This window comes from Muriicola sp. SD30 (assembly GCF_041205185.1).
GTDB lineage: Bacteria > Bacteroidota > Bacteroidia > Flavobacteriales > Flavobacteriaceae > Muriicola.
Map to the genome: position 1 here is coordinate 173,015 of NZ_JBGEWB010000001.1, position 57,468 is coordinate 230,482.

Annotated in this window: 59 protein-coding genes and 3 tRNA genes (2 of these 62 only partly in view); 34 read left to right on the top strand and 28 right to left on the bottom strand. The window is 42.1% G+C overall.

Translation table 11 applies throughout. The annotated features are described in order from the left end of the window. The 4 genes in view from hutG to hutH are tightly spaced (at most 19 nt apart) and all read right to left on the bottom strand, a layout consistent with a single transcriptional unit that may run on beyond the window. On the bottom strand, window positions 1–879 hold the 5' portion of the coding sequence (hutG, locus tag AB8P51_RS00740; protein ID WP_369746857.1) for a formimidoylglutamase. It extends 93 nt beyond the left edge of the window; 879 of the gene's 972 nt are visible here — the first part of the coding sequence; it begins with the start codon at window positions 877–879; its stop codon lies beyond the left edge, outside the window. 19 nt (window positions 880–898) lie between these two features. Next, window positions 899–2,926, bottom strand: coding sequence for a urocanate hydratase (locus AB8P51_RS00745; RefSeq protein WP_369746858.1), 2,028 nt, complete (start codon window positions 2,924–2,926; stop codon window positions 899–901). Beyond that, window positions 2,923–4,179: an imidazolonepropionase gene (hutI, locus tag AB8P51_RS00750; protein ID WP_369746859.1), complete on the bottom strand. Its 1,257-nt coding sequence runs from the start codon at window positions 4,177–4,179 to the stop codon at window positions 2,923–2,925. The genes AB8P51_RS00745 and hutI overlap by 4 nt, the downstream gene beginning before the upstream one ends. A gap of 3 nt (window positions 4,180–4,182) precedes the next feature. Beyond that, complete coding sequence (hutH, locus tag AB8P51_RS00755; protein ID WP_369746860.1) at window positions 4,183–5,760, bottom strand: histidine ammonia-lyase; 1,578 nt, start codon at window positions 5,758–5,760, stop codon at window positions 4,183–4,185. 114 nt (window positions 5,761–5,874) lie between these two features. On the opposite strand from hutH, the gene AB8P51_RS00760 reads away from it, so the two are divergent. Then, window positions 5,875–6,429 (top strand): nitroreductase, encoded by a 555-nt coding sequence (locus AB8P51_RS00760; RefSeq protein ID WP_369746861.1) that lies wholly within the window; start codon window positions 5,875–5,877, stop codon window positions 6,427–6,429. A gap of 10 nt (window positions 6,430–6,439) precedes the next feature. Here the strand turns inward: AB8P51_RS00760 and AB8P51_RS00765 are convergent, their stop codons facing one another. Then, a complete protein-coding gene (locus AB8P51_RS00765) occupies window positions 6,440–6,958 on the bottom strand; it encodes a DUF456 domain-containing protein (protein WP_369746862.1) in 519 nt (172 codons plus the stop codon). A 109-nt stretch (window positions 6,959–7,067) separates the two neighbouring features. Between AB8P51_RS00765 and AB8P51_RS00770 the strand changes: the two genes are divergently transcribed. From AB8P51_RS00770 to AB8P51_RS00805, 8 genes are read left to right on the top strand one after another with little or no spacing between them, the layout of a single operon-like run. Continuing rightward, complete coding sequence (locus tag AB8P51_RS00770) at window positions 7,068–7,544, top strand: hypothetical protein (RefSeq protein WP_369746863.1); 477 nt, start codon at window positions 7,068–7,070, stop codon at window positions 7,542–7,544. A gap of 6 nt (window positions 7,545–7,550) precedes the next feature. After that, the gene (ruvC, locus tag AB8P51_RS00775; RefSeq protein ID WP_369746864.1) at window positions 7,551–8,102 is read left to right on the top strand and encodes a crossover junction endodeoxyribonuclease RuvC; all 552 of its coding nucleotides are present in this window, start codon (window positions 7,551–7,553) and stop codon (window positions 8,100–8,102) included. 3 nt (window positions 8,103–8,105) lie between these two features. Next, the gene (locus AB8P51_RS00780) at window positions 8,106–8,855 is read left to right on the top strand and encodes a DUF3667 domain-containing protein (RefSeq protein WP_369746865.1); all 750 of its coding nucleotides are present in this window, start codon (window positions 8,106–8,108) and stop codon (window positions 8,853–8,855) included. After that, window positions 8,855–9,997: a radical SAM family heme chaperone HemW gene (hemW, locus tag AB8P51_RS00785; protein ID WP_369746866.1), complete on the top strand. Its 1,143-nt coding sequence runs from the start codon at window positions 8,855–8,857 to the stop codon at window positions 9,995–9,997. Before AB8P51_RS00780 ends, hemW begins: the two co-directional genes overlap by 1 nt. Window positions 9,998–10,022: 25 nt before the next feature. After that, window positions 10,023–10,769: a cyclase family protein gene (locus tag AB8P51_RS00790; protein ID WP_369746867.1), complete on the top strand. Its 747-nt coding sequence runs from the start codon at window positions 10,023–10,025 to the stop codon at window positions 10,767–10,769. 59 nt (window positions 10,770–10,828) lie between these two features. Continuing rightward, the gene (locus tag AB8P51_RS00795; protein WP_369746868.1) at window positions 10,829–11,458 is read left to right on the top strand and encodes a DUF4230 domain-containing protein; all 630 of its coding nucleotides are present in this window, start codon (window positions 10,829–10,831) and stop codon (window positions 11,456–11,458) included. 12 nt (window positions 11,459–11,470) lie between these two features. Next, window positions 11,471–11,872, top strand: a complete 402-nt coding sequence (locus AB8P51_RS00800) for a Dabb family protein (protein WP_369746869.1) — start codon at window positions 11,471–11,473, stop codon at window positions 11,870–11,872. 16 nt (window positions 11,873–11,888) lie between these two features. Then, complete coding sequence (locus AB8P51_RS00805; protein ID WP_369746870.1) at window positions 11,889–12,245, top strand: MmcQ/YjbR family DNA-binding protein; 357 nt, start codon at window positions 11,889–11,891, stop codon at window positions 12,243–12,245. A gap of 1 nt (window position 12,246) precedes the next feature. On the opposite strand, the gene AB8P51_RS00810 is transcribed toward AB8P51_RS00805, so the two are convergent. After that, on the bottom strand, window positions 12,247–13,347 hold the full coding sequence (locus AB8P51_RS00810) for a DUF4407 domain-containing protein (RefSeq protein ID WP_369746871.1): 1,101 nt from the start codon (window positions 13,345–13,347) through the stop codon (window positions 12,247–12,249). A gap of 90 nt (window positions 13,348–13,437) precedes the next feature. Beyond that, on the bottom strand, window positions 13,438–14,826 hold the full coding sequence (locus AB8P51_RS00815) for a dipeptidase (RefSeq protein WP_369746872.1): 1,389 nt from the start codon (window positions 14,824–14,826) through the stop codon (window positions 13,438–13,440). Between the two features lie 197 nt (window positions 14,827–15,023). Between AB8P51_RS00815 and AB8P51_RS00820 the strand changes: the two genes are divergently transcribed. The 11 genes from AB8P51_RS00820 to AB8P51_RS00870 all read left to right on the top strand — a co-directional run bounded on the left by AB8P51_RS00820 (window position 15,024) and on the right by AB8P51_RS00870 (window position 21,137). Beyond that, window positions 15,024–15,105, top strand: a tRNA-Leu gene (locus tag AB8P51_RS00820). Between the two features lie 622 nt (window positions 15,106–15,727). Continuing rightward, the gene (locus tag AB8P51_RS00825) at window positions 15,728–16,162 is read left to right on the top strand and encodes an Rrf2 family transcriptional regulator (protein ID WP_369746873.1); all 435 of its coding nucleotides are present in this window, start codon (window positions 15,728–15,730) and stop codon (window positions 16,160–16,162) included. 50 nt (window positions 16,163–16,212) lie between these two features. Beyond that, window positions 16,213–16,944: an iron-sulfur cluster repair di-iron protein gene (gene ric / locus AB8P51_RS00830; RefSeq protein ID WP_369746874.1), complete on the top strand. Its 732-nt coding sequence runs from the start codon at window positions 16,213–16,215 to the stop codon at window positions 16,942–16,944. Between the two features lie 12 nt (window positions 16,945–16,956). Beyond that, window positions 16,957–17,418, top strand: coding sequence for a hemerythrin domain-containing protein (locus AB8P51_RS00835; RefSeq protein WP_369746875.1), 462 nt, complete (start codon window positions 16,957–16,959; stop codon window positions 17,416–17,418). Window positions 17,419–17,763: 345 nt separating this feature from the next. Then, window positions 17,764–18,084 (top strand): 2Fe-2S iron-sulfur cluster-binding protein, encoded by a 321-nt coding sequence (locus AB8P51_RS00840; protein ID WP_369746876.1) that lies wholly within the window; start codon window positions 17,764–17,766, stop codon window positions 18,082–18,084. 109 nt (window positions 18,085–18,193) lie between these two features. After that, the gene (locus AB8P51_RS00845; RefSeq protein ID WP_369746877.1) at window positions 18,194–18,427 is read left to right on the top strand and encodes a thioredoxin family protein; all 234 of its coding nucleotides are present in this window, start codon (window positions 18,194–18,196) and stop codon (window positions 18,425–18,427) included. Between the two features lie 66 nt (window positions 18,428–18,493). Then, a complete protein-coding gene (locus AB8P51_RS00850; RefSeq protein ID WP_369746878.1) occupies window positions 18,494–19,222 on the top strand; it encodes a hypothetical protein in 729 nt (242 codons plus the stop codon). Window positions 19,223–19,233: 11 nt separating this feature from the next. Then, on the top strand, window positions 19,234–19,449 hold the full coding sequence (locus tag AB8P51_RS00855; protein ID WP_369746879.1) for a hexameric tyrosine-coordinated heme protein: 216 nt from the start codon (window positions 19,234–19,236) through the stop codon (window positions 19,447–19,449). Between the two features lie 4 nt (window positions 19,450–19,453). Then, window positions 19,454–19,717 carry a DUF2024 family protein gene (locus AB8P51_RS00860; protein WP_369746880.1) on the top strand — a complete coding sequence of 88 codons (264 nt, stop codon included), beginning with the start codon at window positions 19,454–19,456 and terminating at the stop codon, window positions 19,715–19,717. A 64-nt stretch (window positions 19,718–19,781) separates the two neighbouring features. Then, window positions 19,782–20,390 carry a MarR family winged helix-turn-helix transcriptional regulator gene (locus AB8P51_RS00865; protein WP_369746881.1) on the top strand — a complete coding sequence of 203 codons (609 nt, stop codon included), beginning with the start codon at window positions 19,782–19,784 and terminating at the stop codon, window positions 20,388–20,390. A gap of 39 nt (window positions 20,391–20,429) precedes the next feature. Next, window positions 20,430–21,137, top strand: coding sequence for a type ISP restriction/modification enzyme (locus AB8P51_RS00870; protein WP_369746883.1), 708 nt, complete (start codon window positions 20,430–20,432; stop codon window positions 21,135–21,137). Between the two features lie 7 nt (window positions 21,138–21,144). Here the strand turns inward: AB8P51_RS00870 and AB8P51_RS00875 are convergent, their stop codons facing one another. From AB8P51_RS00875 to AB8P51_RS00935, 13 genes are all read right to left on the bottom strand, one after another. Continuing rightward, window positions 21,145–21,951, bottom strand: a complete 807-nt coding sequence (locus AB8P51_RS00875; RefSeq protein ID WP_369746884.1) for a hypothetical protein — start codon at window positions 21,949–21,951, stop codon at window positions 21,145–21,147. A 437-nt stretch (window positions 21,952–22,388) separates the two neighbouring features. Beyond that, on the bottom strand, window positions 22,389–23,639 hold the full coding sequence (locus AB8P51_RS00880) for a mechanosensitive ion channel family protein (protein WP_369746885.1): 1,251 nt from the start codon (window positions 23,637–23,639) through the stop codon (window positions 22,389–22,391). Between the two features lie 59 nt (window positions 23,640–23,698). Continuing rightward, the gene (locus tag AB8P51_RS00885) at window positions 23,699–24,208 is read right to left on the bottom strand and encodes a DUF3124 domain-containing protein (RefSeq protein ID WP_369746886.1); all 510 of its coding nucleotides are present in this window, start codon (window positions 24,206–24,208) and stop codon (window positions 23,699–23,701) included. 35 nt (window positions 24,209–24,243) lie between these two features. Then, window positions 24,244–25,089: a universal stress protein gene (locus tag AB8P51_RS00890; RefSeq protein ID WP_369746887.1), complete on the bottom strand. Its 846-nt coding sequence runs from the start codon at window positions 25,087–25,089 to the stop codon at window positions 24,244–24,246. A 17-nt stretch (window positions 25,090–25,106) separates the two neighbouring features. Continuing rightward, complete coding sequence (locus tag AB8P51_RS00895) at window positions 25,107–25,451, bottom strand: hypothetical protein (protein ID WP_369746888.1); 345 nt, start codon at window positions 25,449–25,451, stop codon at window positions 25,107–25,109. A 44-nt stretch (window positions 25,452–25,495) separates the two neighbouring features. Then, the gene (locus AB8P51_RS00900) at window positions 25,496–25,915 is read right to left on the bottom strand and encodes a GreA/GreB family elongation factor (RefSeq protein WP_369746889.1); all 420 of its coding nucleotides are present in this window, start codon (window positions 25,913–25,915) and stop codon (window positions 25,496–25,498) included. A gap of 10 nt (window positions 25,916–25,925) precedes the next feature. After that, window positions 25,926–27,218 (bottom strand): Glu/Leu/Phe/Val dehydrogenase, encoded by a 1,293-nt coding sequence (locus tag AB8P51_RS00905; RefSeq protein ID WP_369746890.1) that lies wholly within the window; start codon window positions 27,216–27,218, stop codon window positions 25,926–25,928. 216 nt (window positions 27,219–27,434) lie between these two features. Continuing rightward, window positions 27,435–28,085 (bottom strand): hypothetical protein, encoded by a 651-nt coding sequence (locus AB8P51_RS00910; protein ID WP_369746891.1) that lies wholly within the window; start codon window positions 28,083–28,085, stop codon window positions 27,435–27,437. 165 nt (window positions 28,086–28,250) lie between these two features. Then, window positions 28,251–28,613, bottom strand: a complete 363-nt coding sequence (locus tag AB8P51_RS00915; protein ID WP_369746892.1) for a hypothetical protein — start codon at window positions 28,611–28,613, stop codon at window positions 28,251–28,253. Window positions 28,614–28,615: 2 nt separating this feature from the next. Beyond that, entirely contained in the window at window positions 28,616–29,140 is a 525-nt protein-coding gene (locus AB8P51_RS00920; RefSeq protein ID WP_369746893.1) for a GreA/GreB family elongation factor, read from the bottom strand. Between the two features lie 244 nt (window positions 29,141–29,384). Continuing rightward, the gene (locus AB8P51_RS00925; protein ID WP_369746894.1) at window positions 29,385–30,710 is read right to left on the bottom strand and encodes a sigma-54-dependent transcriptional regulator; all 1,326 of its coding nucleotides are present in this window, start codon (window positions 30,708–30,710) and stop codon (window positions 29,385–29,387) included. A gap of 2 nt (window positions 30,711–30,712) precedes the next feature. Beyond that, entirely contained in the window at window positions 30,713–31,801 is a 1,089-nt protein-coding gene (locus AB8P51_RS00930) for a sensor histidine kinase (RefSeq protein WP_369746895.1), read from the bottom strand. Window positions 31,802–31,958: 157 nt separating this feature from the next. After that, a complete protein-coding gene (locus AB8P51_RS00935) occupies window positions 31,959–32,543 on the bottom strand; it encodes a TetR/AcrR family transcriptional regulator (protein ID WP_369746896.1) in 585 nt (194 codons plus the stop codon). A gap of 103 nt (window positions 32,544–32,646) precedes the next feature. On the opposite strand from AB8P51_RS00935, the gene AB8P51_RS00940 reads away from it, so the two are divergent. Next, window positions 32,647–33,648 carry a Rieske 2Fe-2S domain-containing protein gene (locus tag AB8P51_RS00940; RefSeq protein WP_369746897.1) on the top strand — a complete coding sequence of 334 codons (1,002 nt, stop codon included), beginning with the start codon at window positions 32,647–32,649 and terminating at the stop codon, window positions 33,646–33,648. A 464-nt stretch (window positions 33,649–34,112) separates the two neighbouring features. Here AB8P51_RS00940 and AB8P51_RS00945 read toward each other — a convergent pair whose 3' ends face one another. Continuing rightward, window positions 34,113–34,589 (bottom strand): hypothetical protein, encoded by a 477-nt coding sequence (locus AB8P51_RS00945; protein WP_369746898.1) that lies wholly within the window; start codon window positions 34,587–34,589, stop codon window positions 34,113–34,115. A gap of 139 nt (window positions 34,590–34,728) precedes the next feature. Continuing rightward, entirely contained in the window at window positions 34,729–36,084 is a 1,356-nt protein-coding gene (locus tag AB8P51_RS00950; RefSeq protein ID WP_369746899.1) for a hypothetical protein, read from the bottom strand. A gap of 269 nt (window positions 36,085–36,353) precedes the next feature. Between AB8P51_RS00950 and AB8P51_RS00955 the strand changes: the two genes are divergently transcribed. Further along, window positions 36,354–36,435: transfer RNA gene (locus AB8P51_RS00955), tRNA-Leu, on the top strand. 816 nt (window positions 36,436–37,251) lie between these two features. On the opposite strand, the gene AB8P51_RS00960 is transcribed toward AB8P51_RS00955, so the two are convergent. The 4 genes from AB8P51_RS00960 to AB8P51_RS00975 all read right to left on the bottom strand — a co-directional run bounded on the left by AB8P51_RS00960 (window position 37,252) and on the right by AB8P51_RS00975 (window position 44,607). Beyond that, on the bottom strand, window positions 37,252–41,274 hold the full coding sequence (locus tag AB8P51_RS00960) for a two-component regulator propeller domain-containing protein (protein WP_369746900.1): 4,023 nt from the start codon (window positions 41,272–41,274) through the stop codon (window positions 37,252–37,254). Window positions 41,275–41,709: 435 nt separating this feature from the next. Next, window positions 41,710–41,841, bottom strand: coding sequence for a hypothetical protein (locus AB8P51_RS00965; RefSeq protein ID WP_369746901.1), 132 nt, complete (start codon window positions 41,839–41,841; stop codon window positions 41,710–41,712). A 133-nt stretch (window positions 41,842–41,974) separates the two neighbouring features. Next, on the bottom strand, window positions 41,975–43,300 hold the full coding sequence (locus AB8P51_RS00970; RefSeq protein WP_369746902.1) for a sugar porter family MFS transporter: 1,326 nt from the start codon (window positions 43,298–43,300) through the stop codon (window positions 41,975–41,977). 65 nt (window positions 43,301–43,365) lie between these two features. After that, window positions 43,366–44,607: a 3-deoxy-D-manno-octulosonic acid transferase gene (locus tag AB8P51_RS00975; protein ID WP_369746903.1), complete on the bottom strand. Its 1,242-nt coding sequence runs from the start codon at window positions 44,605–44,607 to the stop codon at window positions 43,366–43,368. Window positions 44,608–44,701: 94 nt separating this feature from the next. Here AB8P51_RS00975 and AB8P51_RS00980 point away from each other — a divergent pair, with 94 nt between their 5' ends. The 3 genes from AB8P51_RS00980 to AB8P51_RS00990 are packed head-to-tail and all read left to right on the top strand — an operon-like array spanning window position 44,702 to window position 47,289. After that, window positions 44,702–45,850: a DegT/DnrJ/EryC1/StrS family aminotransferase gene (locus tag AB8P51_RS00980; RefSeq protein WP_369746904.1), complete on the top strand. Its 1,149-nt coding sequence runs from the start codon at window positions 44,702–44,704 to the stop codon at window positions 45,848–45,850. 6 nt (window positions 45,851–45,856) lie between these two features. Beyond that, window positions 45,857–46,873, top strand: coding sequence for a UDP-glucose 4-epimerase GalE (galE, locus tag AB8P51_RS00985; RefSeq protein WP_369746905.1), 1,017 nt, complete (start codon window positions 45,857–45,859; stop codon window positions 46,871–46,873). 56 nt (window positions 46,874–46,929) lie between these two features. Beyond that, window positions 46,930–47,289 (top strand): hypothetical protein, encoded by a 360-nt coding sequence (locus AB8P51_RS00990; protein WP_369746906.1) that lies wholly within the window; start codon window positions 46,930–46,932, stop codon window positions 47,287–47,289. Window positions 47,290–47,297: 8 nt separating this feature from the next. Here the strand turns inward: AB8P51_RS00990 and AB8P51_RS00995 are convergent, their stop codons facing one another. Continuing rightward, complete coding sequence (locus AB8P51_RS00995) at window positions 47,298–47,831, bottom strand: alpha-ketoglutarate decarboxylase (RefSeq protein ID WP_369746907.1); 534 nt, start codon at window positions 47,829–47,831, stop codon at window positions 47,298–47,300. 99 nt (window positions 47,832–47,930) lie between these two features. Between AB8P51_RS00995 and AB8P51_RS01000 the strand changes: the two genes are divergently transcribed. The 3 genes from AB8P51_RS01000 to odhB are packed head-to-tail and all read left to right on the top strand — an operon-like array spanning window position 47,931 to window position 52,968. Continuing rightward, complete coding sequence (locus tag AB8P51_RS01000) at window positions 47,931–50,735, top strand: 2-oxoglutarate dehydrogenase E1 component (RefSeq protein ID WP_369746908.1); 2,805 nt, start codon at window positions 47,931–47,933, stop codon at window positions 50,733–50,735. A gap of 2 nt (window positions 50,736–50,737) precedes the next feature. After that, entirely contained in the window at window positions 50,738–51,703 is a 966-nt protein-coding gene (locus AB8P51_RS01005) for a peptidoglycan DD-metalloendopeptidase family protein (protein WP_369746909.1), read from the top strand. A gap of 26 nt (window positions 51,704–51,729) precedes the next feature. Further along, window positions 51,730–52,968: a 2-oxoglutarate dehydrogenase complex dihydrolipoyllysine-residue succinyltransferase gene (gene odhB, locus AB8P51_RS01010; protein WP_369746910.1), complete on the top strand. Its 1,239-nt coding sequence runs from the start codon at window positions 51,730–51,732 to the stop codon at window positions 52,966–52,968. Between the two features lie 31 nt (window positions 52,969–52,999). On the opposite strand, the gene AB8P51_RS01015 is transcribed toward odhB, so the two are convergent. Beyond that, window positions 53,000–53,452, bottom strand: a complete 453-nt coding sequence (locus AB8P51_RS01015) for a retropepsin-like aspartic protease (RefSeq protein ID WP_369746911.1) — start codon at window positions 53,450–53,452, stop codon at window positions 53,000–53,002. 39 nt (window positions 53,453–53,491) lie between these two features. Between AB8P51_RS01015 and AB8P51_RS01020 the strand changes: the two genes are divergently transcribed. The 6 genes from AB8P51_RS01020 to AB8P51_RS01045 all read left to right on the top strand — a co-directional run. Then, a complete protein-coding gene (locus tag AB8P51_RS01020) occupies window positions 53,492–54,259 on the top strand; it encodes a TatD family hydrolase (RefSeq protein ID WP_369746912.1) in 768 nt (255 codons plus the stop codon). A gap of 44 nt (window positions 54,260–54,303) precedes the next feature. Then, window positions 54,304–55,341: an asparaginase gene (locus tag AB8P51_RS01025; RefSeq protein WP_369746913.1), complete on the top strand. Its 1,038-nt coding sequence runs from the start codon at window positions 54,304–54,306 to the stop codon at window positions 55,339–55,341. Window positions 55,342–55,412: 71 nt separating this feature from the next. Next, window positions 55,413–55,500 (top strand) — tRNA-Ser (locus AB8P51_RS01030). Between the two features lie 441 nt (window positions 55,501–55,941). Beyond that, window positions 55,942–56,733 carry a MotA/TolQ/ExbB proton channel family protein gene (locus tag AB8P51_RS01035; protein WP_369746914.1) on the top strand — a complete coding sequence of 264 codons (792 nt, stop codon included), beginning with the start codon at window positions 55,942–55,944 and terminating at the stop codon, window positions 56,731–56,733. Window positions 56,734–56,756: 23 nt separating this feature from the next. Then, window positions 56,757–57,200 carry a hypothetical protein gene (locus AB8P51_RS01040; RefSeq protein WP_369746915.1) on the top strand — a complete coding sequence of 148 codons (444 nt, stop codon included), beginning with the start codon at window positions 56,757–56,759 and terminating at the stop codon, window positions 57,198–57,200. 13 nt (window positions 57,201–57,213) lie between these two features. After that, window positions 57,214–57,468: the start of an ExbD/TolR family protein gene (locus tag AB8P51_RS01045; RefSeq protein WP_369746916.1), read on the top strand. It continues 354 nt past the right edge of the window; only the first 255 of its 609 coding nucleotides appear in the window; the start codon lies at window positions 57,214–57,216; the stop codon falls past the right edge of the window.

The following is a 57,468-nucleotide window of genomic DNA, read 5'->3' on the forward strand; positions in this document are numbered from 1 at the left end:
AGCTACATCAATACCCAGGAGTTTTCCAGAGTTGATCAGTATTTTCAGGCTGGCATATACTATTTCAGGGCTAAATCCTATTGGGGAAGATGCACTAACGCCAGGGGAAAAGGCTGAGGAAAATCCATCCATATCAATTGTCACATAGAGCTTTTCAACTTTTGAAAGGAAAATGTCGAGCGCCTCTTTTACTGTATTGAAATGATGCATGGAAAAGTCAGTAAGCGATATGTATTTTACACCCAGTTCACTTGCAGTCTTAAATAATTCTGGAGGATTTGCTTCTTTCCTTATCCCCAGACATATGTATTCGAATGACTCCCCATCTGTATCGCAATCCTGAGCGATCTGAAAAAAAGGACTTCCCGAATGATTTCCCTCGACATTTGATCTGAGATCAAAATGGGCATCAAAGTTGATGATCCCAAGCTTCTTTTCTTTGACAAGCGCCCTTCTTAAGCCCCGGTAGTGGCCGTAAGCAATATCATGTCCTCCTCCCAAAAGAATTGGAATTCCCCCACTATTGACCAAAGTGGCTGTTTTTGTTGCCAGCATTTCCTGACTTCCCTCTAAATCGCCTTTGGGGCAAAGAATATTCCCTGTATCCACCAATAAGACTTCCTTCTGTAGATGATTAGACAGTTTGCCCAGCTCCTTGCGGATAGCATCAGGTCCTTCAACAGCTCCTGGTCGTCCGGAGTTTCTACGAACCCCTTCATCACAGGCATAACCCAAAAGGGCATAAGAAGATCGGCCCGATGGAAGTTGAAATTCTTCGCTGAGGTCTTTCAAGATCACTTTTTCATGCAGATATTCCTGGCTGTCCGAATTACGACCTTTCCAATTTGATTTATCAGGTTTTTTATAAAAATGCTCCATAGTTATCGGCCTTCCGGGCCTAAAAGAGATTGTCAATAATTTTATCTTCAACTATATTGGGCAGGGTGACCTTTAATTCAGGAGTACGCTTCATTTCCCGTTTGATTGCCGAAAGGGCTTCAGCATTTCTGGCCCAGCTCCTCCTCGCGATTCCGTTGTTCACGTCGTAAAAGAGCATATTCCTGATCCTCCTGTCACACTCTTCGCTTCCGTCGAGCACCATCCCGAAACCCCCGTTGATCACCTCTCCCCAGCCTACGCCTCCACCATTGTGGATAGATACCCAACTGGCTCCTCTGAAACTATCGCCTATAACATTATGAATGGCCATATCTGCAGTAAACCTGCTGCCGTCATAAATATTGCTGGTTTCCCGGAATGGAGAATCTGTTCCACTCACATCGTGGTGGTCACGTCCCAAGACTATCGGTGCTGAGATTTGTCCTTTCCTGATCGCCTCATTAAAGGCGAGGGCAATAGCCATCCTGCCTTCGGAATCAGCATAAAGTATTCTGGCCTGAGAGCCCACAACCAGTTTGTTTTGTTCGGCTTGTTCAATCCATGAAATATTATCCTGCATTTGTTGGCTGATCTCTTCTGGCGCCTCATCCTGAATTTCCTTCATTACCTCCAGGGCTATTGTATCCGACTTATGAAGGTCTTGGGGATCTCCTGAGGTGCAGACCCACCTGAACGGACCAAATCCGTAATCAAAACACAACGGACCAAGAATATCCTGTACATAGGAAGGGTATCTGAAATCGATTTTATTTTCGGCCATTACGTCTGCCCCTGCTTTGGATGCTTCCAGGAGAAATGCATTGCCGTAATCAAAGAAATATGTTCCTTTCCGTGCATGGGCATTGATTAGGGTCACCTGCTTTCTGAGTGACTCCTGTACTTTGGATTTAAACAGATCAGGATCTTCAACCATAAGGGTATTTGCCTGTTCAAAAGACAATCCCGCAGGGTAATATCCTCCCGCCCAGGGGTTGTGAAGGGAGGTTTGGTCTGATCCCAGACTCACATAAATATCCTCTTCGAGGAACCGTTCCCAGACATCGACCACATTTCCGACGTATGCCAGGGAAACTACTTCCGATTTGTCCATTGCTCTTTGTGTGCGCCTGACGAGTTCAGGCAGGGAAGTATAAATTTCGTCTACCCAGCCCTGTTGATGTCTTTTATTGGCAGCTGCCGGATTTACCTCCGCACAAACGGTGATACATTGAGCGATATTTCCGGCTTTTGGCTGGGCCCCGCTCATTCCGCCCAACCCTGAGGTCAGGAATACTTTCCCATTGGGTGTCTCTCCCTTAGGTAGGACTTTTCGGAAGGCATTCATCACCGTGATCGTTGTGCCGTGAACAATTCCCTGCGGTCCAATGTACATATAAGAACCCGCTGTCATCTGGCCGTACTGGGTAACCCCAAGGGCGTTGAATATTTCCCAGTCGTCAGGTTTGGAATAATTCGGTATCATCATTCCATTAGTGACGACCACTCTGGGGGCTTCTTTTGTAGATGGAAATAGACCCATAGGATGGCCCGAATACATATGCAGGGTTTGTTGCTCCGACATAGTGGCCAGGTATTTCATGGTAAGCAGATACTGTGCCCAGTTCTGAAATACAGCTCCATTCCCGCCATAGGTGATCAGCTCATCGGGGTGCTGGGCCACAGCAGGATCCAGGTTATTCTGTATCATGAGCATAATAGCTGCCGCCTCGGTGATCTTTGCAGGGTAAGCTGTAATAGGCCGGGCGTAAATTGGGTATTTCGGTTTAAATCGGAACATATAGATACGCCCGTATTTCAATAGTTCCGCTGCAAATTCCCTTGCCAGCTCTTTATGCCAGGCTTCTGGAAAGTAACGCAAGGCATTTTTTACGGCAAGGCGTTTTTCATCTTCAGATAGTATCTGCTTTCGTGATGGTGCGTGACTTACGTCATCTCCTAATTCTCTTTTTGGAGGTAATGTATCAGGAATACCCTGAAGGATGTCTGCTTTAAACAAATCTATGTCGTAGGTTTCTGATGCCTTCATTGTTCTATTTTAGAATATACAATGTTTCCCTTTTTAACGGTATAACTGGGTTTTAGGCTCCCCTGATGATACAATATTTCCCTGTGGTCTGCTGTGTGGAAGAGGACGATATCCGCCAACATACCTTTAACCAGTGTCCCTCTGTCTTTTAATCCGAGTGCTGCAGCCGCCCGGTAGGTGATGCCTGCCAATACCTCCGCGGTGGTTAATTTTTCAAAAGCGCCAAGCACTGCTGCCTGTAGGAGGAGTTGTCCCATAGGGGCGGATCCGGGATTGTGATCGCTCGCAATAGCCAAAGAAGCTCCTGCATCCAACAGGGAACGGGCAGGAGTAAATCCACATCCCAGCCCCAGACTCGCTCCCGGGAGGGCGACGGCTATAACATCGCTTTTAGCCAGGGCATCAATTTCTTTTTGCGTACTTGCCTCGAGATGGTCTGCACTAAGGGCTTTACATTGTATTGCTACCTCACTGCCCCCTGTTGAGAACTGATCGGCATGGAGGGTAAGATCAAAGCCAAGTGAAGTTACTTTCTTTAGATAAGGAAGTATTTCAGCCTTTGAAAATGCCCCTTCTTCAACAAAGGCATCTACCCGCTCGGCCAGGCCTTGCTTTTTAATTTCAGGCAGGAGATCCTTTACCAACAGCTCAAGGTATTCTGCTTTGGTGCCATTAAAATCCTTAGGAAAGATATGGGCAGCGAGACAGGTACTGATCAAATCTGTAGGGACAGAAGACCTGGCCTTAGCAATGGCCCTGAGCATTTTGAGCTCATCTTTTACATTGAGGCCATACCCACTTTTAATCTCTAAGGTGGTAACCCCTTGTTGCAGGTGTCCCTTCGCCCTCTCAATAACCCCAAGTTTCAACTCATCTTCTGATGCCTGCCTGGTTTTAGTTACGGTATCCCATATTCCTCCACCTTTTTCCGCAATTTCCAGATAGGAACTACCGGCATTGCGAAGCGCATAATCCCCCGCTCTTGAACCGCTGAAACAGATATGTGTATGGCAATCAACAAATCCCGGCAGGGCGATCACTTCCTCTTTTAGAATGGTGATATTTGCCCTCAATTGTCTTGCCTTTACCAATAGTTTGTCGTGGTCATCTATGGTGTGAATAAGGCCGTCCTCCATCAATATTCCCTGATGTTTCAACACCTGAAGGGAGGAATCATTAAGTGCCCCTTTCAAAGGCAGACCTGCCATAGGTAGTATTTCCCGAACCGGACCGATATAAGTGAAATTTGCCATAGCCTAGTACACCTCAAATTCTTTTGAAAAAGGAGTTTTCAAGGAATACCCTTTTTTATTACTTATCGATTTCACCACCTCAATGATGGATCTTCCTTTTATCATTGAAATACCTGCTTCAATGTCATCGGCAAAAACCCGGTCTTCTGAGGCAAATGAAACTTTCTTACGCACCTCTTTATGCACCATTTCCAAAATTGCACCTGATTTCAGAGGCTTTCTGAATTCAAAAGCCTGGGCCGCCGTAAGTAATTCGATGGCCAGGATCTTTTCTACGTTTTCAATTACCTGTAAGGCTTTTCTCCCTGAAATTGAACCCATACTTACGTGGTCTTCCTGTCCGAGGGAAGTAGGAATGCTATCAGCACTAGCCGGGAAACACAGAACTTTATTCTCACTGGCTAGTGCAGCAGAAGTATATTGCAAGATCATGTATCCCGAATTAATCCCGGTTTCCTTCATAAGCAGTTTTGGGATTCCCGGACTGTTACCCTCAAGGGCGAGGTAGACTCTCCGGTCAGAAATATTGCCCAGCTCAGAAGCTGCAAGGCAGGCATAATCAAGAGCCATAGCAAGAGGTTGTCCGTGAAAGTTTCCTCCGCTAATAGTAAGGTCATTATCTATAATAACAGGGTTGTCGGTAACAGAATTCAATTCTACCTCCAGCAGTTCTTTTAAGTGCAGCCATGTATTTCTGGATGCCCCGTGGACCTGAGGAATACACCTCAGGGAATACGGATCCTGTACCCGTTCACAATCGATATGATCTTCCATGATCTCCGATCCTTCAAGCAGGGATTTTACCCTTTTCGCCACATGCTGAGTTCCTTTATAAGGGCGAAGAGAATGAAGTTCGCTGTAAAATGGTTTAAGAGATCCCTGAAGTCCTTCGATCATCATCGCACCGATAATATCAGCATGGGTAAGACAATTGTAAAAAACATCAAGCACCTTAACGGCATGTGCTGTGATAAACTGGGTTCCGTTAATGAGTGCCAGACCTTCCTTCGGGCCCAGTTCAATTGGTGCCATTCCGGTTTTATCAAATAATTCTGCCCCCGTAATTAATTCTCCTTTGTAATCTACTTTTCCCAGTCCCAATAAGGGTAGAAAAAGATGTGACAAGGGGGCAAGATCTCCTGATGCTCCCACAGAACCTTTTGATGGTACTACGGGAATAGCCTCAGATTCAAGGTGCCAGATCAGTCTTTTTAGGGTATCCTCAGAAATTCCGGAAAATCCTTTAGCCAGGGAATGAATTTTAAGTACCAGCATGAGTTTTGCCAACTCAATATCAATAGGATCCCCAACTCCAACACTGTGGCTTTGTAAAATATTTTTTTGCAGGATCTGGGTCTCTTCCCGGGAAATACTCGTAGTGCAAAGGGGTCCGAAACCCGTATTGATCCCGTAGACAGGGTGCCCCTTGTCTACGATCGCCTGAACCACCTCATGACTTTCCCTAATCCTTTTCCATACGGACTCACTTACTATTCCTTTGGTATCGCCCCTGGCCAGAGAAAGAGCTATACCAGTGGTAAGATAATCTTCGCCAAACTGAAATGATGGTCTTTTGTTCACTAAACTATATTATTTGATTACCCTAAATGTATTCATTAAGTTTGAGATGAACCAGAAAATGAACAGGACACTCAACTCTGATCTGGCCTAACAATTATAAATCTCACAAGCAATATGATCTTTGACCTTATTAAGAACCGGAGAGCCATATTTCCGGCACAATACAACGATAAACCAATTGAGAGGGAAGTCGTTGAACGAATCCTCGAGGCTGCTAATTGGGCACCTACACACAGAAAAACTGAGCCCTGGCGTTTTAAGGTGCTCACAGGCTCATCAAAAGAAAGCCTGGGCTATTTTCTATCGGCCAAATATGAGGAAACCGACCCCAGGCCCAAGGAAGTAAAAGCGAGAAAAATACGCGAAAAGCCAAAAGCATCGGCAGTTGTAATCGCCATATGCATGCAACGCGATCCTGAAGAACGCCTACCTGAATGGGAAGAGATTGCTGCAACCGCAATGGCTGTTCAAAATATGTGGCTCTGTTGCACTTCTCTAAAGTTAGGTGCCTATTGGAGTTCCCCTTCGCTTATCAGGTATATGGATGAATTTTTCCCCTTGGAAAAAGGTGAAAAATGCCTTGGCTTTTTTTATATGGGACATTACGATGAGAAACCTGAACCGGGGATCCGAAATCCAGTAGGGGAGAAAACGGTCTGGCTCAGCTAAATAAATTCCTTTAATTATTAAAATAGGGAAATAAGGCCGACCTGTATTCCCAGGCTGTGGAGATAAATAGCCCCAGGAATATAATGGTAACCACAAATTTTAAAAAGGTTCCCGTTAAAAATCCAATAAACGAACCAAAAGCTGCTTTTAAGGCCGATTGCTGATCGGCTTTATTGAGTAATTCGCCGAGGAATGCTCCTACAAAAGGCCAAATGACAATACCCAGGATTCCCAGGACCGGAAATACGATGGCAACCACCAAACCCAGCGTTGTCCCTATCATCCCCGCACGCGTTCCTCCAAATTTCCTCGTCCCCATCGCCGGGATAATGTAATCCATGGCAAAAACAAGCAAGGCAATCATCAGGGTAATACCGAGGAACCACCAGTCATTAGGCACGGCTTTCGTCAGATACAACAAAAACAAACCTACCCAGCTTACAGGTGTTCCGGGTAGGACAGGGAGGAAACTACCCAGGATTCCGAGTATCATCAGAACAAATCCCAGGAAAAGTAAAACGATATCCATTATTGTATTTATTCAATAAGACTAAGGTACTGCAGATTTGTTACATCTCTTTACGGAATTCGGTTTGACTAAAAAAAAGCGTAATTTTCAACTTTGAATACAATCTTCCATGAGGGTTTTATGTTTGTTTTGTTGCCTGTTTCTCCTGCTTTCCTGCGATTGGCTGGCTACACCCGAATCAAAGACCCAAAAGCTGGTTGAGGATGAGTTGCGCAGCCTCGACTGGAACGATGTGGATCAATATCCCTTGTTTGAAGGTTGTGATGAGACAGTATCAAAACCCGATCAACGTATATGTTTCGAAAATACCCTCTTACAAAATCTGGCCATGCATATGGAGGATTTCAATTTTAGGGCTGAAAAGGATATACAAACCACTGTTTATATTGATTTCCTTGTTGAAAAGTCAGGAGAAATAAGAGTAGTGGAGATGGAAAATGATGCTGTACTCCGGGAACAACTCCCTGAATTCAGGGAGATCATCATCAGGAGCCTCAGAAGTTTGCCAAAACCTGCTCCGGCACTGAAAAGAGGAGTGCCGGTAAGGAGCCGTTTCAGGCTGCCTCTTGAACTAACTACTAACTAAATTAAGGTGAGTAAGGAAAAGATCATTATGGGTATTGATCCCGGAACAACCATTATGGGGTTTGGGATTATAAGGGTGGTAGGGGCTAATATGTCCTTTATACAAATGAATGAATTGTTGTTGAAAAAGTACGACGACCCTTTTACTAAACTCAAATTGATTTATGATCGAACCATAGAACTGATCGATACCTATCACCCGGACGAGATAGCCATAGAAGCCCCTTTCTTTGGCAAGAATGTTCAATCCATGCTTAAACTGGGCAGGGCACAGGGTGTGGCAATGGCAGCCGGACTAAGCAGGCAGATCCCTATTACGGAGTATTTTCCAAAAAAGATTAAAATGGCGATTACAGGGAATGGGAATGCCAGTAAGGAACAGGTTGCTAAAATGCTGCAACAACTGCTACAACTCCAGTCATTGCCTAAGAACCTGGATAGTACAGATGGATTGGCGGCGGCCGTCTGCCATTTTTACAATCAGGGAAGGGCGACAAAAACGAAATCCTATACAGGATGGGCTGCCTTTGTAAAGCAAAATGAAGACCGACTGAAATAGAGTGTGGAAGAAATCAATTCACATATTTGCAGAAACTGCGGGACGGAGTTCCGGGGAAATTTTTGTTCGCGTTGCGGGCAGCGCAGTGGAATTCACAAGGTAACTTTTAAGGAAACCTTCCAGGATCTCGCTAACAATCTCTTTTCGATCAATGCACCACTGTTGATTACCATACGGGACATGTTCCTCCGGCCGGGGGTTCTACTGCGTTCTTATTTAGACGGAAAAAGAAGGACGTATTACCGCCCTGTTTCCTTCTTTATCCTAATGACCGTCCTTTACATTGTGATCAGGTCTGTGATAGGTTTCGATCCATTTAGAAATAGTATGATAGTTGTAGAGGAAGGAGGCCCGGATCCCACCCTGCTTACCGAAGCAAGAAATTATATGTTGATGAATATCAATAATTTTCTCTTCGTTTTTGTCTTTACCCTCGCCCTCTTTTTGAAATTATTCTTCTACAAAAGATATTCCCTTGCAGAGTACATAGCCATCTCTTTTTATCTCCTTGGGATATACACACTGATCGTCACTTGTAATATGTTTGTTGTACAGGCGTTTGGCGATCAGTTGCAACCCCTGGGGAGTATGATTATGTGTTTGTTCTTTGTTTATGCGATGGTTTCCTTTTTTCAAAGGAAGTATTTCCTTGTGATCGTAAAATCTTTTATTCTGTTTATCCTTGCGTTCATCACCTACGCCATGTCTTCTTTCGCCATTTCTTTTTTAATAGTTTATATAAAACAAGGTTGATGGCAGGAATCTATTTCCATATACCTTTTTGCAAGCAGGCATGTCACTACTGTGATTTTCACTTTTCCACTAACCAGAAAAAAAAGGACGAGATGATCAAAGCGTTGCAACAGGAAACTGTGATGCGAAGATCGGAGTACGAGGGCCAGACCTTATCTACAATCTATTTTGGTGGCGGAACCCCTTCTGTTTTAGAAGTAGGGGAGATAGACCGACTCGTGCAAACCGTATTTGATCATTATTCAGTTGAAAAAGATGCTGAGATCACCCTGGAAGCAAATCCGGATGATTTGTCGTCCGAAAAATTAAGGGGACTATCAAAATCAAAAGTTAATCGGCTAAGTATTGGAGTACAGTCATTTTTTGATAAAGATCTCAAATTTATGAATCGGGCGCATAGTGCGGAGGAAGCAAAAAAATCCATAGCTGAAGCGACCAAATTATTTGAGAATATTTCTATTGACCTGATCTATGGCGTACCTACATCTGACAGTAAAATGTGGCAACAAAACATTGAAACGGCCTTGTCATTTGATATCCCGCATATTTCGAGTTATGCCCTGACGGTTGAACCCGGTACAGCCCTGAAAAAGTTTATTGAAAAAGGGATTGTTGCAGAAGTTGATGACGACATAGCAGAGGAACAGTTTCATATATTAATATCTGAAATGGAAAACGCCGGCTTTGTCCATTATGAATTTTCAAATTTTGGTAAACCCGGATTTTTTTCAAGGAATAATAAGGCCTATTGGCAGGGGGATACCTATCTGGGAATAGGTCCGTCGGCACATTCCTTTAATGGCAAACAAAGGTCCTGGAATATTTCAAACAATCCCCTCTATATTAAGGCTTTAAACCAATCTCGTTTACCCAGGGAAGTAGAGGTCCTGTCTCAGCGAGATCGGTACAACGAATACATTATGACAGGCTTGCGCACTATGTGGGGTGTTTCCCTAGATAGAGTGGGGAAGCAGTTTGGCCCTCACTTTCAGAACTATTTATTGCAGCAGGCAGAACAACATCTGGCGGATCGTTATCTTTTTCTGGATGGCGACACTTTATTAGTGACCCGCAAGGGAAAGTTCCTCAGTGATGGCCTGGCCGCTGATTTATTTATGCTACCTTTAGAAAAGAAGAACTAGGATAGATACGATACCCTGCTCTGATATGATTGCTGCTATTAAACTCGGGAACGAAATACTTAAGATAGATCTTTCCAAACCCCTGGACATATCAATCCCCCTCCGTCATGGAAATAAGAATGTCTCGGCCTGGTACGCTGATCCTCCGCGAATTGAGCCGCACAGGGAAGGAGATTTTGTGGGTAGCGTAGACCAGGGAGCCAGTATCAATTTTAATGATATCTTTTTCAACCCCCATGCGCATGGTACTCATACCGAATGTCTTGGGCATATAACAGAGAGGAAATATTCTGTCAATCAGCTTGTGGATCAGTACTTTTTTAAGGCCCGACTTATAACTATTGCCCCGGAGAAAGTAGGAGATGACCTGGTAATGTCGAGAAAACAATTAGAGAGGAACCTCAGAGGGGAAATCCCTGAAGCTTTGGTCGTCAGAACTTTGCCGAATACAAAAGACAAGCTGTCCCGTCAGTATTCTCATACAAATCCACCCTATTTTACAGAAGAGGCCATGTTGTTTCTGGTAAAAAAAGGAATACAGCATCTCCTGGTTGATCTCCCATCGGTTGACAAGGAAAAGGATGAAGGGGCGTTGCTGGCCCATAGGGCATTTTGGGGTTTAGGACAGACCATAAGAACCCAGGCTACCATAACAGAATTTATCTACGTTTCCCATAAAATCAAAGACGGGTTTTATATGCTTGATCTCCAGTTCGCCCCTTTTGAAAATGATGCCAGTCCGAGCAGGCCTGTTCTTTACCAAATATTATAAGGGTATTTTATGTGTCTACCATTCCTTACCTTTAACGCTGTTTAAGAATAGAATCGATTATGGAAGGCATTTTAGAAGTTGTACTTGGGTTAATTCTGGGCGCAATCATGATGTATTGGATGTATTCCATGTTCAGACGTAAAAGAAACAGGGAAACCACCGAACATCAATCGACAGTACTCCTGGAAAGAATAAAGAGCGTTTGCAAACTGATTTCCGTGGAAGGGGATTTTGCGGAGATCTACAAGTATGAAAATACAAAGGAGCACTTTTTAAGCCTGGTAAGCAGCAAGAAAAAAGCATTGATAGTTATTAATGCTAAGGCCCATATAGGGTATGATCTGAAACAGATATTACTTAAGGCAGACACGCCAAATAAGAAAATAGTGCTCGAAAATTTTCCGGAACCCCAGATTATGTCGATTGAACCAAAATTGGAATTTTACGATATAAAGAATGGGTTGTTCAACTCCTTCAGACCTAATGACCTTACTGTTTTGAATCAGGAAGCTGTTCAGCACATCAGGGAAAAAATTCCGCAAAGCGGATTGATGGACACAGCGAGGAGAGAAGCCCTGGAAGCCATTTTGCTAATAAGTAAACTAGTGGAAACTATTGGCTGGAAATTAGATTATTCTGCCCTGGAGCTCAAAGAAAATGAGCGGAAAGCCCTTGAAAATGGAAAATAAAAACTTCCTTATATGAAACGCATATTTATTCTCTTTCTGGTTGCGATATTCCTGGTTAACTGCAAAAATGAAACCCAGTCAAACGCTGATTTTAACCCTGCCTTTGTACATTCAGTATACATATGGCTGAAGGATCCCGGGAGTGCTGAAGACCGCGCGGCTTTTGAATCGTCCATGGAGACGTTTATGGACAACTCACTTTATGCGAAGACAAAATTCCTGGGCACACCCCCTAAGGCCACCAGGGAAATCGTCGATGATAGCTACACCTATAATTTGATTGTCACTTTTGCCTCTGCTGAGGATCAGGACAAATATCAGAAAGAGGAGGCACATCTCAGGTTCATTGAGGAATCGGAACATCTGTGGGAGAAGGTTCTAATATATGATGCAATCGGACTAGAAGAGGATTAATGCAGAGAGATACAGAATGAATGTTGAGGAATTCAGACAGTATTGCCTAAATAAAAAAGGAGTAACAGAAGAGTTTCCGTTTGATGAGGTAACTCTTGTATTTAAAGTGATGGGAAAGATGTTCGCCCTTGTTCCTCTCGAACGTATTCCATCCCAGGTAAACCTGAAATGCGATCCGGAAAGGAGCATCGAATTGCGGGAAATGTACGACGGAGTAATTCTTCCCGCCTTTCATATGAGCAAGACACACTGGAATACTCTCCATTTTGAACAGCTGCCTTCAAAACTGATAACAGAACTTACAGACCACTCTTACGAGCTGGTCATTGCTAAATTCACCAAAAAATTAAAGGCGGTATATGACTCCCTTTAGGCTATAAGCTTTTTATCTGAAGTTCGTGGAAGGCTTCAGCCTGAAGCCTGAGCAACTCTTCGGCTTTTTGTTTTTTGTGGGCATATACCCTTTCCTCTTCCCGAATTTCACCGTAGACTTTCTCATTCAGGGCTTCATCGGTCGCCATGATATGTTGTCTCTGGGATACTTTTTGGGTCACCCAGGCTTCCACTGTACTTTCTTCCTCTTCCAGTTTAAAGTCGTACGGCCCTTTAGGCGCCAGAAGCTTTACTATAATAGGTGCAGTTTCAATAGCGAGGAATAAAAGGAAGATAAAAAATGAAGGGAACCAGGCCAGTTCGCCAAGCGCATTAATTCTGGCCATCAGGCCATCGAAACCGTCGATAATGGGTTGTGAATTAACCACTGCTGTTTCGTACTCAGAATTAAGTTTAGTAATCTGGGATTCAATTCCTGCAATCCTTTCGGCATTGTTAGCTTTTAATTCTCTTAATTCGAGTAAGGCAGCGTCGTGCTTTTCCCTTTTCTCCTTGTATACAGGACCTTTGCCAAGCAGCATGGTCCCAGCTCGTCCTTCGGCTTCCGATATATAAGTATCGTATAATGCATTGGTCTCAGCCTCCTTAGCCGCCACTTCTTCCTTGAGAAGTAGGATATCCTGTTCCAGATCGGCCACAACGGGAATGTATTGTTGTGCGATCTGTTCTTTATTGGCCAGGGTAAGTTCATTTTTTTGTTCCAGTAATACCTGATCGATCTCCTTTTCGAAAATCTTCATTTCCAGAGGTTTGGATATCACTACAGCGATAATAACCGCCAGAAGTATCCTTGGCATTGCCTGGAGAAATTCACTTTTAAAGCTATTCCGTTTTTTGATGGTGGACACAATAAAGCGATCCAGGTTAAAGATCAACAGGCCCCAGATCAGGCCAAAACCGAGCGCGGTATATACATTGTCAAAGACTGTGTAAAGGGCATATCCTGCGGCGAGAAAAGCCATTACGGCCGTAAAAAATACGGTAGCTCCTATGCCGGCGTATTTGTTTCGTTCCCCAGGTGAACAAGTTTCGAGAATAGAGGCGTCTGCCCCTGAGCAGAGGATAAAAAATCGTTGTATCATAATAGTGTTCTCAATTGATTGATAGACTATTAGAACGCAACCCTTATATATTTGTTACATTAAAAAGACTTTAATTTTGTTAAAGCTTGATTATTTTGACATTTCTGTAAAATACTGGTAGAAATAAGGGATTGTTTCAATCCCTTTCAGGTAGTTCTCAACGCCAAAATGTTCGTTCGGTGAGTGAATGGCATCACTGTCAAGGCCAAAGCCCATAAGAATAGTTTTACTCTTCAACTCTTCCTCAAACAAGGCGACAATCGGGATGCTTCCCCCGCTTCTCTGAGGGATGGGTTTTTTACCAAAGGTTTTTTCATAGGCTTTTTCAGCTGCCCTGTATCCCACAAAATCAATAGGTGTAACATATCCCTGTCCTCCATGATGGGGCGTGACTTTTACCGTAACGCCTTTGGGGGCGATCTTTTTAAAATGTACCGAAAAGAGTTCCGTAATTTCTTTCCAGTCCTGGTGTGGTACCAGGCGCATCGAAATTTTGGCATAGGCCTTACTGGCGATCACGGTCTTGGCACCTTCCCCGGTATAGCCTCCCCAAATACCGTTGACATCCAGGGTTGGTCTGATGGAATTTCGTTCATTGGTTGTGTATCCTTTTTCTCCGTAGACAGACTCAATACCAATTTCATCCTGATAGGATTTAAGATCGAAAGGTGCTTCGGCCATAGCAGCGCGCTCCTCTTTAGTAAGCTCTTCCACCTTGTCATAAAAACCTGGGATGGTGATGTGGTTATTTTCATCGTGCAGGGATGCAATCATCTTAGCGAGGATATTGATGGGATTAGCCACCGCTCCGCCGTATAAACCTGAGTGCAGGTCTCTGTTAGGCCCGGTTACCTCAACCTCAACATAACTTAATCCTCGAAGTCCGGTAGTAATCGAAGGTACATCTTTGGCGATCATACCGGTGTCTGAAATAAGGATGATGTCATTGGCCAGTTTTTTCTTGTGCTCTTTTACGAAAGTCACAAGACTGTTGCTGCCCACTTCCTCTTCTCCTTCAATCATAAACTTCACATTACAGGGAAGGGAATCAGTATTTACCATAAATTCCAGGGCTTTGACATGCATATACATCTGTCCTTTATCGTCACTCGCACCCCTTGCATAGATAGCTCCTTCCGGGTGTAGGGTAGTCTTTTTTATTACAGGTTCAAAAGGTGGGGATGTCCAGAGATTCAATGGATCCGGGGGTTGAACGTCATAATGGCCATACACCAGTACGGTAGGAAGGTTGGGGTCCTTGATCCTCTCACCGTAAACGATGGGGTATCCATCGGTCTCGCAGATTTCAGTATGTGAACAACCAGCTGTTTGCAGGGCTTTTTCAACAGTTTCAGCCATATGCATTACATCATGGGAAAACGCAGAATCGGCACTAATAGAAGGGATCTTTAAAATTTCAATAAGTTCATTGAGGATACGTTCTTTATTGTTTTCAATATAGGCTTTGGGTTCTTGCATGGATACATTTTTGGTAGGTGTTAAAAATACGAAATCCACAGCTATATTTTTGTCGATGAATCATTTTAAAATTGAAAATTTGAATTATATTTGCAGCCCTGTTGGAAACAGGATATGCAGGCGTGGTGGTCCCGATAGCTATCGGGAGGTAGCCAGCTAGATATTAGAATCTAGTGCCTTCTTTTAATTTTATTGATGCAGGCGTGGTGGAATTGGTAGACACGCTAGACTTAGGATCTAGTGCCGAAAGGTGTGAGAGTTCGAGTCTCTCCGCCTGTACATTTGAAAACCCCCGATCTTCGGGGGTTTTTTAGTATAAGGAAGTCTCATAATGGTGGAGAGCGAAAAGTTTATCGTGAAGGCACTGTCCTTCACGGAGTCTCTCCGCCTGTACAGAAAAAAGCTTCTCTTTTCAGAGAGGCTTTTTTATTTTCAATTTCAATTTGTGGTGGTCCCGATAGCTGTCGGGACTCCGACTGTACAGTTTTAAAGCCTCTGAGAAATTAGAGTTTTTTTGAATACGAAGGTCTCATAAGGGCGGAGAGGGGAAACGCAGCTATTTTTAAAGCAAAAGTACTTAGGAAACCCAGTTACTGCCCATCATGAAGTTGATAAAAAATTCGGCCAAACTATTAACTTAGAAAATTTCGGACTTTGGCTGAATGAATGGTTCACGATCACCGATTAACGATTGGAGGGTGAAACGGCCTGGGTTGCAAAGAATAGTGCGCAGAAAATGAGCACAATGCAGTTCATGCAAATTTATCAACAACAGGATAGCATCCCGTAATCTAAAAACACCCTGTCGTAAAAAAAATAAACTATCCAAAATTTTAATTCGGATAAATTTGTCCGAATTAAAAATACGGTTATCTTTGTAATATAAACTTAAACAAATCGAATGTTCTCGAAAGCATGTGAATACGGTATTAGGGCCATCACATATATTGCTCTACAATCGCTTGAACGAAGACGGGTAAGCTTGAAGGAAATCGCTGAAGAAATTGATTCGCCCGTTGCGTTTACAGCCAAAATATTGCAACAGCTGTCAAAAAATAATATCGTCGATTCGGTCAAGGGCTCGGCAGGGGGCTTTCAAATCGATAAGGAACGAATAGAAACTATAAAGCTCAGTGAAATTGTGTATGCCATAGACGGTAATAACGTCTATGTGGGATGCGGATTGGGATTAAAAAAATGCAATGCTAACAAGCCTTGCCCAGTACATGACAAATTCGTAAAAATAAGGGATGATCTGAAATTGATGTTAGAAAGTACAAACCTATATGAAATGACCGTAGGACTCGAAGTAGGCTTGACCTACTTAAAAAGATAAAAAATTTACCCTAAAATAGGATAAAAATGTCCGAATTAAAATAGTAAAAGATGGAAAAAACATTGGAAAAAACAATCGGCCAAATGGTCGCTGAAGATTATCGAACCGCTCAGGTTTTCAAGAACCACAAAATAGATTTTTGCTGTAAGGGGAACCGTACCCTTCAAGAGGTGGCTGAAAAGCATAATCTTGATGTTGATATGCTGCTCAGAGAGATATATGAGGTTCAGCGGCAAAACAATAGCGACAACACGGATTTTAAAACATGGCCATTGGACCTGTTTGCGGACTATATCGAAAAAAAACACCACCGCTATGTAGAAGAAAGAATTCCGGTTTTGAAACAATACCTGAATAAACTTTTCAAGGTACATGGTGAGCGCCATCCCGAGCTGTTCAAAATTGATGAGCACTTCAATGCTTCGGCGGGCGAATTGGCGATGCACATGAAGAAAGAGGAATTGGTACTCTTCCCCTGGGTGCGCAAAATGGTCAAGGCCAAACAGCAAAACGAGCCGCTTGACAGACCACATTTCGGCACGGTCAAAAATCCGATAGCCATGATGTTGCAAGAGCATGAAAATGAAGGCGAGCGCTTTAGATTGATAGCGGAACTTAGCAATGACTACAATCCACCGGAAGATGCCTGCACTACATACCGGGTCGCATTCTCCCTACTAAAAGAATTTGAAGAAGATCTGCACAGGCATATTCATTTGGAGAACAATATTTTGTTTCCAAAGGCCGAATCGATGGAAAGAGAATTGACCATAACGATATAAATCCACCTCCTGATGAAAGTTGTACCAATCAAAAGACATACGGCAATCCAGCCTTTTAGCCGCGACCACCACCACGGCCTACTGCTGTGCTGGAAAATTAGGACAGGCTTTACTAAAGATATTGAAGTACAACGGATCAAACGCTACGCCGATTGGTTCTTTGAGCGCCATGCGCTTCCCCATTTTGAGCTAGAGGAGGAACATGTTTTCCCGATCCTGGGGAATGACCACGAACTGGTAAAAAGGGCCTTGAGGGAACATCGCAGGTTGACGCGACTTTTTAACGCTACCGATAAAATCGACAAATCGCTGAGCCTGATCGAGGAAGAATTGGAAAAACACATCCGGTTCGAGGAACGGGTGCTGTTCAACGAGATACAGAAAGTAGCAACAGAGAAACAATTACAAATAATTTCAAAAATACATAACGATGAAAGATTCACTGACAATACCGATGACCCGTTCTGGGTTTAAAAAAAGGACGAATTTATTGTTGAAAAGATACAATAGCCTATTGGCCGAATTCAAAAGGGAACAAATAGGCTATGCGACTATAGCGATTATAGGCCAAAGCTGTATCGGGTCGGTGGCCGCCATGATACTGTTGATGAACGGTGTAGATCAGGTCATCAATCTCGTTCTACTTTTTTTAGTTACGATATTTTGTATGGCCTTCAATGGGGCAGTTTTGGCTCAATTGAAAACGAAAATCACTTTTAATCTTTTGATTTTGAGCGTTGTGTTCAGCTGTGCGGTTATCGTTGCCAATTTATTTTGAACAGTATGGTTCAAATACCAGCAAAACCCAAAGTCATTGTTATGGAGAAATACAGCCTAACCTATATAAATGAGTTGGGGAAAAAATGTCAGGCCGATTTCAAGGTCAACGAGTACCATAGCCTTATGGAACTGCTTTTCGATAAATATCTTGAGGAATGGGTCGACTGTAAAGGTCGTGCCTGGTGCGGCACCTGTCATATAGAGATACTGGAAGGTAATATTACGGAAGGAATGGATGAAAACGAAGGCCATATGCTTTCAAAAATTGATGGAAGTACTTCCTCAAGTCGGTTTGCTTGCCAGATTCCCGTTTCCAAGCAATTGAGCGGAGTCGTCTTTAAAATAGCAGCCGACATATAAAACCTGAATGCATGATGACATTGATAAAAAAGTCGTCAATTAATTTGTATAGTTAGGAATCCTTACTATATTTGCACTGCACTATTGCAAAAACACAAAACATGCTAAAATGAAAAAATCGATTTTTTATCATGCGGGATGCCCTGTATGCGTAAGCGCAGAACATGAGATCGTTAATTTGGTCGGTTCCAACAATGTTGAAGTTGTAAATATCGGCGAGGACCGATCGCGGATTTCCGAGGCCGAAAACGCAGGGGTCAAATCAGTTCCCGCCTTAGTGACGCCAGAAGGTAATACGCTGCATATCAATTTTGGTGCTTCCATGGCCGATGTCAAAGGTTAATTTTTAACTTATAAAGTTAGGATTCCTAATAAAATTGAACATCCTAGCTTTTCTAAACCATAAAAAATGAAATCCATTAAAGTATTATTTTCAGGAATATTATTTCTTGGCATGGCCCTGAATGGCGCCGCCCAAGAAGGCGAATATAAAAACAAGGACTTTGCCATTAAGGAGGTCAGTGTAACCCACGATGCGGATATGGGCGTGACCCTCTGGCAGATTCAAGTAAACGGTACGGCCGGAAAGACCGTGCCTACCAAGGTAGGGCAGTTGGACGGTGCCCCGGTTCTCGGTTATGTTTTTCCGACGAGCTTAAAACCTACCGATGTGGGGTTCAACCAGACCGAAGGCATTGTGGCCCTCGCCCTGACATCGCATCCCGATTTTGACGACACTCCATTGTGGGACGAGAACAGCGATAACATTTATGACAATGATGGCGTAATATGGCATCCGCATTGGGTGGTCTTGTGCGAGGACAAAAGGGTCGCCGGAGGCCTTTCCGTAAAACAGTTCAAAAAAGCGGATGAGACCGTCGTACTTCCTCCCACTAATCCGGGAATGCCCATGTACATGGATTCCCCCGGATATCCCGTGACCACAAAAAGCAACACGATAAAAGTAGTGGTGCCCGATTATCGCATAAAAAACAACATTGACTTCAACTATGATGGCGTAACGGCCTTCATGAAGGTAAATACGAGTAACGAAGAGTTGCCGATGTTGGGCGTCTATGAAGTTTTCAGCGTCGCAAGCGACGATTTATCCTTACCTTATTCCGTAAAAGGGAAATAATTGAAAATTGGTTGGAATCTTTAGAGACAAACACCTCACAAGAAGGTTTCGAACTTGCCATCAAACTGGCGAGAATGGGCGTAAAATATACACAGCCTGATATGGAAAAACTAAAAAAGGGAAGGGAACAGTATGATGAAAACGCGCAGTTTTTAATTGCCGCCTCACAGGTTATTGCAATACATTATCAAACCGTGTCGAAAGCGAATGACTATTGGAAAAACTAAGATTATGAAAATTTCAGTTTGGGATACTTATGTACAACGGGAGGACGGCCGCAGAATGCATTTCGATATTCTCGTACCGAGCGATTTGAAAGATGAACCCACCATATTCGTTTTCGGAAATGCGTATTTGAAAACGAAATCGGTTGAAAACCATACGTTGACCACAAAAGAGTGTCGATTTTGCCATATTGAACATGCATCCAAAGAAATTGTCGAGGCAATTGACAAAAACGGTTATGCTATAATCGAGATGGAAAACTGCGATTAGGGTCATTTTAAATTAATTAGGATTACTAACTTTGCCTGTCGGACAAATTCCGGAAGGCTTGTTTATGAAGGACAAAAGCGCATTTAACCCAGACCAGCAACAGCAAGAAGTTTCCAGCAAGATCGTCGCCGGTCTTGAACGAATCTCGGAAGTATTCAAGGTCTTGCTTTGGGAAAAGGCAAAAAAGGTAGGCTTGAGCCCTATTCAGATCCAGTTGCTGATCTTTATCGCCTTTCACAATCCGGAACTTTGCAAAATAAGCCATCTTGCCAAAGAATTCAACATCACAAAACCCACGGTAAGCGATGCCATCAAGATTTTGGACAGGAAGGGAATGCTCGTTAAGGACTTTTCGTCTTCCGACGGACGTAGTTACACCCTGCGATTATCTCCTTTGGGAAAAAAGACCGTAGCTGAAACAAATGACTTTGCCAACCCCTTAAAGAAACAGATCGATACCTTTGAACAGACCGATCTCGATGAGGTATTCAAAACCTTGGCCGAACTAATCTACAAACTGAACCGTATCGGTATGCTGACCGTTCAGAGAACTTGCTATGGCTGTAAATTCTATCAAAAAAATAAAAAAGTCGACTACTGTAAGCTGTTAGAGAAAGAACTCTTGAGCCAAGACATCCGATTGGACTGTCCGGAGTTCGAGGAAAAGGTCTAAGGCGACCCGCACATGATTTTAGCAAAATACTTAGAGGAATTGAATAGATGGTATGGCAGTATACAGGCCGATAACTGTTGTGATGGTATTCGAATTCTAAAACAAATAAAAACAAAATTAGGCCTAACCTTTGTGTCCGAACCTGAAGGCGTAGGCAATGTCTGTTTTGCGGATAGCCCAGAAGTCCGCGATGATTATAAACAGACCTTTGGGCCGATGGACCTGCTCGATTATATTTATGCCGTTCTGCATTCGCCGAGTTACCGTGAAATGTACAAGGAGTTTTTAAAGATCGATTTTCCAGAGGTGCCCTATCCAGAGAATGCCGCCACCTTTTGGCAACTGGTACACTTGGGAGGAGAACTCAGACAGTTGCATTGGTTGGAGAGTCCGAAAGTCAAGGATTATATCACAAGCTACCCTGAAGACGGTAGCAACGAGATCACGACAAAAATCAGCAAAAAAGACTGGGAGACGATCTTCCCTTCTTCGGAGGATTCGGGGGAGGCTGGTAGAATCTGGATCAACCAGACCCAGTATTTTGATAAAATCCCATTAACCGCATGGGAGCTCCATTTCGGCGGGTGTCAGCCTGCTCAAAAATGGCTTAAAGACCGTATAGGCCGTACCCTCGATTTTGGGGATATTCTGGATTACCAAAAGATTATCGTTGCCCTGTTGGAGACCGACCGTATCATGAAGAAAATCGATGCCCTTAAAATCAGTTTAGAAGTTGGTAGCGGTTAAATTCCTTTTAAAAATTTATTGCTTTTGGTTTTAGGTTGTTCCATAAGAGAATGAACAACGCTATAGGAATGGCAATACTTCCTACTGCCAAAGCCTGAAAATATCCATCAAAAAGTGGAACGCTTTTCCAAGCTGCTATTCCCTTGTAAAAAATCAGGGCCTCCGTTATTAAAAATCCTATCAGATAAAAATAATAAGTCGATTTGGACAGTTTTAGCAATCCGAAATAATTTAAAAAAAGGAACAGACTCAGGGTCACAACGCCCAAAAAAGTCCAATGTAAATAGCCGATGGTAAAATCGAGATGCGTTGTGGCCAAGTTTGCAAAAGAGGGGAAAGCGGTTATTAATTGTAACAACATCTTGACCCCCAATAAGACGGCCACAGTCTTAAGCAATACATTTTGTAATGGAGAAAACATGGCTTTTGATTTTTCCTTATCCGTGGTAAAAGCCTTCAATAAAATTGAAAAGGCGGCCAATTGCAATAATGCTCCCGTGCCTCCCAAAAAGTTCAAGAGCAATGGTGGATTCATAAATAAAGTCGACAAGAAAAAAGAAAGAATAATCCCAAGATTGATGTTCCAAAAGAACCGTTTAAAGCTCTCATTGGATACTCCGAGCTGATGGCTTTCCAAAATAAAAAAGAATATCCCTAAAAGTGCCATAATCATCCATCCGTTATAGAGAAAATGTAGGTAAAAATAGATGGCCAAACGGTACCAGACAGATTCACCTCCCAACACATTCATAACCGCGCCTAGGGCCCAAGGCCCGAAACTCGATACTACCAGGTACCAAAGTGCGGCGGCCATGCATTTATAAGAATGGGTTGTTTTAAGGCTTTTCGGAACGTTTTTGAAAAAGAACCACGCGAACCAATACGACACAAATAGAAAAAAGGTAGAAAAAATAATGGAAAACAGTGCGTAGCCCATAAACGGGAAGGTCAACAGCATACCAATCAAAGTAACTTGGGTAAACAAAAAAATGTTCCGATACTTTTTATCTAAACTCAACTTGCCCAAATATAATTTATAGAGCAACGTAGTTAGAGCGAGATATGTCCACCCTAATAAGGCGATATGTGAATGGGTATGCACTAAATACTTGTAGGTTATGGGAAGTTCGGAAAAACGAAAGAACCGTAGTAAAACCCCTAATAATGCCGCCAACAGAAAATAGGTGAACGCAATCTTGATATGTCTTTTTAAGTTGATTACCATTAAAAACAATGAGAGACTCAGGTTTATTACTTTAAATTTCCCGTTAACGAAATAGGCAATTCGAAAACAGCCAATTCAAAATACGACAATGCAGCCAAAAGATGGTCAAAGATATCGGCCATTACATATTCATAGTTTTCCCACCGTTTGTCAGCACTAAAGGCATAGATTTCCAAAGGTATTCCTTGTGGTGTAGGAGCAAGTTGACGCACCATTAGTGTCATGCCTTTATTGACAGCGGAATGGTTTTGGAGATAATCGTTGACATATTTTCGAAACACGCCAATATTGGTAAGGTTTCTACCGTTTATCGCATATTTTTTATCAATTTCGTTTTCTTTGTTATACGAATTTATGCTTGCGCTTCTTGTGATAAGATAAGGTTCAATAAGCTGGATATTCTTAAGGGATTCAATGTCTTTATACGTCAAAAATCGGATGCTTTTTTGGCTGATAATTAATGCCCGTTTGATGCGCCTTCCTCCCGATTCTTGCATGCCTCGCCAATTTTTGAACGAATCGGAAATCAAGGCATAGGTCGGAATGGTGGTAATGGTTTTGTCAAAGTTCTGCACTTTTACTGTGGCCAAGGTAATCTCGATGACATCCCCATCAGCACCGTATTTTTCGAAGGTAATCCAATCGCCGATACGCACCATATCGTTAATACTAACCTGAATACTGGCAACAAGGCCCAAAATGGAATCTTTGAATATCAATAGAATAATGGCGGAACCTGCACCAAGGGCCGTAAAAAACTTCCAGATTTCAACACCCGTTACGATGGCGATAATTGTCAAGACACCGACGATCCAGGCAAAAATCATAAACACCTGAATATAACTGTCCATTGGTTTGTCGCGAAACCTTGGCTTGGTCTTAAGGTAATCATTCGTACTTCGAAATAGGCTTTTGACCGTGAAAAGGGTTAGCAATACAAATAAGATCTGGAGTATTTTCAAGGCGATGGCATCACCATATTCGAAACCGATAAATGCAATGGGAACAAGCTCGAACAAAACCAACAATGGTATGATGTGTGCTGCAAAACGGGGCACTTTGTTGGTCGCTAAAAAATTATCAAAATTAGTTTTTGATTTTCTGGCCAGCCTTATTGATACATAACGCAGTATTTTCCAGATGATCAAATCAAGGATCCAAGCCAACAACAACGCAGCAAACAATAAAATCAATAGGTTCAGGTACGATGCGAGATTTTCGCTCATACCTGTTTCTAAAAGATAGTTATAGAGTATGCGGGATAGTCTGTCTTCCATTACCTGAAATTAGTTAGTACTGAGCTAAAAAACGGTACTAAAGATACAACTAACAATAATCATTCAATACGTTTTCCTTCCGTTGTAATGGAAAGCCCTTGTGCCCCATAGGTCGATATCATGACGCCTTCAAAAAAGGGCTCGATTGAATTGGTTCTTGTTCTCCAATCGAAAATGAAATTACTTCCCTTATGCTCTTCTTGGTTTGAATTGTGTATTACTATCTTAATGGTTTCCATAGGAGCAACATAAATAGGATTTTCAATATAGCTCTGTATCGTTTTGGAATATGTGTCCAGATATTGGGCTTTTGTAATATAAACGGTATCCTTGGTGCTAACATTACGAATATTGGCCGTTATGGTAAGGTAATGTGTTTTATATTCTGGATGACTTTCAATGCGAGAATGGACCGGCAGATACGATTTCCCGGATTCTAACGAATCTAGAGTATTCAACTCAACGGTTCGTTTTTCGAAATTTTCATGGTGCGGTTCATTTTGATCTTCTAATCCTCCACAGGAGGCAGTCAGAGATAGGAAAGAGAAAAGCCAAATTAATCGGATCATATAACTTCTTTAATTAATAGTGATGTTTCTTCTTTTTACCCGTGCAATGCCAAAACAGGCACATTTTTATAATATCCCAATTTACAGAGAGTAGGTTTTCCAAAGCCCAATTTTTCCCAGAAGGATGGTTTCTTGTCGATATAACTGATCATATTACTATGCCTAATCTCTACAAAACAGCTTAGCGCATCGGCCATCTTTACGTTGTGCAGTACGTTGTAACTATGGTCAACGTCCTTTATATATTTTCGCAACAGCATTTTGTTCTCTTTTTGTTTAGCGGTCAGGGAGTCGTTATCCTCTAAACTCAGCACTTGTATTCGCGCATTGCTGATCTTGGCGATTTCGGCCAAATGTTTTAGCCCCGAAATATTGTATTCCGAATTAAAATTGGTGGCCAAAACGATTTCCTTCGGATGGTCGAACATTGTCTCTGCGGGAACCAGCAAAACCGGACATTTTCTGATATTTTCGATAACAGCCAATGCGTTCTTGCCATATTTACCCTCCCGTTCCTTGGTCATGCCTTTCGCCCCCATGATAATCAAATCGATTTGGAGTTCATCGACAATTGTTTTTACAGCATCTAGGAACAACTCGGAACGGGACAGCACATGGAATTTATGTAAGGAATTTTCGTTCTCCGACATCAATCGCATCATAATTTCCCCAAGCTCTTTCTGCGACCGATTGGCTACTATATTATTGAAGGCGTCGTCGGGATCCAACCGTTTGAGACTATCAAGTCCGTGAGACTCTTCAGAATAAGCATTTAGTATATAAAAATTGCAATTCTCATTTTCATATAATTTTCTTGTGTACTGGATGGCGTTCCATGAATGTTTCGAAAAATCGGTAGGTAATAATAGTTTTTTCCCCATGACTTTTTACTTTTAAATTATCGTTTCGATTCCAACAAAATGGTGGATAACACTTTTGATTTTACGTCCCTAAATTTTTTTTTATGTTCTAAGTACAGATTGCGGTTCCTTTCATGCTTGCTCAGATAGAAGGCATCACATGCTACGGTATCGCATTCAATGGCGTCGCGCATAGCACCCTCATAGCGGTATAAGGTTCTTAAATTCAGGGTGTTCTCCCTTCTCAGGGTCTGCAGTTCTTGATACAGCACGGCATTGTTCAACATCTGGTCTTCTATATCCAACAGATATTCCAATTCTTCGTTCATATATTCCAGATCGTCTGTCCAATTACCAACTTCTACCTTATCCTTCTTCATCATGATCCTACTATCTGGCTCATGGTTGTAAAATAATTTTGTTACATTCATAATACCATATTCACGTTAATATATTTGTTTTCTTGTTCTACCTTTTCAATGGTTAAATTTTGCTCACCAGAAGGAAATTGCCATGTAATGGAATCTCCCTCAGCGTAGCCCATGACTGCCGCTCCCATTGGGGTCAGGATTGATACCTTATCATTTTTCACATCGCTATCATTGGGCATGACCAATTTGAATGTTCTGTGCCACCCGTTTTGGGAGGCGATCGTTATGGTGCTGTTGAAGCGGATAACATCCTCGGGCATATCATGCTCGTCACATATTTTAGCCGATTCCAATTCGCTCACGAGTTTTTTGACCGAGTCGCGTAGGATATCGTCTTTATAATATCCCGAAAGGTTCATAAGGCGTTTCAGCAATACGTACTCCTTTTTTTCTATGAACAAATTTCCGTGTTTCATTATCTTAATATTATGGGAATATCCCCCGTTGAACATAAGCCTCTTCAAGGCGTTCGATGGCAATGATAAAGGCAGCGCTACGCATATCCACTTTTCTGTTATCTGCAGTTTCCATAACTTTAGAAAAGGATTCTCTTAATTTCTTTTCCAGTTTGGCCATGACCTCGTCTAATTGCCAGATTTCTCCGTTGCGGTTCTGAAGCCATTCAAAATAGCTGCCGATGACCCCCCCGGAATTGCAAAGGATATCCGGGATGATATCAATGCCTTTTTTCAATAGGATTTCCTCTGCCTCAACATCTGTAGGCCCGTTGGCCCCTTCAGCAATCAGATAGGCCTTTATCTTTTTGGCATTTTGGGAGGTAATCTGGTTGCCCAAAGCGGCTGGAACAATGATATCGCAATCCAGTCCGAAAAATTCGGCGCTACCTATTGGTTTGGCATCGGCAAAGCCGTAAATACTTCGATTGTTCGCATCGGAATAGACCAAAAGATCGTCCGCCAAAATACCGTTTTCATTGAAAATGGTTCCGGAAGCATCTTGAACAGACATCAAAATCGCACCTTCTTTTTCCAAAAAATGTGATGTCCAGTAACCCACATTTCCAAAGCCCTGAACAATAAACTTTTTGTCCTTTAGATCGATGTTCTTTTGTTCTGCCCAAAATTTGATCGTCAAGAAAACCCCATATCCAGTTGCCCTGTCACGTCCTTCGGAACCTCCAGCACCAATGGGTTTGCCGGTAACCACATGCATGTTCGTAGAGCGTTCGGCAGGCGGTTTCGTGGACATATACGTGTCTAATATCCACGCCATGGTTTGTGCATTGGTGTTTACATCTGGAGCGGGAATATCCAATTCTGGACCGATGTTATCGCCCAGGGCGTAAGTGAATCGACGTGTAATCCGTTCGAGTTCATTCTTAGAATATTTTTTTGGATCTAACTGTATTCCTCCCTTTGCACCTCCGTACGGCAACCCCGCCAATGATGTTTTCCACGTCATCCACATCGCCAATGCTCTTGCGGCATCGATATCAACGGTCGCGTGATAGCGCAATCCTCCTTTGTAGGGACCCAATGCATTGTTATGCTGAACGCGGTAGCCTGTAAAAACTTCTACTTCGCCATTGTCCATACGCACCGGAAAATGGACCACGATTTCATTATTGGTCACTTCCAGTATTTTGCGGATGTTAGGATTGAGGTCAATAATATCGGCTGCATGGTCGAATTGGCGCATGACGTTGTCCAACATTCCCTGTTTCAAAATTCTTTTCTTTTTTACTGTATTTGCTATCATCGGTTTTAGTTTAATTCAAGTTTTTTTTGGTCATATTCGTTACCGTAGGCACCGAACATTTCTATTGGTTCATTTGTTATCTGCGTGTAGTCCTCGTCCAAGCGGTGTACATATTCGCTACATGAGCTTATGTTGCTCATATCAGAGGTCAACGAACAATAGGGCACATGCCTACAAGTGGAACAAATACTGCGTTTGTAATTTTTCATGGCAACACTATTTTATAGATTGTAAAGTGCTTTTGTTTTTATTGGGAGACTTTTGTGAGGTTCTGACCGGATAAAAGATCAAAGCCAACATCACAATACCGATGATTATCATAATAACAACTTCTAGTTTTGACAGCATGATGTTCATTCCGAGCGACTTTTGTGAAAGTTTCGTTAGTAGTAAACTCTCCGATAGCTGTATTTGGGCAAGAGCGTCCAGACTTAGTTGTATTTCGTCAAGCGTTTTTCTGGCAATGATGCCCAAATCGGCCTCTATATTATTTGAGGGGTTGGCAATTTTGTTTTCAAGATCTTGCAGCTTTCCAAATTGACCATTTAGTGTATTTAGGTATTTTTGTTCATCGATGGTCAGCTCCGTATTCCCGAAATCGATAAGAAGCTGCCCTGCTTTTTCATTTTGGGATGTGTCGGGAATGTCATTTTTAACCAACTCCAATTCTTTATTATGGAAAATTGTGCTCAATTGGTAGATGTAGTCCTGAACTACTACACGATCATTATAGACCGAAGTTACGGTAGTTTGAATGGTCGAGAAATGTCTTTGGTCTAACCTATTTGAACCCAGGATCAAAACAAATGCCATGGCCAATATCAGACCTATCTGTATTTTTTGTCGTGTTGCAAGTTTTGTAAACAAGATTTATATTTTTTTGATTCGATTAATTATTTTTTAATTTTAGATTGGTCCTTGGGATTATTAAACCCACCTGATCATTACCCTTTATTCGTGTTAAACAAACGCTCCGAGATCAGGTGGGTTCCATCAACCCTGCCTGCAGCAGGCAGGCAACCAACCAAATTCTTAAAGGGTTTCCAGTTCGCCGGACTCCAAAGCTTCTTTAAAGTCCACCGATACTACCGTGTGGCTTCCAAAAAATCGGTTGCCATCGGTGCGCTTGATCTTTACTAAGGTCGTACCATCTTTTTTTTCCTTTATGGCAGTTACGATCACTTTTTGCCCTTCCGCTCGCTTGTAATTCGCGATTCCGCCACGCTTTATGATGAAATTCGCTCTAGGAAATTTAATGTGTTTGTACTTATTCGTTTCGGGCTGTCCAATTTCAAAGACGTCCCCCACTTCCACATCAGTTGAGGCTAAATGAACACTATCTTGGGCATTTAGGACACTTACTGAGAATACCAGAGCAATTGCATATTTGATCATAATTATTTATTTAGAGTTAATTTATTTTCTTCACAATTCGATATAATCTTATCGAGAGACTCTTTTGGTATTTCTAATTCTATAGCTTTTTTACTTTGTAAAGCTTTTTTGATTTTTAGGCTCATGATGTTTCCTGGCAGGCCATATTGTAATGTATCGCCTTCGGAAAGCCCGATAAGCGATGCGCCTAGTGTACTGATGACCGAGATTCTGTTTTTTTTGCAATTCTCTTCGTAAGGTGGTACCATACAAAATGTTTCTACCCATCCTGACTTAGAACTCACACTGACCTCTGTATAAATTTGAACAATGTCGTTCGGCACTTCATCGGAATCAAAAACCATTGCGTTCGACATATTTTTCGCTAGGATGGCCAATGTATTTTTATGGGCATAGTCCTCCCATATCTCGTTGGTTTCTTGATAGTATTTAACCATCACAAAATTTTCCTTTCCAAATACCAGACTACCGTATTTCATTTTCTTTTTTTTGTACATGTCGTTTTTCTTCCATTCGTTGCGCTTCAAGATTTTGTTGATTACATTTCTTTTTAACTCGCCTTTTAGCCATTTGTATGGATGGGATAATCAACAGCATAAATCTTTATTTTCAGTTCATACCATAAAAGGCAAATGGCATGCCCATAAATTGAATGGACATGCCAAATTTTATAACTATTTGAATATCAGTTAATAGAGAGTGATATAAAATTAATGCATTAATATGGAAGCGGGGAAAATTTCCCCAGACGGGGAATTTCTAATCAATGGATCACTTCAATTTATCCCGTAACGTCTTTCGGTCAATCTGAAGTATTTCAGCCGCTTTGGTCTTGTTGCCTTGGGTGTGGATCAATACCCTTTGTACATATTCCTTTTCCATTTCTCTAAGGGGAACGAAGTCAGTATCGGGAAAGTCGATTTGGTATTTTAGATATTCGGGAAGATTGCCAATGTCGATTGCTCCATCAGACATTATAACCGCCCGTTGTATGTTATTTTCCAGTTCCCGGATATTGCCAGGCCAATGGTAACGTTCCAAAACTTGTAAGGCTTCCGGCGAGATACGAAGTAGGCGGTCTTTATATTCAACGCCATATTTTCGCAAGAACTTCTCGACCAATAAAGGAATATCGGATTTACGTTCCCGTAACGGCGGTACATCGATTTCTACAACGGTCAGGCGATAATAAAGGTCTTCCCTAAAGTCTTTGTTTTTAATTTCTTCGTAAAGGTCGGCATTGGTGGCGGCGATAATTCGGATATCGACCTTTTCGGCACTTTGGGAACCGACTTTTGTTATTTCCTTTTCTTGTAGGGCGCGCAACAACTTTGTCTGCACTCCCAATGACGCGTTTCCTATCTCGTCCAAAAAAAGTGTTCCGCCCTGAGCAGCCTGAAAGAAGCCTTTGCGATTTTCATTGGCACCTGTAAAAGCACCTTTCATATAGCCGAAAAGTTCTGCTTCTTGAAGGTTTTCTGGAATGGCACCGCAATTGACTGCAATAAACGGTGCTCGGGAAAACTTCCCAGAATAATGAATGGCGCGCGCTACCAGTTCCTTTCCCGTACCGCTCTCGCCTTTTATCAAAACCGTGGCCTTGTTGTCTTTTACCCTGTCGATGATATCAGTAACTTTCAGGAAGGCCTCTGATTCCCCGATCAAATCGGCGTAGATATGTGCTTTAGTGCCTGCGATTTTACGTTTCGAATCTTTCGAATTTGCCCCTTGTTCAAAAGCTTTTTCGACGGCTTTTTTCAGTTCTTCCTTGGTAAATGGCTTGGTCAAGTAATCGATTGCTCCCGATTTGATGACTTCCAAAGCCCCATCGACCGAAGGATACCCCGTAACCACAAGTTTGGGTATCTCGGGATAATTTTCGTTCGCGAATTTCAGCAACTGTAGCCCATCGACATGTGGCATTTGGATGTCGGTAATCAGCAAATCTATAAACGTATCCTTGAGTATGTATAGTGCCTCTTTGACCGAGACAGCCTTATACGTGTGATAATCCATCGACTGCAAATGTCTCTGCAAAAGTTCGAGAATATCGATATCGTCATCTACGAGTAGAATGTTTTCTTTCCGAAAGGCCATGATTACAATTTAGGAAAATCGACCGTAAAAATAGTTCCTTTTGGAGTATTTGGTCTATGCGAGATCAAACCCTTGTGGCTACTTATAATACCATGTACCACACTTAGCCCTAATCCGGAACCATCGCCCGTTGGTTTAGTAGTGAAAAAAGGTTCGAAGATCTTGTCTTCATTTTTAGTGTCTATACCCTTACCCTGGTCCGCAATGCGGATACTGATTTTCTTTTTTTCTTCCACGATCTTCACATCAATCTGTCCACCCACGGGGGAATAATAGATCGCGTTCATAATCAGATTGAAGAGCACTTGGGTCAACTGCACGGTATCGGCCTTTAGCTCGATATTTTCGTTGTCGAACGATTTGGTCAACTTGATTTTTTTGCCCTGTAACGATGGCCCTAACAATTTCAATACATTATCTACCATAGGGTTCAGATGTACTGTACCCATTTCCTGCGGCATTTCACAGGCAAAGAACAATAGTTTTTTTACGATTTCACGACTGAAGATAGCGTTGTCCATTATTTTTTCAAGGTCACGCCTATTTTCATTGTTTTTAACTTTATCTTTTAATAATTCTGCAAAACCTAGAATATTCGCCAAAGGTGTATTCAGTTCGTGAGCGATACCCGCCGTGATTTCACCGAGTATGTGCAATCGGTCCGCCCTTTCCATTTGTCTTGTAGTGGCCGCTTCGCTATCACGAATTTGTTTGCGTTCTAAGAGGTTTCCTACAGCCAGACTTACATTATCAAGCAAAGTCTGTTCTTCGTCCAAAAAATCGGAAAGGGCATATTTTTCTGATGGATAGCCTACGATTATTTGCCCCTCGACTTTATTGAAAACCTTAATATCGGACTTAATGTTTACCATATCATGACGAAAGTCGTTAGTCTTCACTTTGTAGCCGCCGACCGATAGAAGAACTTCAGTTGCCTCCTCAAATCGCCACGCTCTTTTCAGGCAGTATACAATGGCTTCAAGGGAAGTCTCCAATTGGTCATAATCCGAATTCACGATTATGGAAGAGACTTGATACAAACAGGTCAATTCCTTTACACGTTCTTTGAGTTTCGCTTCGGCTGTTGTCATTTAAAGAACTCGTCAAATTAAGTGTTCAAAGATCACTAATAATTTTTGATTGTAGCGCGGAAAGCTTCTTGAAGTTTCTGAGTAAGAAGCGGTATCGATTACGGCAATTTGGGCAGTCCTTGAAACGGTCCCTTTTTGAGATATCGTCTTTCTCTTCTCAAATTGTAGTATTAGCCACCGCCAAGAGAATAAAATCAGTCAACTGCTTATCGATTTTAACAGGGTTAAGCTTTACTTCTGTATCGAGATACCTCATGTGTAGCCAACGCAATGAAGCTAAAATCGTTTGTGTTGCTATTTCAATATCAAGGGGTCTGAACTCACCTTGCTCAACTCCATCTGCAATAATACCCTGCAACTTATTTTCATACACTTTTCTTCGCTTAACAAATTCTTGAAGTTTGGGTTCTTTTAAATTACGCCATTCGTTTACCAATAAGGCTTGCTCATAGGGGCGCTTAGTAGTTATTTGAATATATGATGAAATAACCAGGCTTAATTTCTCCGTCGCAGTAAGGCTAGAACCCATAATGGGGTCGATCGCACTGTGAAACTCATCTTGTATGTCAAAAAGATACTCCTCTAACAAAGCTTGCTTAGAATCAATATAGTTGTACACATTGGCAACTTCAAAATTTAACTCTTGCGCAATATCGCGCATGGTAGTGGCCATAAAACCCTTCTTATGAATAAGTTCTAGTACAACACCCAAAAACCGTACTTTCTTGGTGCTTTTTTTCATTTGTCCAAATTCATTTCATCCATTACAAAAGAAGTAAAAGTTTGTGGATTACGATCAATCATATATATTTACATGAACACTTGTTAATGTAATTTAATAGACCATGAGTAATACCTCAAATGTATTTCCTGAAAAATTAATGGCGTGCTGGCATCCGGTTGGATACAGCAATGAGATAAAAGCAAACGAACCTTTTGGTACTTTTCTTTTGGACAAGGCCATCGTGGTTTGGCGAACCTCCGATGGCGAAGTACATGCCATGCGTGATGTCTGTATTCATAGGGGAACTGCTTTGTCCTTAGGATGGATAAAGGACGATTGCTTGGTTTGTCCCTATCACGCTTGGCAATTCGACAAAAAAGGTAACTGTGTAAAGATTCCGCAAGCACCGGAAGCTGAAATACCAAGCAAGGCAAAAACACCTACATATCATTGTAAAGAAATATTCGGTTTGATCTGGGTTGCACTAAAAGAGCCTGTTTATGACCTTCCCGAAATTTCCGAATTTGAGAACAATGATTGGAAACTAGTTAATACTGGACCTTTCGATTGGAAATGTGACAGTTCTAGACAGGTGGAGAATTTTACGGATTTTGGACATTTTCCATGGGTACATCCAGGTCTCTTGGGAGATCCTGAAAGGCCCAAAGTGCCAGATTGCAAAGTGACTGTTAAAAACGCTGTTCTCCATTATTCCATAGAAAGACCAGAAGCCACCAATAGCGATGACTTTCCAATTTTCGCCAACGAGGATGTTGTAAAACCTGAACGACGAAGTAGATATGAACTTCACTTGCCATACACCATTGTTCTTCGGTTAGGATGGGGCGGAGAAAAGGGTATGGTCTACTTCTTTACCTCGCAACCGATCTCACAGAACAAGTGTCGCGGCTTTTGCATTATCGGGCGTAATTATGACCATGATGACCAGGATACCATTTTACAGGAATTTGAACAAGTAATCTTTGATCAAGACAAGCGTATTGTTGAGTCACAACGACCTGAGCAAGTGCCGTTTGATTTCACCGAAGAACTCCATTTGAAATTTGATACCGTGGCAATGAACTATCGTCGTGCTATGAAAAAACAAAAATTAAGCTATTAATAGCAAAGGATACTTTTTTTACTTAGATTCTATCATGTGAATTTTAGCACTAGCCAAATGAGAACCACATTTTCGACACTCTTTTTTTGTTATATGTCCAACTGCCCATTCGCAAAGATTTTAAGAATCAATTAAAATGTCTTAAAATCCATTTAGGGATAAATATAATTATAACAATTTGAAAACAATAGTTTAAACTATTTTGTATTGTTTTAATAACTTTAAATAAAAAAGTTAAGATCTAGTGCCGAAAGGTGTGAGAGTTCGTCCCGATAACTATCGGGACTCCGCCTGTACATTTGAAAACCCCCGATCTTCGGGGGTTTTTTAGTATAAGGAAGTCTCATAATGGCGGGGAGCGAGAAGTATATGGTGAAGGCATAGTCCTTCACGGAGTCTCTCCGCCTGTACAGTTTTAAAGCTTTTGAGAAACCAAATTTATTTTCCTTGGTTGTATAATAAAATCAGGATGCCGGGGGGATAGCAATCCATTCGAATGTCCAGTTCTTATCTCTTTTAAACTTCCTGAGAAAATTTGGAGATTTTATTCCGGTATAAATCATCGCCGCTCCTGGGATGGTTAGCCAGAATGCCGTGGAATCGATTAGAGCACCGATGATAACTCCAAACCCTGCTGTTATTGCTCCCACATAGATAAAAAAACCACTGCTAAAAATGGAGAGCAAAAGTGGATTCCTTTTTATTTCCAGAATATCCTGCAATACAATTTCTTCTCCCTTGAGAAAAATACTTTTGTTGTCGCTCCTTGTAAAACGACCTGAGATCTTTTTTCCTTCGGTAGTCTTAATTTTAATCCTTTTGTTTTCCTTAATGATAATTTCTTTGCCGGAAACTGAATTGGTAATCTTTAATGCGTTTTCCTGAGCCCAGCTGATATTGATAATAAACAAGAGAAGGGATAATACTGATATCTGTTTCATAGCTTTTTTTTTAGAACTAAAAATAAGCCTATTAGCTGTAATCTACCCCTGGTTTGCTTTTTTTCAGCGTTTAACAAATTGTTAAATTTCAAGGAGGCAGATGATATGTTTTCATATCAAACTGAAATTCAGTAGGCTGTCAGAAAAGGTAATTGGTAACAAAACTAATCTGATGGAAATTACTCGTGTTAAAAATGTTCTGGGGATCTGAATTGTTATGATTTTCCTTGTAGATATACAGCAGGTCAAAATGCAGGCCTTCAAAAAATCCACTCAGGGCGTAATGCAGTCGGCCGTTGATTTGATAATACTCATCAATATTGTACTTGTTGAATTCGTACTCTCCTATACCCGGTCCGAGGACTTCGGTAAACTCAATGCTTAGTTTTAACCCTTTTACATTAAAGTCATAATTCCCCATCAAAGTAAATATCTGTGCATCACCAAGTCCTTCCAGCCTCGACCTGGGGATCGAAGTATAGAAATGATCCCTCCCCAATTCTTTGGGGAAGAGGAAACGTCCGCTGTTGAAGGCCCGGGTAAAAGCAATACCCAGCTGCCAATGTTCGGGATTATAGGACAGCTTCCCACTTAATACCTGTCCGTTTTCTTCAGGTTGTATAAATCGTTCCTCATAGGCCAGCTCCTTCTGGTAATTATGTGGGAATTGCAGTGCATATTGCAAACCGAGCAACCAATTGTTTTTATGCACGTCAACCTCAACCATACTGGTATGATGGATGTTATGCAGGTACCAATGATTTGCCCTCAGATCTATATCTTTTAGCTGGGTTTCGTATTGAAAAATTCCAATTCCATTAGATTCTGTCTTTCCCCTATAATCGGCTACTGTTCCATTAGGTTGAAATCCATTGTTAACTAAGCCGATAGCCTCATTAAAGTCGTACCACTCTACAGTACTTCTTGGAGAAACCCTGTTTAACCAGCTGAAATTTAAATTGTGTTTATTTCGATTGATTTGGAACCATAATCCATTAAAGGCGAAAGGTTTCATTCTTCCATCACTTTCATTTACCAAAGGAGTTTCTTCGATGGCGAGTTTGCCATAAGTAGCATAGCCTTTATTAAAATTGTATTTCAGGTATAATTCTTCTAAGCGATCGAGATCGTTAAAGTTATCGAGATCATTGATATCGTATAATTCGTGCTCCCACTTGGAGATATTTCCGGTAGTTATATCCGGTTCGTTGAGGTCGGCCGAAAAGGCCTTGTAGGTAAAAATTCCTTTTACACCTACTTCAAAACCTTTAAACTCCCGGGTTTTAAAAGCTATAGCCCCACCAAGGGCATTGGTGTAGTAATCTTTTAATTCATCTTCATTTACCGTGGTCATAAAGAAGTTTCGGATATGTCCCTCAACTTCTGATTCTTTGAATATTTCCTTGAGACTGCTCACTTCTTTAGTTTCACCGTGTTCCTGGGCAAGGGCTAAAGCAGTAAAGGAGAGAAATACAATGCTGAAAATCCTTGCCATTTGATTTTAGAGGTAATATTAAGGGCTACCTGTTCTAGCATATGGGCAACCTCAAATACAGCTTAAAGTTAAGCCGGGTCATGTATATTGGGAGTAACTTAGGTTACGTTACTTTGGCTTGTGAAAATAAGTTTTAAAGTGATTTGAGAATTTAATATAGAGGCATGATATGTTGTTTGCCAAAAACAACATATTTATGTAGACCTGTTTTCAACTGACATATTTGTTTTACTCAATCACAAGTGTTTTGTATCTTTGCTGCCCTCTAAGCAGGTGTGGTGGAATTGGTAGACACGCTAGTATCAGGAACTAGTGCCGCGAGGCTTGGGAGTTCGAGTCTCCCCACCTGTACATAAATAAAACCCCCATTATTAGGGGGTTTATTATTAAGATTATTCCAGATTAAAGGAGACGAGAAGTTTATCGTGAAGGCTTAGTCCTTCACGGAGTCTCCCCACCTGTACAGTTAAAACCACCGGACGATCCGTAGGTTTTTAATTATAAATTGTATGGTTTTGGTATGGCTTCAAAAATCAAAAATGGTTTAAACGAGCTGTCATGTCCAAGTTGCTTTGCAACTAAATCAATATCCTGATTTTGCATACCGAATTTTGAATGGATATTACCAAGCCAGTTTGGCCAGCTCCAAATGATCATGAATCTCGCTGGCCAGCTCTGCGCTGCTCATTGTATTCGAGATTTCAGCGATGATGATCATCGCTCTTCAACCCCTAGTGCTTATGCTTTGTCCCTATCTTAGGCCCGAGCCAAATACCCAAAAAAAAACCGTTATCAAAAGCTGTGGTTTGCTCATATATCAACTAAAACTTATTTGTGATTATTGACGTTTATAGGGCATATCTGAACAGCAGTAAATAAATAACATTAAGCAATGATAAAATAGCCGTAGACCACAATAACAGTGAGATGTAGTTTAACTTTTCAAAAAAGTATTTTGAGCCGGGGTAATTTTTTCTTTCGATAGACAGATTTTTGTTGTTCTCGGAGGTTAGCATTTTCAATTAGTTTTTAGTCCACGATGAAAGTAAGCCAATAGTCACATTATGGATAACACATATGTAACAGCGTGTGCAAGAAATGTAACATTGGTGGCAAGCGTCTTTTTAATGTAAATCCGGGAGTAGTGGTGCAAGCAAATAAGTCCTTTTAATTGATCTCCTGTAGAAATTCAGCCGGCGTTTTCTTATAGGTTTTCCTAAAGCATTTGATAAAATAAGAAGGAGTGTTGAAACCAACCGTATAGGCGACTTCATTAATTGTGGCATCGGAGGTTTTTAGAATATGGGCGGCCTGTTTCAATCGCTGTGAACGGATAAACTCTGTGGTAGACAAACCCGTGATCGCTGTTAATTTTCGGTGCAGTTGCATACGACTCATCCCTACAGCCGAGGCAAACATTTTGGCATTGAATGTAGCATCGGATAATTGCTCGTCTAAAACCTTTTGTACCCTATTTAAAAAAACTTCATCGGTTGGGGTTATGGCAATTTCCTTAGCCTTTAAAATTATCTCCTGGCTGTAGCGGCTGCGCAGGGCACGGCGACTCTCTATCAGGTTCTGCACTCGCCTCTCAAGTAAGGGAAGTTTAAATGGCTTGGTCACAAAATCATCGGCCCCGGATTGCAGCCCCTTTAGCTCTTCTTCCTCTCCGGCATTTCCAGTCAATAAAATGATGGGGATATGACTGGTACGTTCATCGGCTTTAAGTACATTGCAAAGTTCAATACCGTTTGCCAGTGGCATCCGTACGTCTGATATGATCAGGTCTGGAACAATTTCCAATGCTTTTTTAATCCCGGTTTTGCCATTTTCAGCTTCAAAAATCTGATACTTGGGTTTCCAGGCCGATGCTAAAAACTGCCGAACTTCATCCTGATCTTCAACCAGCAACACTAATGGCAGTTCACTTTTTACCGGCTCATTTCCCCGCTCATCGGGATGAATATCAATGGTGTCCGAGATACTCGAAACAACTGCTTTTTGTACTTTTTGATAGTTATCTACGATCTGATTGTCTTTAAAACTGTGCCGGGAAATAGGCAATTGCACCTGAAAATGGATGACTGAGGCCCCATCCAAATTTACGGTGACCTCACCTTTATACAATTTCACCAATTCCTTAACCAGTGATAGCCCCACGCCAATTCCATCTGCATACTCGTCCAGTTGATAAAACCTGTTGAACATCCTGTCGAGGTTTTGTTCTGTAAAATTTTCAACACTGTTTTTAACACTCAAATGTACCTGGTCTCCGTTTCTCTTAACACCAAAATAAACCCGGCCCCCATCCGGACAGTATTTAAAAGCGTTAGTGAGTAGGTTGGTAACAATTTTTTCAATGGCGTCTTCATCATACCAGGATTTACCCAGCTGTTCAATGTCTATTGTATAATCAATCTTTTTCTGCTCTGACCGATATTGAAAAGAAGTGGCCAACATTCCTAGAAAAAGGCTTAATTCCCCCTCAGACACCTTCAGGTTTAATTTCCCTTTCTCCAATTTTGCCGAATGCAAGAGTTGATCAACCAAAGCCATAAGGCGATTGGTGTTGCGCTTTATCATGGAGAAGTTGGCATAATCTGCATCTGTGAGGCCACCCTCTCCCAGTTTGGCATCTATGGGTCCCGATATCAGGGTAAGAGGTGTCCTAAACTCATGAGAAATATCTGCGTAAAGTTTTGATTTAAAACTATCAAGGCGCATAAGCCGAAGGGCCTCTTCTTCTTTTAACTGCAGGTTTAACTTCATCCGCCAACGCCATTTTAAATAACTGTATACTCCATAAATTCCCAGCAAAATCAAAAGCAGGTACAGTACCCTGGCGAAGGTGGTAAAATACCAGGGCTGGGCAATGGTAAAAGCAAAAGTGGCCGGCTTGGGGTTCCAAACGCCATCGTAATTACTCGATACTACCTGAAACTCATAATCCCCGGGTGACAGGCGGGAATAGCGCGCAAAATTGGAATTGCCTGCCTCAATCCATTCATCATCATAATTCTTTAAGCGATACCGATATTGGTTTTTCTCTGGTAACGAAAACTGCAGACTTGAAAAAGTGAATGAAAAGGTGTTTTGGTTATGGCGCAGCGTCATATTTGACCTCATCTGATAGTCATTGTCGGACACCTGCATCCCGGTGATTGCCGTTTTGGGCAGTTGGTTATTATCTTTGATGTCCGAGGGTTTAAACCAGTAATACCCTTCCAAACCTCCAAAGTACAGATAGCCTCGCTCATCCAGGTGATAAGCCCCGGTATTGAACTCCGTGGCCAAACCTTCATAATTGTTGTAATTGGTGATAACCGGGGGGCTGGTAAAAGACTTTCCCGGCTTGAATTTGGTTATGCCACTGTTGGAGCTTAACCATAGATTCCCCTGCCCATCAGGCAGCACTGCATAAACTACGTTATTGGCAAGGCCATCTTTTTCAGTATAGGTATAAAACTGATTCTTATCAATATCATAAGCGTTGAGGCCACCACCATAAGTGCCAATCCAGAGTATATTGTCTTCCTTAGAATAGTACAATGACTTGATCATATTATTCGACAACGTATTTTTATCTTTCAGGAATTTATATGAAGTGCTTTTATTTTCCGTCAGATTGAGGTGTATTAGTCCATCGGAATCAGTACCCAACCAAAGGTTGCCCTGAGCATCTTCTGTGATCACCCGAATATTATTATTGACGTTTAAAATTTCAGTGGCATTGTGCTCATTGTAGGCTCTTATCTTCCCTTTATTTTTATTAAACCTTATAAGTCCGTTTTCGCGCGTAGCCAGCCAATTTCGATTTTGACTGTCTTCAAAAATATCCCATATGGTTATTGCCTCCAGTTCCGAATCTGTTGTGTCAAGATAATTTTTTATGCCCCCCTTGTTGTCAAGAATAGAAAGTCCACCACCCTGAGTTCCAATCCATAGCTCCCCTTCCCAATCGGCATACAAACTCATAATTCTGTCTGAAAGCAAACGCTTATTGGGCGGACCCAGGGTAGAATATTTCACCCAACTGTTGGAATCTGGTATGTATTGCATTAGACCTTTGCCCGAGGTACCTATCCAAACAGATGCGTCGGCATCCGTGGTAATAGCCCGGACCACGTCCACATTTATGTTTTGGGGCACCTGATAATTGGTAATCGAATTGAATTTTACCAGGTATTCATCATAATAGCTCAGTCCGGCCCCATCCGTACCAAACCAAATTGTACCCGTATAGTCTTCGTAAATATCCAGGATATCATTGTAGTGGATTGCTTTTGGATTATACTTATCAGCCATAAAATGACTGGTTTCATAAGTCTTAAGATCTATGAGATACAGGCCTTTCCCATAGGTACCGATCCAAAGGCGATTTTTTGAGTCAACCAACAATGAAAGAATGTTAAGGTCAACAGGAAGGGGCAAACTCAAAGGTAATTGTACTGTATGGCTTAGAAATTTCTCCTGACCGTTTCGAAAGTAAAGACCTCCTCCAAAGGTTCCAAACCACTGTCTGCCACCGGTTTCTACCGCTATGGAGCTAAAATTCTTCTCAATTAAACCATCTTGCAATGTGGCGTTCAGCGTATCGGTAATCTGACGGTTTTGCAGATCAATCGACAAAACAGCGTCCTCAGTTGCCGCTAATAATGACTCGCCTGCCTGACTGAGCGCATATATAGTTTCTTTGATGTTACCAATGTCTTTTGATTCGGATATAGTGTCGTTCATTTTTACGAACAAGAGTCCGCTTGAATACGTGCCAATCCAGTAGTTCATTAAATTATCCTGAAAGATTACATTGGCATCGGTTGTAATTGACAGGGGTGTAAATTGGTCAGTTTCAGTATTTAACTTGTTTAATATTCTGGTGGAGGGAATACACCATACCTGGTTCTGTCGATCCACATATACTTTGCCTAAATGACTATAACTGGGCCTGGTTATATCATCAAAAATAAAAGGATAGACGGTAAAATCATTACCATCGTACTTGTTAAGCCCATCTTGTGTGGCAATCCATAAATAACCCGTACTGTCCTGGGCCATGGCTATGCCGCAATTTTGTGAAAGGCCATCTTTAATTGATAGCTGACCAAAACTCACCTGGTTCTGAGCAGATATGGAGGCTACCGCAAAGCAACAATAGAGAAAAATGCAAATTTGAATCAGCTTACTATTCATTTCGCCTTTGGAATACGTTCAGGGCTTTAACTTAAAGAAAGATACGTATTTCCGTTTTTTCTTCGAATGAAATTTTCTATCCTTTCAGCAAGAAGCCGGATAAACGCTGATGTTTTTATTTCATCATGTTTAAGGAGAAGTTACGACCAATTCAAAAATCCAGTTTCTCTCTCTTTAGAACTTTCTTAGGAAATCAGGCGATTTTATGTCCATATAAATCATTGCTGCCCCCTTTAAATGAAGGTGTGGTGGAATTGGGAGACACGTCACGCCATGTCGTGATGCCGCGAGGCTTGGGAGTTCGGGTCTCCCCACCTGTACGTAATTAAAACCCCCCATTTTAGGGGGTTTTTTATTGTAGAAAAACCTCAATAAGGGTGTTAGATCAGAATTCTGTGTTGATTAGAAAAGAAAGAAGTCGTTGAGTTAGTTATCCTAGGAAAAGAAGCCAAATGCAGCCAGGATCAAACAAATGACAACGGCGGCCAAAATCCCGACAAGGACTACCACCATTACGCTTAAAAAGCCATTCAGCATTTTGGTACCAAAGGTAATTTGTTCTTCCATGATCACGGTGGTTTAGTGAAATATACTAAAAAAAGACGTAAAAAATCTTTTTAATAGCTAACAATTTGAAGAAAAAGCACCGACATATTGCATTTTAAAGATGTGCGGTTAAAATTTTCGACAAAGAGTAGGATCACTCTTTTTGCCGACTTAATTTCTTGCTGAGTTCTTCCAGGGAAATGCCTTTGGTTTCGGGCATAATAAATATGACAAACAGAAGTTGAAGCACCATCATGCCAGCAAAGATGCTGAATACGACGCCCGGTCCGATACTGCTAAACAAAAATGGGATGGAAGATGGAATGATCGCAGCCAGTACCCAGTGCACTGAACAACCAAAACTTTGGCCGTAACTTCTGAGGTGATTGGGAAATATCTCCGAGATAAATACCCAGATCACAGAGCCTTGCCCTATTGCGTGGGCAGCGATGAATGCGAAGAGGAAAAAAGCAACTGCCAGACCTTCCCACTCCAAAAAGAATGCACAAGCCACCAGGCTTAGCGACAGAATATATCCCACCGAACCTATGTACATCAGCTGTTTTCGCCCCATACGATCTATAAGATAAATTCCAACAAGGGTAAACACCATATTGGTTACCCCAATTCCAATGCTGCTCAACAAGGCCGTACTCGCTCCAAGGCCTGCCTCTTCCAGGATTCGGGGAGCGTAATAAAGGAAAGCATTTATTCCTGATAATTGATTAAAAAAGGCCAGTAGAAAAGCAAGTAACAGAGGGAAGCGATATTTCTTCATAAAGATATTCTCCCCGGGAACCGTATTTATACTTTCGAGTTTGATGTCTTCGAGAAGCTTGTCAATATCGTCTCTGGGATTGATGTTCTCAAATACACTCCTGGCTTCTTCATAACGCGACTTGCTCAATAGCCATCTGGGGCTCTTTGGAATGCCAATAGCCATCACTGTATAGATTGCGGCAGGTATGGCTTCAACGCCTACCATCCATCTCCAGGCATTGCTCTCAATACTACTGAGAAGGTAGTTTGAGAAAAAGGCGATCAGAATACCGAAAACAATATTGAATTGATATAAGCCTACTAGTTTCCCCCTGTCTTTAGCAGGTGCGATTTCGGAAATATAGGTTGGAGCTGCAACGGTAGATGCCCCCACGCCCAGTCCACCGATAAATCTGAAAAAGGCGAAAGTATAAGGGTCATTGGCATAGGCCGATCCGACGGCTGAAATGGTGTAGAGAACTCCAATCCAGATCAGGGTTTTTTTCCTGCCCAGAGTATTGGTGGGGATACCCCCCAGCAATGCCCCAACTACTGTTCCCCACAGTGCCATACCGATTACAACAATGCCGTGAAAACTATCGGAGGACTGCCATAAAACCTGTAATGTCTTTTCTGCTCCAGAAATGACTACAGTGTCAAATCCAAAGAGAAATCCGGCCAGGGCGGCCGTAATAGAATAACGCAGAATCTTCCGGTCCATAAAGGTTGGTTTAGTGTAAATCTAAGGAAAAAAAATGCTCACCATCAGTATTCCTTTTCAACATGTCAAATCTTTAGATGGGTAGTCAAATAATTAATGATCTTCTCAGTAGCCCCTTTTTGTGCGGTGATATAATCCGCATTTATGGCGCCTTGCCTTTTCCTGGCAGATTCGTCTTCAAGCAGATTGTGCAGGGTATCAGCAAATGAATCCCTGTTTTCAATCACTGAAATACCGCCGAATTCCACCATATCCTCGGCTTCTTTAAAACCATGAAAATTAGGCCCTGTAAGGACAGGAATACCAAAAACAGCCGGCTCGAGAGTATTATGCAGGCCGGTGGCGAAACCTCCTCCGACATAGGCAATATCGGCATAGGAATACACTTTGGTTAGTATACCAATGGTGTCGAGGACAAGAAACTGGCAGGATAAGAGATCGGCCTCCCCGACTTCTGTATAATTAACACTATTCTGTGGAAGGGATTTCTGAAGAGCCTGCAGATGTTCTTTTTTAATATCATGGGGAGCGATTACTATTCTGACATTCTCCGGTACATCGGGCAGCCATTGAATAAGGAGCGCTTCATCTTCCGGCCAGGTACTTCCCATCACCAGGCAAATGTGATCTTTTTTAAATTGATCCATGAAGTCGAGCCTGTTGTCTCTTCCCAGGATCTCATTTACCCTGTCAAAACGGGTGTCACCTGAAACAGAGATCTCGCTCAGGCCGGCACTTTTTAATAAGGTTTCAGAATTTTTATCCTGCACAAAATAATGGGAGAACTGGCTCAGCGCGTTGCGCATAAACTTACCATACCACTTAAAATAGATCTGATCAGAATTAAAGATTCCGGAAATCAGAATGGTCGGAATTTTACGTCTTTTAAGCTCATTTAGATAGTTGGGCCAAATTTCATATTTCACAAAAATTGCCAATACAGGTTCAACCCTCTCCAGGAAATTTTTAACCTTCCGCCTGGAATCAAAAGGCAGGTAGGTTATCAAATCTGCTTCTTTCGAATTTTTTTTTACCTCAAACCCTGACGGAGAGAAAAAAGTGACAAGAATCCTGTGATCCGGATAGGAATTCCTCAGGGCTTTAATAACAGGTAAACCTTGTTCAAATTCCCCAAGAGAAGCTGTGTGTACCCAAATATAATTATCGTCTTGTTTGATCCTTTCTTGTAAAAGCATATTCACGCCCTTCCTGCCTGCCACAAAAAGACGCAATTTTGGTTTGAAGATCGCCACGATCTTCAGTGCCTGCCAGCTAATAAGAATCAGAAGATTGTACAGGAGATACACCCGGGGTTCGTTTGTTGCTAAAATACGCTTCTTTCGGGAATTACATTGGTACCCGTTCCTTAATTTTGTAATATTGCGGGCATAGTTTCAGGGTATGAAAAAAATACAAATGGTTGACCTGGTAGGTCAATATCAGGAGATTAAGGAAGAAGTAAATATTGGGGTTCAACAAGTGATGGATACGGCTGCTTTTATCAATGGGCCGGAGGTTCACGGCTTTCAGAGGGAATTGGAAGCTTATCTGGGTGTAAAGCACGTGATTCCCTGTGCTAATGGTACCGATGCTTTGCAAATCGCCATGATGGGTCTTGGCCTGAAACCCGGAGACGAAGTAATCACGGCAGATTTCACTTTTGCTGCTACCGTTGAGGTTATTGCCTTGCTGGGACTTACCCCTGTTCTTGTCGATGTTGATCCTGAGACTTACAATATTGACCCTGAAGCAGTGGAAAATGCCATTACTCCAAAAACAAAGGCCATAGTACCTGTCCATCTCTTTGGGCAGTGTGCTCCTATGGACCGACTTTTGGAAATAGCCGAAAAACATGAGCTTTACCTAATCGAAGACAATGCTCAGGCCATTGGGGCCACTCATACCTTTAATGACGGCCGTAAAAAGAAGGCGGGAACAATGGGTCACATAGGTGCCACCTCTTTTTTCCCGTCAAAAAACCTCGGATGTTATGGAGATGGAGGAGCTATTTTTACTGATGATGATGATCTCGCACATTTTATCAGGGGGATTGTAAATCACGGAATGTATGAACGCTATCACCACGATGTGATCGGAGTCAATTCACGCCTCGATTCTATTCAGGCAGTGGTATTAAGAGCAAAATTATCGCGATTAGATTCTTATTGTGAACGAAGACGTGAGGCAGCCAGGAAATACAATAAGGCTTTTATGGGAACAGATGCAATAATTCTTCCCAAAACTGTAAATAACTGTGGGATGATTTGCAGTAGCTGTGATTGTCATGTATTTCATCAGTACACCCTGCGTATTACCAATGGTAAAAGGGATGCATTGGCAGCTCATTTATCAGAGAAAGGAATTCCCTTTGGGATATACTATCCCATCCCATTGCACCGGCAAAAGGCCTACGTAGATTCTCGATACAGGGAAGAGGATTTTCCCGTCACCAATCAATTGGTCAATGAGGTTATTTCATTACCCATGCACACAGAATTAGACGATGAGCAAATTGAGTTTATCACTTCTACCATCCTGAATTTTATTTAAATCAGTATGAGGATACTAGTAACGGGAGGTCTCGGTTTCATAGGCTCTCACACCGTAGTCGAATTGCAGAATGTAGGTTTTGATGTGGTTATCGTGGATAACTGTTCAAATGCCTCCGAAGATGTGCTCGATGGGATCACTGCCATCACCGGGAAAAAGCCTGAATTTGAAAAATTTGATCTTCGGGATAAGAACAGGGTGCTCGACTTCTTTTCCAGGCACAGGGATATTGATGGGGTTATACATTTTGCAGCTTCCAAGGCAGTCGGTGAAAGTGTTGAGAATCCCTTATTGTACTATGAAAACAATCTAAGTACGCTTGTCTATCTGCTGCAGCAACTTTCGCAAAAGGGGAAAGCACATTTTATTTTTAGTTCTTCCTGTACGGTTTACGGTCAGGCCGATGAGATGCCCATTACAGAAAATGCCCCGGTAAAGCCTGCCGAATCGCCTTATGGGAATACCAAGCAAATAGGGGAAGAGATCATTCGGGATAGTTGTAAAGTAATACCTGAATTACATGCAATTTCCCTGAGGTATTTTAATCCTATTGGGGCTCATCCCTCCGCAGAAATAGGAGAATTACCATTGGGAGTACCCCAAAACCTCGTTCCTTTTATAACCCAGACAGGAATTGGTCTGCTCGAACAACTCTCGGTGTTCGGAGATAATTATCCAACTGAAGATGGCACTTGCATTCGCGACTATATACATGTGGTCGATCTGGCAAAAGCGCACGTAGTGGCTTTAAAACGCCTGCTCGAAAGTAAGAACGAAAAAAATTACGAGGTCTTTAATGTGGGGTCAGGTACCGGAAGTTCTGTACTTGAAGTAATAAAGAGTTTTGAAAGGGTTTCCGGGGTAAAATTGAATTACAAAATCGTAGATCGTCGGCCTGGTGATGTCATCAGTGCTTATGCTGACACCTCAAGAGCAAACCGCACCCTGGGCTGGAAAGCCGAATCAACTCTCGATGATGCAATGCGCTCAGCATGGCTCTGGGAGAAGAAAATCAGGGCTTAGTCTACCTGTTCTTTCTTCCGGGAGATCCATGATGCGTCCTGAGTCGTATGTAAGATATGGCAAAGGAGTATGAGAATAGTTTAGAATTGCTGCAGTTTGCAGAATCTAAGGCCTTGTATAAAAAGCTGGTCAAACAGTTAAAAAAGGATTTCACCCTTGCCAATATTGATTTCAATCCGCCTGAGGAAATAGCACCATCCTCCCTAAAGGAGTTGCTGAAAGAAAAAATCTACTTTTTACTATTGGAACGTTTTTCAGATTATCTAAATCTGCTTTATATCGTTGATGTTCCCGAAAAAGCTTTTTCATCACTGGATGCTACGGATGTTGTTGAGGTGGCAGAGGGGGCCTGTTATCTGATACTCCGCAGGGAATGGCAGAAGGTATGGCTCAAACATTCTTATGGGAGTGAATAGGCGGATTATTAAAAAAATACTCGTATAAACGGCATCCAGGGATCTGCATAAAGGCTTCTGTTCTCATCGTATAGTACATCGTATCGCAAACCAAAGGTAACAGGACCTGAATTATAGCCAATTCCAAGAAAAAGTACCGGTAACCAGTAGTCTTCTCTCAGTTCAGGAAAACCAGAGCCAAAACTCCTGTGGACCCTTAATTGCTCAAATTCCGATGAAAACTGCAGTCGGGGTATAGGATTGTAATACCCCAGAACTCCCACCCCATAGGCGGTGAATTTGGAGTCTCCGAATTTGGCGTAGTTAAAACTGAGATTACTCCCAATAGCAAATTGTTCAGAAACAGGATAAACTGCTGCTGGTGCGGCCACGATGTTTACTGAATTATTTCCGAATCCCAGGCCAAAAGACCCTCCGTATCGCAGCTGGCTCCAAAAAGAACCGGTAGCGCCCATGCCCTGGGCAAAACATCCCTGGATCGCAGTACTGAATAGAATGATAAATAACAGATTTTGTATATTCCACCTGCTGCTAGAGTTCATGGGCTTAAATTAAGTAATATTAGAACGCTTCATCCCTACAGATAGTATTAAATATTGTATTTTTGACTAATTTTTACAACTGAAAGTGTTAGCCTGTCCATGGATAAATATTCCTTTTTAAATGCTGCCCACACGTCCTTTTTTGCGGACATGTACAATAAGTATCTCGCGCATCCCGATAGTGTGGAACCCAGTTGGCGTGCTTTCTTCCAGGGTTTTGATTTTGGGATGGAAAGCGCATTAGATGAAATAGGTGTCGATACGGCAACCGGCATGGCAGTCTTGCCAACGGGTCAGACGGTTGAGATGCCCGAAACGTTGCAGAAAGAATTTCAGGTAATACGCCTGATAGACGGATACAGAAGCCGGGGCCATTTATTTACCAAAACAAACCCGGTTAGAGAAAGACGAAAGTACTCCCCGACACTTGATATCGAAAATTTTGGCCTTACGGAAGCCGATCTTGATACGGTTTTTAGTGCAGGTGAGATCATAGGTATTGGTTCTAACACCTTAAAAAAGATTATTGGCCACCTGCAGGAAATCTATTGTGATGCCATTGGAGTAGAATATATGTATATCCGAAGCCCTGAAAGAGTTAAATGGATACAGGACTGGCTCAATAAGAATGATAATCACGCCAATTTCGATGCTTCGGAGAAAAGACATATTCTCAAAAAATTAAATCAGGCAGTTTCCTTTGAAGGATTCCTGCATACGAAATACGTGGGCCAGAAACGCTTTTCTCTCGAAGGAAACGAATCGTTGATTCCGGCGGTTGACGCCATCGTTGAAAGAGCATCAACCCTGGGGGTAAAACAGTTTGTAATGGGAATGGCACACCGAGGTCGGCTCAATGTGCTTACCAATATATTCGGAAAGGCGGCGAAAGATATTTTTAGTGAGTTTGATGGGAAGGACTACGAGCAGGAAGTCTTTGATGGAGATGTGAAGTATCACCTGGGCTGGACATCTACCCGTTCTTCGGATAACGGGAACAAGATCAATATGAACATTGCACCTAACCCTTCTCATCTCGAGACGGTGGGAGCAGTGGTTGAAGGAATCTCAAGAGCCAAGCAGGACGCCCATTTCCCTGATGATTTTTCGAAGGTGCTGCCAATTGTAGTTCATGGGGATGCGGCAATAGCAGGCCAGGGTATTGCGTACGAGGTGGTTCAAATGGCCAATCTTGATGGCTACCGGACAAATGGAACGATCCATATAGTAGTCAATAATCAGATCGGGTTTACCACTAATTATCTGGATGGCCGGTCTTCAACCTATTGTACGGACGTAGGCAAGGTAACCTTATGCCCTGTACTGCACGTCAATGCTGACGATGTGGAGAGTGTGGTTCACGCTTCCCTTTTTGCTTTGGAGTATCGAATGCGTTTTAAACGCGATGTTTTTCTCGACTTATTGGGGTACCGGAAATACGGACATAACGAAGGAGATGAACCCAGGTTTACACAACCTAAATTATATAAGGCTATCGCCAAGCATAAGAATCCCAGAGATATTTATGCCGAAAAACTGATAGCTGAAGGGATCATCGATGAGGATTATGTGAGTAAGCTCGAACAGGAATACAAGTCGAGTCTTGAAGAAGAACTCGAAGATTCCAGAAAGGAAGAAAAGACCGAGATCACTCCCTTTATGGCTGATGAGTGGAGCGGGTTTGAAAATGTGCGTGAATGGGAGATGATGGATGTAGTTGACACAAGTTACAATCGAAAAAAACTCGACCGCATTGCCAAAACGATTACCAGCTTACCTGAGGGGAAAAAATTCCTGCGGAAGGTGGAAAAATTGGTGGGTGATCGAAAGAAAATGTATTTCGAATCTGATAAACTCGACTGGGCCATGGGGGAATTACTTGCCTACGGTTCATTACTTGAAGAGGGATTTGGTGTTCGGATGAGCGGACAGGATGTAGAGCGGGGAACTTTCTCGCACAGGCACGCCGTTATGAAAGTGGAAGAGAGTGAAGAAGAGGTTTTGCTCCTCAATCATATCTCAAAAGATCAGGGCCTATTTCAGATCTATAATTCCCTTCTTTCAGAATATGCAGTTGTTGGGTTCGACTATGGGTACGCCATGGCCAGTCCTAATACCCTGACAATCTGGGAAGCACAATTCGGGGATTTCAGTAATGGGGCTCAGATAATGATAGATCAATATATCTCTGCAGCTGAGGATAAATGGAAGCTGCAAAATGGGTTAGTAATGCTATTGCCCCATGGATATGAAGGTCAGGGTGCAGAGCATTCCTCAGCGAGAATGGAACGTTACCTCCAGCTCTGTGCAAGAGATAATATGTATGTGGCCGACGTTACTACCCCTGCAAATATGTTTCATTTGTTGAGGAGGCAGATGAAGAGTAATTTCAGGAAACCCCTGATCGTGTTTACTCCCAAGAGTCTTTTGCGTCACCCCAAAGCAGTTTCAGGAATTGAAGAAATGACTGAAGGCCGGTTCATGGAAGTGATAGACGATGAAACCGCCAAAGTTGAGAAGGTAAAGTCACTGGTATTCTGCACCGGGAAGTTCTACTATGACCTGCTTGCGGAACGAGAGGAATTAAGCCGGGATGATGTTGCCCTTGTGCGTATTGAACAATTATTTCCTCTGCCTTCAGAGCAGTTAAAAGCTATTATCAAAAAGTATAAAAAGGTCGATGACCTTGTGTGGGCACAAGAAGAACCCAGGAATATGGGTGCCTGGTCTCATTTGATGATGCACTTTAGCGATGCACATAAATTCAGAGTGGCTTCGAGGCGATTTTATGCTTCGCCCGCTGCCGGTAGTTCTGTTCGTTCAAAAATGAGGCACCAACAGGTAATAGATTACGTCTTTGATAAAAACAAGGACAACATGACGCGTCCTGCAGTAAAAAAATGATCATGAGGAAGCTATTTGCCTTGCTGTTTCTTTATTCAGGACTTGCGTATTCGCAGACTGAATTGCCTCAGTATTCCACCATCATTGCGCAATTAGCCAGTTTGTACAACGCACAGGATTACCAGGGAATCTATGAACTCTACGATGTCAACATGCAAAAGGCATTGACCCCGGCAGAGAACCAACAATTCTTTTCGGAGAACGTCAATAGAATCATGGGAGATATCAATGAATGGGAATTTATCGGTTTTCAAAGGGGTGCGCACGTGTATCGCACTTCTTTTGAACGAGCCTTGTCTAATATTATGATTTCCCTGAGTGGTCAGAATAACAAAATAAACGGATTTTATATTGCCCCTCCAAAACCACTTGGAATACCGGTTTTGGAAAGGAATACAACCAGAATGATCCTACCATTCAGGGAAGAGATATTCGTGTATTGGGGAGGAACTACATTGGAACAGAACTACCATCTGGCAGAAATTTCACAGCAGTATGCCTATGACCTCCTTATGGTTAAAGACGGACGCTCTTATCAGGGCGATCCAAAAATAAATGAGAATTACTTTGTCTTCGGGAAAGAAATAATTGCCCCTTGTGACGCCAGGGTTGTTCTGGTTATTGAAGGAGTTCCGGATAATGAACCCGGGACAATGAATCCCGCACAGCTTACAGGAAATACGGTCGTATTACAAACCGATTTAAATGAGTATATCCTTTTCGCACATTTGCAGGAGGGATCTTTGGAAGTGGAAGAAGGAGAAGAAGTTCGCCAGGGAGATGTAATCGCCCGTTGTGGCAATTCCGGAAATACAACTGAACCCCATTTGCATCTGAGTCTTCAGAATACGATCAATATGGAGGAGGCTACCGGGGGAAAATTATATTTTGACCAAATAATGGTTAATGGAGAAATAAAAACGGATTACCTTCCCGTAAAAGAAGATTTTATCAGAAATTTGAATTAAGCAAATTTATTACAAAAACAGAACGGATGATTTTAGAAATGAAAGTTCCCTCTCCGGGAGAATCCATAACCGAGGTTGAGATCGCCGAATGGTTAGTAAAAGACGGTGACTATGTAGAAAAGGATCAGGCCATAGCAGAAGTGGATTCCGACAAGGCTACCCTGGAACTCCCTGCTGAGGAGAGTGGAATCATTACCCTAAAAGCCGAAGAAGGAGATGCGGTTGCTGTAGGGGAAGTTGTTTGTCTTATCGATACCAGTGCTTCCAAACCTGAAGGTGCAGAAAAAGCGCAAAAGGAAACTAAGGAAGACAAACCCGAAAAAGCAGCTCTGGCCAAAAAAACGGAAGCAGCTGAACAAACCAAAACTTCTGAGCCAGCGAAGACTTATGCCAGCGGTACTCCGTCCCCGGCTGCGAGAAAGATACTCGATGAAAAAGACATTCCTGCATCTTCAGTAAAAGGAACCGGAAAAGACGGTAGAATAACCAAGGAAGATGCTGTCAGTGCCGTACCCTCAATGGGGACACCCACCGGGGGTAAAAGGGGAGAGACACGCACCAAACTTTCCATGCTCAGACGTAAGGTGGCCGAGCGCCTGGTTTCGGCTAAAAATGAGACGGCCATGCTTACTACCTTTAACGAGGTTGATATGTCTGCAATCTTCAGTCTAAGGAGCAGCTACAAAGAAAAATTTAAAGAAACTCATGACGTAAGCCTGGGCTTTATGTCCTTTTTCACCAAGGCGGTGATACGCGCACTGCAGTTGTTTCCTGCCGTGAATTCGATGATAGACGGAAAGGATATGATCACCTATGATTTTTGCGATATCAGTATTGCCGTATCCGGGCCTAAAGGGCTGATGGTGCCTGTGATTAGAAATGCTGAAAACCTTACTTTCAGGGGTATAGAAGCCGAAGTAAAACGCTTGGCGATACGGGCTCGGGAAGGACAAATCACTGTTGATGAAATGACAGGAGGTACCTTTACAATTTCCAATGGGGGAGTTTTCGGTTCCATGTTGTCTACCCCTATAATCAATCCACCCCAAAGCGCTATCCTCGGTATGCATAACATTGTGGAAAGGCCTGTCGTAAAAAACGGGGAAATTGCCATAGCGCCAATTATGTATCTCGCCCTCTCATACGATCATCGGATTATAGATGGAAAGGAATCAGTGAGCTTTCTGGTAGCAATAAAAGAAGCACTCGAGAATCCTGAAGAACACCTGATGGGTGGAGATGTTGAGAAAGCACTTGAATTCTAAATAAAACGAAGTATCTCTATAAAAACGCTCCTCAGGAGCGTTTTTTCTTTTTGAGGTAAAGTGTAGTGGTTTTATAATCGATCACAGCCTTGCCTTTCTCTAAAACGTCGGCGCCTATTATTCCATCTACGGGCAGTGCATCGTGAGAAGTAAGGGCTTCATTGATATGTTCCAGATTAAATAAGATGATCTTAGTTTTCTTTTTTTTCCAGCCTCCGATCTTCAGGGTGTTTTTTGTGGAGAGTTGGGTTTCCATATCCGTCGCTCCAGCTCCGGCTGCTTTCACTTCCGACGCTTTTGAAATTAATTTAAACTGCTCAATTTTATCGAGCCCTACACAGGAGTTAGAAGCTCCGGTGTCTAAAATGAACCTACCAGATACCCCATTTACCCTGGCCATCACTTCGAGATGATGGGTAGCAGTTAACGTTAAAGGAATAGCTATATAATTCCTTTTTTTTAAATACTTTTTTAAAGACATCATCAAAATGATTTTTGCTAAAGATAGTCCTATTTTTGTCACATGATAATCACAGATACACATACCCATCTTTACAGTGAGGCTTTTGACGGGGACCGGAATGAAGTCGTACAAAAGGCCATTGATCTGGGAATAGAAAGGTTTTTTATTCCGGCCATCGATTCTGGCTATACATCTTCAATGCTTCAGCTCGAACGTGATTTCCCCGAGCATATATATCTTATGATGGGGCTGCATCCTACACATGTAAAGGAGAATTACCGTGAAGAACTGAAACACGTTGAGAAGATGCTGTCTGAAAGGAAATTTTATGCAGTAGGGGAGATAGGAATAGATCTTTACTGGGATAAGTCTTATGTTTCACAACAGCGCGAAGCGTTTAAAAACCAGATTGCGCTCGCTAAATTACATGAACTCCCCATAGTGATTCATTGCAGGGATTCCTTCGATGAGATATTCGAAGTGCTGGAGGAAGAGAAGGACGAAAAGCTGTATGGCATTTTCCATTGTTTTACCGGCACCCATGAACAGGCCCTGAAAGCGATAGGGTATAATATGAAACTCGGAATTGGGGGAGTGGTCACTTTTAAGAATGGAAAGATAGACAGGTTTTTAAATCAGATTCCCCTTGAACACCTTGTACTGGAGACGGATGCCCCTTACCTGGCACCAGCCCCATTTCGGGGGAAAAGAAACGAGCCTTCGTACCTGGAGCATGTATTGAACAAACTTTCGGATATTTACCAGGTCCCGAAAGAAGAGATCGCAAGGATCACAACGGATAATTCCAAAAAAGTATTTGGGATATAATTTCAGTAGAACAAGATCTCATTTAGATATAAAACTGGGAGACTATGTCGGCACAAAATAAACGATCAAAGATACTGCTCATTTATACCGGGGGAACCATTGGAATGGTTAAAGACTACAATTCGGGTGCTCTTAAAGCATTCGATTTTAAGAAAGTCGTCAACAGTATCCCGGAATTGGGACAACTCGACTGTGCTATTGACAGTGTTTCATTTAAGGTGCCAATCGATTCTTCAAATATGAATCCCTCCCATTGGGTTACCATTGCCGGACTCATTGAACGGCATTATGTCGATTATGATGGATTTGTTGTGCTGCACGGAAGTGATACGATGAGCTATACCTCTTCGGCCCTGAGTTTTATGCTGGAAAATCTCGCGAAGCCAGTAATCTTTACAGGATCTCAATTGCCCATAGGAGATCTGCGTACGGATGCCAAAGAAAACTTAATTACTTCTATTCAGATTGCCGCACTTAAGGAGGATGGCATTCCAGCAGTGAGAGAGGTTGGATTATATTTCGAGAATAAATTGTATCGTGCCAACCGGACTACCAAGATCAACGCCGAACATTTTGATGCCTTTGCTTCCCTTAACTATCCTGTCCTGGCAGAATCAGGGGTTCATTTAAAAGTGTATACTGAGAATCTTTGGCGTAAAAAGCGAACTAAAACTTTTAAAGTTCACAAAAAAATGGATGATCGAGTGGCAATTCTTAAATTGTTTCCGGGCTTTAACAGGGATCTGCTTGGCGGAGTACTGGGGATTCCTCACTTAAAAGCACTGGTGCTGGAGACTTATGGGGCGGGAAACGCACCTACCGACCAGTGGCTGCTTGATGACCTGGAGCAGGCTATTGAGGGGGGGCTGAATATCGTGAATGTAACCCAATGCTCCGGAGGAAGTGTGATCCCGGGGCAGTACGAGACCAGCAGGGAATTAGAAAGAATGTCTATGATCAACGGTCGTGATATAACCACTGAAGCGGCAATCACAAAACTTATGTATCTGCTGGGGAATGATGTTTCGGGAAAATCCTTCAGCACAATTTTTGAGACTTCCATAAGGGGAGAAATGACTTAAATTTTTAAGACGTAAAATTTTACAGATCACGAAATTTTTTGTTTCTTGACCGCCCGTTAAATTCGGAAAATAGAGAGGTGGCCGAGTGGTCGAAGGCGCACGCCTGGAAAGTGTGTATACACCAAAAGTGTATCGAGGGTTCGAATCCCTTCCTCTCTGCGAATACATTTGCGAATGATGAATTTTGTCGAAGCTTGCTTCAGCAAAATTATGAATGAGCAAATGGATTTCTGCGCAGCAGAAACGTTCATGAATGTATTGCCAGCATATCATTTTGGGAAGCAGGAGCGCAGCGACTGAATCCTAAGGAAGAATGAGCAAATGGATTTCTGTGCAGCAGAAACGTTCATGAATGTATTGCCGTTTAAGTATTTTGGGAAGTAGGTGGCGAGCGAGTCAATCTCTGTCTAACTGCTGCTCATGGACATATTGTTTAATGATGAGTTACAAAAATTAGGATTTCTAATTTTTCCACTTATATTTGTCAAGATGACAATTTTATAACGTTTTATCAATTCTTAACGCAAGACATTTAATTATTAATTGTTTATTTTTTATATCTTTAAATCCTATTAACTAACTAAATTCAAGTTGAACAAAATGAAAAGATTATTCTCGATCCTGGCTATGGCTGGGCTATTTGTCCTAAGTACAAATACGGTAAGCGCAAAAGCGAATGCAATGGTTTCTAATCTGTCTGCCACTGTTGCAACCGCAGTAATGACGATTCAGGAAACGCCAGCTGAAGACATGGCAGAAGATAAAGGCTTCACTCAGGTATTGAAGGAGCAATTTATCCAGGGTGGTGCCGGGTTTATGGGGATTGTTCTCCTATGTTTGATTCTCGGACTGGCAGTAGCTATTGAAAGAATTATATACCTTAACATGGCCAGCACTAACACTGATAAATTAAAGCAACAGGTAGAGGATGCTCTGGCTTCCGGTGGTATAGAAGCTGCTAAGGAAGTTTGCCGAAATACAAGAGGACCCGTGGCCTCAATATATTATCAGGGTCTCGACAGGGCCGGTGAAGGAGTTGAATCCGCTGAAAAGGCTGTTGTAGCTTACGGTGGTGTTCAAATGGGTCAGTTAGAGAAAAACGTATCCTGGTTGTCCTTATTTATCGCTATTGCACCCATGCTTGGGTTCATGGGAACGGTAATTGGTATGATCCAGGCCTTCCAGAAAATTAGTGCAGTAGGTAACTTAAGTGCCTCCCTTATTGCCGGCGATATTCAGGTGGCTTTATTAACAACAGTATTTGGACTTATTACTGCGATCATTCTTCAGATATTCTACAACTATATCATTGCTAAGATCGATGGTATTGTTAACGATATGGAAGACTCATCGATCACCCTGATCGATATGCTGGTAGATCACAAAAAATAATAAGACTCTAAATACAAGATATTATGAATAAAATTGTAAAAATAGTTCTGGCTGTTTTGGGTCTGCTCTCCGCAATTCTCTGGTATCAATTGCCAGGGCGGGATATGCCAGCGTCCGAAGCTGTAGAAAGTGTGGCCATCACCGGGATGTTTACCATTACCTATATCTTATTGGCTATCGCGGTGGTAGTAAGTTTAGTCTTTACCCTGGTAAACCTATTCGCCCACCCTCAGAAGTTAAAGAAAACCCTGATAGTTATCGGAGCATTTCTGATCGTTCTTGGTTTTGCTTATGCAATCTCCTCAGGTACGGATGTAAACCTGGACGAAATGGCCAGAAGGGGGATCCCTACAACAGAGGACACAGTAAAGAATATAGGAACTGGCTTGAATCTTTTTTTCCTGCTGGTTATAATCGCCGTAGTTTCTATGCTATGGGGAGGGGTTAAAAAGATGACTAATAAATAATAAATTTTAAGCTATGTCTAGAAGAGGAGGACCACCAGAAGTAAATGCAGGCTCTATGGCAGACATTGCCTTTCTGTTACTTATCTTTTTTCTGGTAACAACCACCATTGAAACAGATGCAGGTTTAGACCGGATGTTGCCGCCAATGGAACCACCGGAGGATAACGTTGTGATCAAACAGAAGAATATCTTCACGGTGAATATCAACAAAAGCGGTCAGTTGTTAGTTGAAGAGGAACTGACAAATCTCAAGGACCTTCGCTCCAAG

Bases quoted from the DNA above. Each gene is read 5' to 3' on its own strand.
- AB8P51_RS00745 (WP_369746858.1), bottom strand. From the start codon at position 2,926: ATGAAGGCATCAGAAACCTACGACATAGATTTGTTTAAAGCAGACATC.
- hutI (WP_369746859.1), bottom strand. From the start codon at position 4,179: ATGGCAAATTTCACTTATATCGGTCCGGTTCGGGAAATACTACCTATG.
- AB8P51_RS00760 (WP_369746861.1), top strand. From the start codon at position 5,875: ATGATCTTTGACCTTATTAAGAACCGGAGAGCCATATTTCCGGCACAA.
- AB8P51_RS00765 (WP_369746862.1), bottom strand. From the start codon at position 6,958: ATGGATATCGTTTTACTTTTCCTGGGATTTGTTCTGATGATACTCGGA.
- AB8P51_RS00770 (WP_369746863.1), top strand. From the start codon at position 7,068: ATGAGGGTTTTATGTTTGTTTTGTTGCCTGTTTCTCCTGCTTTCCTGC.
- hemW (WP_369746866.1), top strand. From the start codon at position 8,855: ATGGCAGGAATCTATTTCCATATACCTTTTTGCAAGCAGGCATGTCAC.
- AB8P51_RS00790 (WP_369746867.1), top strand. From the start codon at position 10,023: ATGATTGCTGCTATTAAACTCGGGAACGAAATACTTAAGATAGATCTT.
- AB8P51_RS00795 (WP_369746868.1), top strand. From the start codon at position 10,829: ATGGAAGGCATTTTAGAAGTTGTACTTGGGTTAATTCTGGGCGCAATC.
- AB8P51_RS00800 (WP_369746869.1), top strand. From the start codon at position 11,471: ATGAAACGCATATTTATTCTCTTTCTGGTTGCGATATTCCTGGTTAAC.
- AB8P51_RS00805 (WP_369746870.1), top strand. From the start codon at position 11,889: ATGAATGTTGAGGAATTCAGACAGTATTGCCTAAATAAAAAAGGAGTA.
- AB8P51_RS00810 (WP_369746871.1), bottom strand. From the start codon at position 13,347: ATGATACAACGATTTTTTATCCTCTGCTCAGGGGCAGACGCCTCTATT.
- AB8P51_RS00815 (WP_369746872.1), bottom strand. From the start codon at position 14,826: ATGCAAGAACCCAAAGCCTATATTGAAAACAATAAAGAACGTATCCTC.
- AB8P51_RS00825 (WP_369746873.1), top strand. From the start codon at position 15,728: ATGTTCTCGAAAGCATGTGAATACGGTATTAGGGCCATCACATATATT.
- ric (WP_369746874.1), top strand. From the start codon at position 16,213: ATGGAAAAAACATTGGAAAAAACAATCGGCCAAATGGTCGCTGAAGAT.
- AB8P51_RS00835 (WP_369746875.1), top strand. From the start codon at position 16,957: ATGAAAGTTGTACCAATCAAAAGACATACGGCAATCCAGCCTTTTAGC.
- AB8P51_RS00840 (WP_369746876.1), top strand. From the start codon at position 17,764: ATGGAGAAATACAGCCTAACCTATATAAATGAGTTGGGGAAAAAATGT.
- AB8P51_RS00845 (WP_369746877.1), top strand. From the start codon at position 18,194: ATGAAAAAATCGATTTTTTATCATGCGGGATGCCCTGTATGCGTAAGC.
- AB8P51_RS00850 (WP_369746878.1), top strand. From the start codon at position 18,494: ATGAAATCCATTAAAGTATTATTTTCAGGAATATTATTTCTTGGCATG.
- AB8P51_RS00860 (WP_369746880.1), top strand. From the start codon at position 19,454: ATGAAAATTTCAGTTTGGGATACTTATGTACAACGGGAGGACGGCCGC.
- AB8P51_RS00865 (WP_369746881.1), top strand. From the start codon at position 19,782: ATGAAGGACAAAAGCGCATTTAACCCAGACCAGCAACAGCAAGAAGTT.
- AB8P51_RS00875 (WP_369746884.1), bottom strand. From the start codon at position 21,951: ATGGCCGCCGCACTTTGGTACCTGGTAGTATCGAGTTTCGGGCCTTGG.
- AB8P51_RS00880 (WP_369746885.1), bottom strand. From the start codon at position 23,639: ATGGAAGACAGACTATCCCGCATACTCTATAACTATCTTTTAGAAACA.
- AB8P51_RS00885 (WP_369746886.1), bottom strand. From the start codon at position 24,208: ATGATCCGATTAATTTGGCTTTTCTCTTTCCTATCTCTGACTGCCTCC.
- AB8P51_RS00890 (WP_369746887.1), bottom strand. From the start codon at position 25,089: ATGGGGAAAAAACTATTATTACCTACCGATTTTTCGAAACATTCATGG.
- AB8P51_RS00895 (WP_369746888.1), bottom strand. From the start codon at position 25,451: ATGATGAAGAAGGATAAGGTAGAAGTTGGTAATTGGACAGACGATCTG.
- AB8P51_RS00900 (WP_369746889.1), bottom strand. From the start codon at position 25,915: ATGAAACACGGAAATTTGTTCATAGAAAAAAAGGAGTACGTATTGCTG.
- AB8P51_RS00905 (WP_369746890.1), bottom strand. From the start codon at position 27,218: ATGATAGCAAATACAGTAAAAAAGAAAAGAATTTTGAAACAGGGAATG.
- AB8P51_RS00915 (WP_369746892.1), bottom strand. From the start codon at position 28,613: ATGATCAAATATGCAATTGCTCTGGTATTCTCAGTAAGTGTCCTAAAT.
- AB8P51_RS00925 (WP_369746894.1), bottom strand. From the start codon at position 30,710: ATGGCCTTTCGGAAAGAAAACATTCTACTCGTAGATGACGATATCGAT.
- AB8P51_RS00930 (WP_369746895.1), bottom strand. From the start codon at position 31,801: ATGACAACAGCCGAAGCGAAACTCAAAGAACGTGTAAAGGAATTGACC.
- AB8P51_RS00935 (WP_369746896.1), bottom strand. From the start codon at position 32,543: ATGAAAAAAAGCACCAAGAAAGTACGGTTTTTGGGTGTTGTACTAGAA.
- AB8P51_RS00940 (WP_369746897.1), top strand. From the start codon at position 32,647: ATGAGTAATACCTCAAATGTATTTCCTGAAAAATTAATGGCGTGCTGG.
- AB8P51_RS00945 (WP_369746898.1), bottom strand. From the start codon at position 34,589: ATGAAACAGATATCAGTATTATCCCTTCTCTTGTTTATTATCAATATC.
- AB8P51_RS00950 (WP_369746899.1), bottom strand. From the start codon at position 36,084: ATGGCAAGGATTTTCAGCATTGTATTTCTCTCCTTTACTGCTTTAGCC.
- AB8P51_RS00960 (WP_369746900.1), bottom strand. From the start codon at position 41,274: ATGAATAGTAAGCTGATTCAAATTTGCATTTTTCTCTATTGTTGCTTT.
- AB8P51_RS00965 (WP_369746901.1), bottom strand. From the start codon at position 41,841: ATGGAAGAACAAATTACCTTTGGTACCAAAATGCTGAATGGCTTTTTA.
- AB8P51_RS00970 (WP_369746902.1), bottom strand. From the start codon at position 43,300: ATGGACCGGAAGATTCTGCGTTATTCTATTACGGCCGCCCTGGCCGGA.
- AB8P51_RS00980 (WP_369746904.1), top strand. From the start codon at position 44,702: ATGAAAAAAATACAAATGGTTGACCTGGTAGGTCAATATCAGGAGATT.
- galE (WP_369746905.1), top strand. From the start codon at position 45,857: ATGAGGATACTAGTAACGGGAGGTCTCGGTTTCATAGGCTCTCACACC.
- AB8P51_RS00990 (WP_369746906.1), top strand. From the start codon at position 46,930: ATGGCAAAGGAGTATGAGAATAGTTTAGAATTGCTGCAGTTTGCAGAA.
- AB8P51_RS00995 (WP_369746907.1), bottom strand. From the start codon at position 47,831: ATGAACTCTAGCAGCAGGTGGAATATACAAAATCTGTTATTTATCATT.
- AB8P51_RS01000 (WP_369746908.1), top strand. From the start codon at position 47,931: ATGGATAAATATTCCTTTTTAAATGCTGCCCACACGTCCTTTTTTGCG.
- AB8P51_RS01005 (WP_369746909.1), top strand. From the start codon at position 50,738: ATGAGGAAGCTATTTGCCTTGCTGTTTCTTTATTCAGGACTTGCGTAT.
- odhB (WP_369746910.1), top strand. From the start codon at position 51,730: ATGATTTTAGAAATGAAAGTTCCCTCTCCGGGAGAATCCATAACCGAG.
- AB8P51_RS01015 (WP_369746911.1), bottom strand. From the start codon at position 53,452: ATGATGTCTTTAAAAAAGTATTTAAAAAAAAGGAATTATATAGCTATT.
- AB8P51_RS01020 (WP_369746912.1), top strand. From the start codon at position 53,492: ATGATAATCACAGATACACATACCCATCTTTACAGTGAGGCTTTTGAC.
- AB8P51_RS01025 (WP_369746913.1), top strand. From the start codon at position 54,304: ATGTCGGCACAAAATAAACGATCAAAGATACTGCTCATTTATACCGGG.
- AB8P51_RS01035 (WP_369746914.1), top strand. From the start codon at position 55,942: ATGAAAAGATTATTCTCGATCCTGGCTATGGCTGGGCTATTTGTCCTA.
- AB8P51_RS01040 (WP_369746915.1), top strand. From the start codon at position 56,757: ATGAATAAAATTGTAAAAATAGTTCTGGCTGTTTTGGGTCTGCTCTCC.